We start from the raw sequence: 57671 nt of genomic DNA, 5'->3' as shown, positions 1-57671 counted from the left end.
ATCGACGATCACGTCCTGGATCGGGCGGTCGTAGTCTTTCGGGTTGATGCAGTCGGTGGCACCCAGCTGCCTGGCGATTTCAAACTTGGCCGGGTTGATGTCGATGGCAATGATGCGGCCGGCCTTGGCTTTCACCGCGCCGATCACCGCCGACAGGCCGATGCCGCCAAGGCCGAAGATGGCCACGGTGTCGCCTGGCTTGACCTTGGCGGTGTTGATCACTGCACCGATACCGGTGGTGACGCCACAGCCCAGCAGGCAGACTTTTTCCAGCGGCGCTTCTTTGGGGATCTTCGCTACGGAGATTTCCGGCAGCACGGTGTATTCGGAGAAGGTCGAAGTGCCCATGTAGTGGAAAATCGGCTGGCCCTTGTAGGAAAAGCGCGAAGTACCGTCGGGCATCAGGCCTTTGCCCTGGGTGGCGCGAATCGCCTGGCAGAGGTTGGTCTTGCCCGACAGGCAGAATTTGCATTTGCCGCATTCCGGGGTGTACAGCGGGATCACGTGGTCGCCCACCGCCACCGAGGTCACGCCTTCGCCGATGGCTTCAACCACGGCGCCGCCTTCGTGGCCGAGGATCGACGGGAAAATGCCTTCCGGGTCCGCGCCCGACAGGGTGTAGGCATCGGTATGGCACACACCGGACGCCACCACCCGCAACAGCACCTCGCCCGCCTTGGGCATGGCCACATCCACTTCAACGATCTCGAGGGGTTTCTTGGCTTCGAAGGCTACGGCCGCGCGGGACTTGATCATCCGGTTTCTCCATCGGGTTAAAAACGTAAGGCCGGCAGTGTAAAACATGCTCATCTGATTAATAATCCAGACAAAAGCAAAACATTATTGCCGTACAGGGACAATCAGCATGCTGGAAAACCGCTGGGAGGGCATCGACGAGTTCGTCGCCGTGGCCGAATGCAGCCAATTCACCGCGGCCGCCGAGCGCCTGGGCGTGTCGTCGTCCCATATCAGCCGCCAGGTCGCGCGACTGGAAGAGCGCCTGCAAACACGCTTGCTGTATCGCAGCACGCGCAAGGTGACACTGACCGAAGCCGGCCAGACCTTCCTGCAACATTGCCAGCGATTGCAGGACGGTCGCGAAGAAGCCTTGCGCGCCGTGGGCGACCTGGCCAGCGAGCCCAAGGGAATGTTGCGCATGACCTGCGCAGTGGCTTACGGCGAGCGTTTTATCGTGCCGCTGGTGACGCGGTTCATGGCGCTTTATCCGCAATTGCGCGTGGACGTGGAATTGACCAACCGCCAGCTGGACCTGGTGCACGAAGGCCTGGACCTGGCGATTCGCCTCGGGCGCCTGGCGGATTCGCGCATGGTTGCCAGCCGCCTCGCGCCGCGGCGTATGTACCTGTGCGCGTCACCGTCCTACCTGGCCAGGTACGGGCGGCCACATAGCTTGTCGGAGTTAAGCCGGCATAACTGCCTGATCGGCAGCTCGGATATTTGGCAACTGGCCCAGGACGGGCGCGAATTTTCCCAGCGGGTACAGGGAAACTGGCGCTGCAACAGCGGGCAAGCGGTGCTGGATGCGGCCCTGCAAGGTGTCGGTCTTTGCCAGTTGCCGGACTATTACGTGCTGGAGCATTTGCACAGCGGCGCACTGGTGTCGTTACTCGAAGCCCATCAACCGCCCAACACCGCGGTTTGGGCGCTGTACCCGCAACAACGCCACCTTTCGCCCAAGGTGCGAAAACTGGTGGACTTTCTCAAGGAGGGCCTGGGCAACCATCCCGTCTACCTGAGATAGACTGCTACCGCCCATGCAGCGCCTGAGTGCCGGTAAATAGCCTTTTTTACTGCGTAACCAGGCACCCCCATGATAACCAACGGCCCGCAACTCCAGCGCATCAGTCATTTCGTTCGCAAGGTCCTGGCGGATTTTCCCGTACCTTCGCGAATCGCCGCCCAGTTGATCCGCGAGCGGGTACAGCCCCTCAGCCAGGTCGAGTTCGACCCGGACACCACCCTCCTCGCCACCCTCGAATACAACACCGACAACCCCAACGCGGCCTTCACCGCCGTGGTGATCCAGTCGATGTCGCTGACCGAGGCCATGGTCTGCAATGCGCCCCAGCCCCCGGGCGGCATGCTCAATACCACCGGGTTTTCCACCACTGCACCTTATTTCAATATTGTCAGCGAGCTGCCGCGCTTGATGGATAACCGGATTCCGGCAATGTTCAACGAAGAGTTCATCGTCTCGGGCTGGATCCCGCCAAGGCGTTATGAGGCGCTGTATCTGCAAAGCCAGCCCCAGGTTTACGACCCGAGCACGCAGCTGCAGATTTCACCAAAAACCTTCAGGCTCATCGTTAACTCAAGCCATTTCGAACAAACCTACGACGAGGCGATCGGCAAGTTCTGGAACAACCACCGGGAAAACTACAACACCCTGATGCGCATCGCGTTCACCAAAGCCTATCTGGAACAGTTCCATGAGTTCACCCTGACCGTGGCAGAGAGACAGCTGGCGGCACGGGCGGCGGGAATCGGCATCGACAAGAACCACGACAACCTCACCCTGGAGGATTTCCAGGAGCCCTATCGCCTCGACCCAAACCTGTCCCTGCGGCTATTGCGCGTTCACAACAGCGAATCCACCGACATCCTGACCATCACCGATAACCAAAGCCAGGTGACCCTGCTCTATATCCCGGGCAACTCCTCGCCCTTCCATGGGTTCAATAACCCGGCAGACATGCGCAGTTGGCTGGTGGAAACGGCAAGGGACGCCACTCAACGCAAGGCGCTGACCCAACACTTCGACGAGGACGCCATCGACTCCGGCCTGATCTACAGCGGCGTGGAGGAGGCACTGGTGGGGATGGCGGTGTTTCCGAAGCCGGCAACCTCCCCGGGTTTGTTCAACAGCCTGCGGGCCGATAACTACTGGGATCCCGAGCAGTACATCAATAACCCGATGTATCCGGCACTGGGCAGTAACCCGTTTGAGTTCATCGCCCGGCAGATCAGGGTACGCCTTGCAAAAGTAGCGGCGCGAAGCTTTATTTCGCCCCTGGATACGCTCAAGGCCGACACCCTGGATGCCCTGGAAAAAGCCTGCATCCTGGCGGTTCCCGTGGCACTGGCCATGGGCAACGCACTACTGGCGGAATTTTGCTTCCTGACCTCCGGCGCGACTGAAATGGTGGTGGGTGCCGACGACCTGCTGCGCGGCAAACCCCACGCGAAGGAGCGCATTGTATTCGGCGCCCTTAACGCGCTGCCGGTGGTCGCCCATGGCGTGTCCAAGGGGCTCAAGGGCCTCGAAAGCCTGCGCCCCACCCTGGGCCCGGCAGTACGCCAGGATGCGGGCCGGATCAGCGTCAGCGCCATCAACGAAACCTCCATGGCGGCCAACACCGAGACGCGCACCCTGAGCCCACGGATGACTCCCGGCGGCCTGCAGACCATCCGGATTCACGGCGACCTGTACCTGACCTACAAGACCCCCAATGAATCAGGCTTCTTCGAACTGTTCGTAATGGCTCCCAACGCGCCAAACACGCTGCAATCCACCGGCCTGTATGCCATCCAGAGCGCCGACCTGAAGTGGCGCACGGCCGGGCTGGCCGGCGGAGGCGCATTTCGCAATGCCTGGCAAAGGGTCTACACGCTGTTCGGCGGCCCGCAACACTCGACGTTCTACAGTGCCTACGAGATGCCACCCCCCGCACGCGAGACCGTTTCGGAGATGCTCACCGACACCAGTTCGTTTTCGGAAAACCTTGAACCCGTGGGCAGCGGTGCCCAGCCGGTGAAAGACACCCGCAAGTTGTTTTTCGAGAAAAGAACCAAGCTGTCTGAAGATGCCACGATATTCTTTGCCAACTTGTCGTTTTCACCGATGCGGCCGGTGCTTCCAAGGCTCAGCCTGAATGAATCGCAGCCGACCATCATTCAAAAACTGCTGCACGCCAGCGACGGCCTGGTGATCGGCGAAAGCCATGGAGCCCTGTCGAGCAAGGCGTTCCTGATCAACAACATGCCGCTGTTGGCCAGCGAGGGGGTCAAACGCCTCTATTTCGAGCATCTGCTGACAGATGTACACATGCCCTTGCTCAAGGCGTTCTACCGTACCCGAAGCGCGGTGATGCCCGAGGAACTCAAGGGCTTCCTCAACAACATCTACCCGCCGTTGCGCGACCGGCACTACTCGTTCGTCAACATCGTCACCGCAGCCCGTGACGCCGGGATCAAAATCCAGCCGATCGACTGCACTGTCAGCTACATGCTGCGCGACGTGCCCGACACCGCCGACAACTTGCGCCAGCGCATGATGAACTTCTACGCCACCGAGGTGATTCAATGGATCCAGACCACCAAGCCGCGCCCGGGAAAATGGGTCGCACTGGTGGGTGACAGCCATACCAATACCTACAAAGGGATTCCGGGGATCGCCGAACTCACCGGCAGCATCGGCCTGCGGATCGAGGATGCAGCGGCTGGCGGGCACCTCGGCGTCGAAGTGGACACGGGACGCACCGCCAGCCTGGGCATCGGCAAGGGTGAGGGAACGGTCAAGGCCAACCTGGTCCTGCGGGTGGACCGCGCCAGCTTGCAACGCCCGGCGCAACCGGCGCCCGCCCCCTCCCAGCCCCAGGCCAGGACGCCACAGACGCTGCTGACCAAGCCAGGCCAGTTCATGCTGACACCGGCAACCGTCACGACACCGGCACACCTTCACTACCGTTCACGGCGAGGCGACGTACGCCATTTCAGGATCGATCAACAGGGCAGCCGATACGCCATCAGCGCGCCCAGTTGGGCCGTGGACGGCAAACCGTTCGACAGCATTCAGGCGCTGGTGGATGAGTTCAAGACCCCGGCCGGGGTTGAACAGATGACGGTGTGAGCGTCAGGAAGACTGGAAAGTCCGACGCTGGCGCAGCCATTCAAGGTCTTCCGGGCGGGTGACCTTGAGGTTGTCGGAACGGCCTTCGATCAGGCGAGGCGCATGCCCGGCCCATTCCATGGCCGAGGCTTCGTCGGTGATGACCACGTCCGAGACCAGGCTGTCGGCCAAGGCCCGGTGCAGCGCGCCAAGGTGGAACATCTGCGGGGTGTAGGCCTGCCAGATCGGCGTGCGATCAACCGTTTCCAACACGCGCCCGTGCTTGTCGGCGCGCTTGAGGGTGTCCCGCGCCGGCACGGCCAGCAGCCCACCCACGCTGTCGTCGGCCAGTTCAAAGAGCAACTTGTCCAGGTCATCGCGGCTGAGGTTCGGCCGGGCGGCGTCATGCACCAGCACCCAATCGTCATCGCTCGCGCCCTGGCCGTGCAGGTAAAGCAAGGCATTGAGGACCGAACCCGAGCGCTCTTCGCCGCCGTCAACGCGCACAATGCGTGGGTCGGTGGCGCAAGCCAGGGTCGGCCAGTAAGGGTCATCCATCGCAACGCTGACCACCAGCCCCTTGAGGCCCGGATGATCGAGGAAACAGCCAAGGCTGTGTTCGAGAATAGTGCGCCCACCCAATTGCAAGTACTGCTTGGGACGGTCCGCGGCCATACGGGCACCCACGCCCGCGGCAGGAATCACGGCCCAGAAGGCCGGTGACGAAATGCTCATTGGGCCAACTGGTAGAGGGTTTCGCCCTCCTTGACCATGCCCAACTCATGGCGAGCCCGCTCTTCAACGGTCTCCATGCCTTTTTTCAATTCAAGTACTTCGGCATCGAGCACGCGATTGCGCTCCAGCAACACCTCGTTTTCGGCGTGCTGTGCGGCAATTTGCTGGGTCAGTTCGGTGACCTGCGCCAAGCTGCCATTCCCCACCCAAAGGCGGTACTGCAGGCCAGCCAGCAGCAAGAGCAAGACGAGGAACAACCAATTGGGACTGCGCATCGAATATCGGGTATCCAGTGAAAAAAGACAGCCATGCAAAACTTTTGCAGCAACTGATAGCACGAAGCCTGGAAAAACCAGGCTTGTGCTTGTTAGTCATGAGATTAGCGCCGAAATTCACGCTGCCGTAATTTTTCCGACGTAATCCGCTGACCTTTTACCATTTAACAATCAGCCGCGAAACTCGCTGCGACCGTTGTACTTGGCTTTGCCGCCCAGTTGCTCTTCGATACGCAGCAATTGGTTGTACTTGGAAACGCGATCGGAACGGCACAGGGAACCGGTCTTGATCTGCCCAGCCGAAGTGCCCACGGCCAGGTCGGCAATGGTCGAGTCTTCGGTTTCGCCGGAGCGGTGGGAGATCACGGCGGTGTAGCCCGCAGCCTTGGCCATCTGGATGGCTTCCAGGGTTTCGGTCAGGGTGCCGATCTGGTTGAACTTGATCAGGATCGAGTTGGCGATCTTTTTGTCGATGCCTTCCTTCAGGATCTTGGTGTTGGTCACGAACAGGTCGTCGCCCACCAGCTGGATCTTCTCGCCGATCTTGTCGGTCAACACTTTCCAGCCAGCCCAGTCGGACTCGTCCAGGCCGTCTTCGATCGAGATGATCGGGTAGCGCTCGGTCAGGCCCTTGAGGTAGTCAGCAAAACCTTCCGAGGTGAACACGTGGCCTTCGCCGGACAGGTTGTACTTGCCGTCTTCGTAGAATTCGCTGGCCGCGCAGTCCAGGGCCAGGGTCACGTCGGTGCCCAGCTTGTAGCCAGCGTTGGCCACGGCTTCGGAGATCACTTTCAGTGCGTCTTCGTTGGACGCCAGGTTCGGCGCGAAACCACCTTCGTCACCCACTGCAGTGCTCAGGCCACGGGCCTTCAGCACAGCCTTGAGGTGATGGAAAATCTCGGTGCCCATGCGCAGGCCTTCGGAGAAGGTCTTGGCGCCAACCGGCTGCACCATGAATTCCTGGATGTCGACGTTGTTATCAGCGTGCTCGCCACCGTTGATGATGTTCATCATCGGAACCGGCATCGAGTAGACACCCGGAGTGCCGTTCAGGTTGGCGATGTGGGCGTACAGCGGCAGGTCCTGGTCCTGTGCAGCGGCCTTGGCAGCGGCCAGGGACACGGCGAGGATGGCGTTGGCGCCCAGGCTGCCTTTGTTTTCGGTACCGTCGAGCTTGATCATCGCGTGATCGAGGGCTTTCTGGTCAAGTGGATCCTTGCCCAGCAGCAGGTCGCGGATCGGGCCATTGATGTTGGCCACCGCCTTGAGTACACCCTTGCCCAGGTAACGGCTCTTGTCGCCATCACGCAGTTCCAGTGCTTCGCGGGAACCTGTGGAAGCACCGGACGGCGCGCAGGCGCTGCCGATGATGCCGTTATCGAGAAGCACGTCGGCTTCGACGGTAGGGTTGCCACGGGAGTCGAGAACTTCACGACCTTTGATGTCGACGATTTTTGCCATTGTTGTAAACACTCCAAAGTTGACGAAAACGACGCAGCTGAAGGAAATCTTTTGACCGACCGCAAGGGTGGAACAACGGGCAGGCTTGCAGGCGACAAGGCTCAGGCCTGCGGGCCTGAGCGTAAAGCGAGGGAAAGTCTACCGGAGAAATGGCGCTTACGCGGTCTCTACCGTCGGAAAACTCTTGACCAGGTCGTCCAACTGCTTCAACTGGGCCAGGAATGGCTCCAGCTTGTCCAGGCGCAGGGCGCATGGGCCGTCGCACTTGGCGTTGTCCGGGTCCGGATGGGCTTCCAGGAACAAACCTGCCAGGGACTGGCTGATGCCGGCCTTGGCCAGGTCCAGTACCTGGGCACGGCGCCCGCCAGCGGAATCGGCGCGACCACCGGGCATTTGCAGCGCGTGGGTCACGTCGAAGAACACTGGGTATTCGAACTGTTTCATGATGCCGAAACCGAGCATGTCCACCACGAGGTTGTTGTAGCCGAAACTCGAACCACGCTCGCAGAGGATCAACTGGTCGTTACCCGCTTCCACGCACTTGTTCAGGATATGTTTCATTTCCTGAGGCGCGAGGAACTGGGCTTTCTTGATATTGATCACAGCGCCGGTCTTGGCCATCGCGACCACGAGGTCGGTCTGGCGCGACAGGAAGGCCGGCAACTGGATGATGTCGCACACCTCGGCGACCACGGCAGCCTGCTCAGGCTCGTGGACGTCGGTGATGATCGGCACGCCGAAGGCTTGCTTGATGTCCTGGAAGATCCGCATGCCTTCTTCAAGGCCCGGGCCGCGATAGGAGGTCACGGACGAACGGTTGGCCTTGTCGAAGCTGGCCTTGAATACGTAGGGGATACCGAGTTTCTCGGTCACCTTCACGTACTCTTCACAGACCTGCATCGCCATGTCGCGGCTTTCCAGCACGTTCATGCCGCCGAACAGCACCATGGGCTTGTCGTTGGCAATCTCGATGTCGCCTACGCGAATGATCTTCTGGGCCATCAGGTTTACGCCTTCTTCTGATGTTGCGTCAGTGCTGCTTTAACGAAGCCGCTGAACAACGGGTGACCGTCGCGCGGGGTCGAGGTGAACTCCGGGTGGAACTGGCAAGCCACGAACCATGGATGATCCGGTGCTTCAACCACTTCAACCAGCGCGCCATCACCGGAACGACCGGAGATTTTCAGGCCGGCTTCCATGATTTTCGGCAGCAGGTTGTTGTTCACTTCGTAGCGGTGACGGTGACGCTCGACAATCACGTCCTTGCCGTAGCAATCGTGAACCAGGGACCCCGGCTCCAGCAGGCAATCCTGCGCGCCGAGGCGCATGGTGCCGCCCAGGTCGGAGGCTTCGGTACGGGTTTCGACGGCGCCGGTGGCATCTTCCCACTCGGTGATCAGGCCCACGACCGGATGGCCGCTGGTGCGATCGAACTCGGTGGAGTTGGCGTCTTTCCAGCCCATCACATTACGAGCGAACTCGATGACCGCCACTTGCATGCCCAGGCAGATACCCAGGTACGGCACCTTGTTCTCACGAGCGTACTGGACGGCAGTGATCTTGCCTTCCACGCCACGCAGACCGAAGCCGCCCGGAACCAGGATGGCGTCAACGCCTTCCAGCAACGCGGTGCCCTGGTTCTCGATGTCTTCGGAGTCGATGTAGCGCAGGTTGACCTTGGTACGGTTGCTGATGCCCGCGTGGCTCATCGCTTCGATCAGCGACTTGTAGGCGTCCAGCAGTTCCATGTACTTGCCGACCATGGCGATGGTGACTTCATGCTCAGGGTTGAGCTTGGCGTCGACCACGGCTTCCCACTCGGACAGATCGGCGCCGCCACACTGCAGGCCGAAGCGCTCGACGACAAAATCATCCAGGCCCTGGGAATGCAGGATGCCCGGGATCTTGTAGATGGTGTCGGCGTCTTCCAGGGCGATTACCGCACGTTCTTCAACGTTGGTGAACTGGGCGATCTTGCGCCGGGACGCGATGTCGATCGCGTGGTCGGAGCGGCACACCAGCACGTCCGGCTGCAGGCCGATGGAACGCAGTTCCTTGACCGAGTGCTGGGTAGGCTTGGTTTTGGTTTCGCCGGCGGTGGCGATGTACGGCACCAGCGTCAGGTGCATCAGCATCGCGCGCTTGGCGCCGACTTCGAAACGCAACTGGCGGATGGCTTCGAGGAACGGCTGGGATTCGATGTCACCCACGGTGCCACCGATCTCGACCATCGCCACGTCGGCATCGCCTGCACCCTTGATGATGCGGCGCTTGATTTCGTCGGTGATGTGCGGGATCACCTGGATGGTTGCACCCAGGTAGTCACCACGGCGCTCCTTGCGCAGCACGTGCTCGTAGACACGGCCGGTGGTGAAGTTGTTGTTCTGGGTCATGGTCGTGCGGATGAACCGCTCGTAGTGGCCCAGGTCCAGGTCGGTCTCGGCGCCGTCGTGGGTGACGAACACTTCACCGTGCTGGAACGGGCTCATGGTGCCCGGGTCAACGTTGATGTACGGGTCCAGCTTGAGCATGGTGACCTTAAGTCCCCGCGCCTCCAGGATGGCCGCCAATGAAGCGGAGGCAATGCCTTTCCCCAATGAAGAAACAACACCGCCCGTGACGAATATGTAGCGCGTCATGAAAAACCCTAGAAGTCTGCGTTAAAGCGGTCCGAGCCGCCGGGGAAAGCGAAGGAAGGCCGAAGCCCCCGATCACCTGCATTAATCACAGTGCACCTTTCAAAAAAACCGCCGCGTTGTGACAGACCAGCAATGAAACACCGGTACGTTGATCGCTACACATTTTTTGGAATCGCCCAGCAAAGACTGCTTGGTAATCGGCAACTGCTGCGATTCAGGCGAATCCACAGAAGTTGTATCAAGAAGGGAGCGTAGTCTACCGGAAAGGCTCTATCAGCTCAAACCTTGATCGCAGGTTGGTGGCATCCAATGTAATTGCCAGCCGGTACCGCCACCCGCCGCAAGCCCCGGCAGGTTGGCCACAGCCAGCAATTGCTGGCCCTGATACAGCAGCGGCAATCTGCCACGGATGAAGCCTGGTACCGCACTTTCGTTAAGCAAGCGCTTCAGGTCGCGCCGGCCCCGGCCTGGCAATTCCATGATTTCACCGCCCTGGCGATAACGGATGCTCAGGGGGCCTTCGGGTGCACTGCCGCTGAAGCGCACTTGGCCGTTACCGGGTAACTGTAGTGGGTTTTGCGGGTGCGGCCAGCTCACCGATGCGTCAGAAAATTCCGACCAACTGGCAGGTAACCACCAGATAAGCCCACCACAACGGTGCAATTGACCGTCGGCCAGGCGCCACAGTGGCTGTGCATCGTGTTTGGCGTCGCGCAAGGTCGCCCAGCCGGTCCAGTGGTCGCTGTCGGGCAAGCGTGTCAGCGGTGTCAGCCAGTGCCTAAGTGCGTTGCGCTGGCGGGCCTCGGAGAGCGCGGCAAGCGGTTCAAGGGTCAGCGAAGGCAATGCCAGCCAGGGAAACACCGGGTGCTGGCTGGCGGCCAGCAGGTCCATCTGCGCCAGTTCGTCGAGCAAGCCGTGGGCTTCGCTCAGATGTTCGGCGCTGCGGGCCATGGTGCTGACGGCTTGGGGCCAACGTTCAGTCAGGTGTGGGAAAACATGGTGGCGCAGGTAATTGCGGGAGAAACGCGGATCAGCGTTCGACGGGTCTTCGATCCAGGTCAATTGATGTTCACGGGCGTAGGCTTCAAGCTCGGCGCGAGACACATCCAGCAAGGGTCGCACCAGATAGCCATCTGCCAAAGGGCGTTGCGCGGGCATTGCCGCCAGGCCACGCACGCCAGCCCCACGCAACAGCCGAAACAGTAAGGTTTCTGCCTGATCGTCACGGTGCTGGCCCGTGACCAGCAACTCCCCTGCCCCGGTGAGCTCGGCAAACGCCTGATACCGCGCGTCACGGGCCGCGCGCTCCAGGCTTGCACCTTGTTGCACTTGCACGCGGATCACCCGCAGAGGCACGCACAAGGCGTCGCACACGGACTGGCAATGGGCCGGCCACGCATCCGCCGCAGCTTGCAGCCCATGATGAACATGGATAGCGCTGAGTGGCGGGAGCTTGTCGATTTTGGCCAGCGTGGCCAGGAGGTGCAGCAGGACGGTGGAGTCGAGGCCGCCGGAGAAGGCGATATGCCAGGCCGGGGCGTTGCGCCAGGGGGCGAGGATTTGCAGGAGCTTGGCGGTTAAGGTGGGCTTCATAGCAAAGTACGCCATCAAACTGGAATGCGGTAACCAGCATACACAAGGCAAATGTGGGAGCGGGCTTGCTCGCGAATGCAGTGTGTCAGTCGCCAACTATCTTGACTGAATCACCGCCTTCGCGAGCAAGCCCGCTCCCACACAAGCCAGCTCCCACATTTAGTAACGCGTCGGCTTAGAGACCGTAGCTCATCAGGCGCTCGTAACGACGGGCCAGCAGTGCCTCGTTGTCGAACTTCTTGAGCATCGCCAGTTGCGAGCTGAGTTCGGCACGAATGGTCGCGGCAGCGGCAGCCGGGTCACGGTGGGCGCCGCCCAATGGCTCGGCGATCACTTTATCCACGATACCCAGGCCTTTCAGGCGATCGGCAGTTATGCCCATGGCTTCCGCGGCATCCGGTGCCTTCTCGGCGGTTTTCCACAGGATCGAGGCGCAACCTTCCGGCGAGATCACCGCGTAGGTGGAATATTGCAGCATGTTCAGCTGGTCGCAGACGCCAATCGCCAATGCGCCGCCGGAACCGCCTTCACCGATCACGGTAGCGATGATTGGCGTCTTCAGGCGCGCCATTACCCGCAGGTTCCAGGCAATAGCTTCGCTCTGGTTGCGCTCTTCAGCGTCGATACCCGGGTAGGCGCCCGGGGTGTCGATGAAGGTCAGGATCGGCATCTTGAAGCGCTCGGCCATTTCCATCAGGCGACAGGCCTTGCGGTAGCCTTCAGGGCGCGGCATGCCGAAGTTGCGGCGGACTTTCTCGCGCACTTCACGGCCTTTCTGGTGACCGATGACCATCACTGGCTGGTCGTCCAGGCGAGCGATACCGCCCACGATGGCGGCGTCGTCGGAGAAGTGACGGTCGCCGTGCAGCTCATCGAACTCGGTAAAAATATGGTCGATGTAGTCCAGAGTGTACGGACGGCGCGGGTGGCGGGCCAGGCGCGCGATCTGCCAGCTGGTCAGCTTGCCGAAGATGTCTTCGGTAAGCGTGCTGCTCTTGTCTTGCAGGCGAGCGATTTCATCGCCGATATTCAGCGAATTGTCATTGCCGACCAGGCGCAGCTCTTCGATCTTGGCTTGCAGGTCAGCGATCGGCTGTTCGAAATCAAGAAAATTCGGGTTCATAAGCGTCCGTCTTGGGTCGACGGCCAAGGAGTGCCTGGCCAGCCGGTTGTCTATTCGCGCCCTACCTTAAGGGAGAGGCGCGGTTAGGTCGAGATTAAATGTTCGGTCGAGATCAGGCGATCTTCGTACTGCCTGAGCGTCAACGGTATTGGAGGAAGACGTTGTCACGCCCGAACTGGTCACGCAATGCTTGAATCAAGCCATCGGCGGGGTCAATTCGCCACGTCTCGCCAAACTGCAACATCGCCTTGGCGTCGTTGCCGGTGTACTCCATGGTCACCGGGCAGGCGCCACGGTGGCGTTTAAGCAAGTCACCCAACCAGCGTAGCTGATCACCTTTGAGCGCATCGGTCTTGACCTTCAGGCGCAGGCTTTCGGCCAGGTTGGTGCGAGCATCTTCCATGCTCATCACGCGCTTGATCCGCAGGCGCAGGCCGCCGGAGAAGTCGTCGTTACTGACCTCCCCTTCCACCACCACCATCGCGTCGGTCTGCAACAGCGACTGGGCGGAATGGAAGGCATCGGCAAACAGCGAGGCTTCGATCCGGCCCGAGCGGTCGTCGAGGGTGATGAAACCCATCTTGTCGCCCTTTTTATTCTTCATCACCCGCAGCGCGATGATCATGCCTGCGACGGTCTGGGTATCCCGCGCCGGCTTCAGGTCGATGATGCGCTGGCGGGCGAAACGCCGGATTTCACCTTCATATTCGTCAATCGGGTGACCCGTGAGGTACAGGCCCAGGGTGTCTTTCTCACCCTTGAGGCGTTCCTTGAGGGTCAGCTCCTTGGCCTTGCGATGGTTGGCGTAGACGTCGGCATCTTCTTCGACGAACAGCCCGCCAAACAGGTCGGCGTGGCCGCTGTCGTGGGTGCGTGCGGTCTGCTCGGCGGCCTTGATCGCTTCTTCCATGGCGGTCAGCAATACCGCGCGGTTGCGGTCGATATTGGCCTGGTACGCCTTCGACTCATCATGGAAGTACGGGCCCAGGCGATCCAGGGCGCCGCTGCGGATCAAGCCATCCAGAGTACGTTTGTTGATGCGCTTGAGGTCGACCCGGGCGCAGAAATCGAACAGGTCCTTGAACGGCCCGTCCTGACGCGCTTCGGTAATCGCCTCCACCGGGCCTTCGCCCACGCCCTTGATCGCGCCGAGGCCATAGATGATGCGGCCTTCGTCGTTCACCGTGAACTTGAACTCGGAAGTGTTCACGTCCGGCGCGTCGAGGCGCAGCTTCATGGTGCGCACTTCCTCGATCAAGGTCACGACCTTGTCGGTGTTGTGCATATCCGCAGACAGTACCGCCGCCATGAACGGCGCCGGGTAGTGAGCCTTCAGCCACGCAGTCTGGTAAGACACCAGGCCATAGGCGGCAGAGTGGGATTTGTTGAAGCCGTAACCGGCGAACTTTTCCACCAGGTCGAAGATGTTACCGGCCAGGTCGGCATCGATGTTGTTGGTGGCGCAACCTTCAATGAAGCCACCGCGCTGCTTGGCCATTTCCTCGGGCTTTTTCTTACCCATGGCTCGACGCAGCATGTCCGCGCCGCCGAGGGTATAGCCGGCCATGACCTGGGCAATCTGCATCACCTGTTCTTGATACAGGATGATGCCGTAGGTCGGTGCCAGTACCGGCTTGAGACCTTCGTACTGGTAGTCGGAGTGCGGGTAAGCCAGCTCGGCACGCCCGTGCTTACGGTTGATGAAGTCATCCACCATGCCCGATTGCAGCGGGCCCGGACGGAACAGGGCCACCAGTGCGATCAAGTCTTCCAGGCAGTCGGGCTTGAGCTTTTTGATCAGCTCTTTCATGCCGCGGGATTCAAGCTGGAACACGGCCGTGGTTTCGGCTTTTTGCAGCAGGCTGTAGGTCGGCTTGTCATCCAGCGGGATAAACGCGATATCCAGCGGTGGCTCATTGACCTTGGCGCGGTCGCGGTTGATGGTCTTCAGCGCCCAGTCGATGATCGTCAGGGTACGCAGGCCGAGGAAGTCGAACTTCACCAGGCCGGCCGCCTCCACGTCGTCCTTGTCGAACTGGGTTACCAGGCCGTCGCCTTCTTCGTCGCAATAGATCGGCGAAAAGTCGGTCAGCTTGGTAGGCGCGATTACTACACCACCGGCGTGTTTACCGACGTTACGCACCACGCCTTCGAGCTTGCGCGCCATGTCCCAGATTTCAGCCGCTTCTTCATCGACCTTGATGAAGTCCCGCAGGATTTCTTCCTGCTCGTAGGCTTTTTCCAGGGTCATGCCGACTTCAAACGGAATCATCTTCGACAGGCGGTCAGCCAGGCCGTAGGACTTGCCCTGTACCCGGGCCACGTCGCGAATTACCGCTTTCGCCGCCATGGAACCGAAGGTGATGATCTGGCTTACTGCGTTGCGCCCGTATTTCTCGGCCACGTACTCAATAACCCGGTCGCGACCATCCATGCAGAAGTCGACGTCGAAGTCGGGCATCGATACCCGTTCCGGGTTAAGGAAACGTTCGAACAGCAGGTCGTATTCCAGCGGGTCGAGGTCGGTGATCTTCTGCACATAGGCCACCAGCGACCCAGCACCCGATCCACGGCCAGGCCCCACCGGCACGCCGTTGCTTTTGGCCCACTGGATAAAGTCCATTACGATCAGGAAGTAACCGGGGAACCCCATCTGGATAATGATATCCAGCTCGAAATTCAGGCGGTCGACGTAGACCTGGCGCTTGGCTTCATAATCTTCAGTGGTGTCCTTGGGCAGCAGGACGCTCAGGCGTTCCTCCAAACCGTCGAACGAGACCTTGCGGAAATACTCGTCGATGGTCATGCCATCGGGAATCGGGAAGTTGGGCAGGAAGTGCTTGCCCAGCTTCACTTCAATATTGCAGCGCTTGGCAATTTCGACGGAGTTTTCCAGGGCCTCGGGCAGGTCACTGAACAGCTCGGCCATTTCATCGGCGCTTTTGAGGTACTGCTCTTCGCTGTAGTTTTTCGAGCGGCGCGGATCGTCCAGCGCCCGGCCTTCGCCGATGCATACGCGGGTTTCGTGGGCCTCGAAGTCTTCCTTCTTGATAAAGCGCACATCGTTGGTCGCCACCAGCGGCGCGCCAAGCTTTTCAGCCAGGGCCACAGCGGCATGCAACTGCTCTTCATCGTTGGGGCGGTTGGTGCGCTGGATTTCCAGGTAGAAACGGTCGGGGAACACCTCCATCCACTCACGGGCGAGCACTTCAGCCTCATGAGGATTGCCGCCCAACAGCGCGATACCGATTTCACCCTCTTTGGCCGCCGAAAGCATGATCAGCCCTTCGCTGGCTTCGGCCACCCACTCGCGCTCGATGATGATCGAGCCATTGCGCTGGCCATCGATAAAGCCACGGGAAATCAGTTCGGTGAGGTTGCGATAACCCACGCCGTTCATCGCCAACAGGCTGATGCGGCTCAGTGGGTTATCCGGGTCCTTGTTCGACAGCCACAGGTCGGCACCGCAGATCGGCTTGATGCCGGCGCCCATGGCGGCCTTGTAGAACTTGACCAGGGAACACATGTTGTTCTGGTCGGTCACCGCCACGGCAGGCATGTTCATGCCCACCAGCGTTTTGACCAGGGGTTTGATCCGTACCAGGCCGTCGACCAGGGAGTATTCAGTGTGCAGGCGCAGGTGAACGAATGAAGCCGGCATAGTGATCCTGTACAAAACGTGGAGACAACAAGGCCCGGATTGTACCGGGCCTTGGCAAAAACATCAGCCTTGCTGCTAAACCTCGATCAGGCTTTCCCGAGCCTCGAAAGCCTGGCGAACCGGGGCAAACGAGCGGCGGTGGATCGGGGTCGGGCCCAGGCGAGCCAAAGCTTCCAGATGAACGGGCGTTGGATAGCCTTTGTGCCCGCCGATGCCGTAGCCGGGATAGATCAATTCGAAAGCCGCCATTTCACGGTCACGGCTGACCTTGGCCAGGATCGATGCAGCGGCAATCGCCGGCACTTTGCTATCACCCTTGACCACCGCTTCTGCGGGCATCGTCAGCTTCGGGCAGCGGTTGCCGTCGATCATCGCCATTTTTGGCGTGATATGCAGGCCTTCAATGGCGCGCTGCATGGCCAGCATGGTGGCGTGCAGGATGTTCAGTTTGTCGATCTCTTCGACTTCAGCGCGGGCGATGTGCCAACTCAGGGCTTTCTCGCAGATCTCGTCGTAGAGTTTTTCGCGACGGGCTTCGGTGAGTTTCTTCGAATCGTTGAGGCCAAGGATCGGACGGTTTGGATCGAGAATCACCGCGGCGGTGACGACTGCGCCGCACAGCGGGCCGCGTCCGACTTCGTCAACACCGGCAACCAGGTCAAGGGCATCGGCGACCAGGCTGAAATCCAGGCCCATTTGCGTCTTCATAGGGCTTCCTGCTTATGACCGATCAACGTCAGCACGGCATCCGCCGCCTGGTTCGACGCATCACGGCGCAAGGTGCGGTGAATTTCGTCGAAACCACGGGTCTGCTCTTCGCCACCGTCGATCAACGGGAAAAGGGTTTGCGCCAGGGCTTCAGGCGTCGCATCGTCCTGCAACAACTCGGGCACCAACAGACGCTGGGCCAGCAAATTCGGCAGGGAGATGTAGGGGCTTTTGACCATACGCTTGAGAATCCAGTAGGTCAGCGGCGCCAGGCGATAGGCCACAACCATCGGGCGCTTGTAGAGCAAGGCCTCCAGGGTCGCAGTGCCGGAGGCGATCAGCACCGCATCGCACGCCGCCAGTGCCAGGTGCGAGCCGCCGTCGAGCAGGGTCAACGGCAAGTTGCGCCCTACCAGCAATTCTTCAATTTGTGCACGGCGCTGAGGACTGGCGCATGGCAATACGAAGCGCACACCCGGCTTCAGCGCCTGCAGGCGTTCGGCTGCATCAAAAAACAGCGCGCCGAGACGACCGACTTCGCCGCCACGGCTCCCCGGCATCAAGGCCACCAGCGGACCTTCGGGCAAACCCAGTTCGGCACGCGCGGCAGCACGGTCGGCCTGCAGAGGAATGGTATCGGCCAGGGTGTGCCCGACAAACCGCACCGGCACGCCCTTCTCTTCGTAGAACCTGGCCTCGAAGGGCAGCAGGGTCAGCATCAGGTCGCAGCCTTCGCGAATCTTGAGCACGCGCTTTTGCCGCCACGCCCATACGGACGGGCTGACGTAATGCACGGTCTTGATCCCGGCCTGACGCAATTTGAGTTCGATATTGAGGGTGAAGTCCGGCGCGTCGATTCCGATAAAGACGTCGGGCTTTTCTTCGATCAGGGTCTGGATCAGCTTTTTGCGACGGGCCAGCAGCTCGCGCAAACGGCCCAGCACCTCCACCAGCCCCATGACCGACAAGCGTTCCATAGGGAAGTAGGACGTCAGGCCTTCAGCCTGCATCAACGGACCGCCGACACCGATGAATTCAACCGCCGGATGCTGGAGCTTGAGGGCCCGCATCAGGCCTGCACCGAGAATATCGCCGGAAGCTTCTCCGGCCACCAACGCTATACGCAGCCTGGCCATGATCAGCGGGTGATGCCGCGAGTCGACGACTGGATAGAGTCACGGAATATCGCGACTTCCGGAAACAATGCGGCTGGCTCCGTCAGTTCGATCAAGGCCTGGTCGACCGTCAGCCCCTGGCGGTAAACCACCTTGTAGGCGCGGCGCAGGGCGTGGATCGCGTCTTCGCTGAAGCCCCGACGGCGCATGCCTTCGAAGTTCATGCTTCGGGCCTCGGCCGGGTTGCCGAATACGGTGACGAACGCCGGAACGTCCTTGCCGATGGCGGTACCCATGCCGGAAAAGCTGTGGGCGCCGATATGGCAGTACTGATGCACCAGGGTAAAGCCGGACAGGATCGCCCAATCGTCAACGTGCACATGGCCGGCCAACGCAGTGTTGTTGACCAGGATGCAATGGTTGCCGATTACGCTGTCATGACCGATATGCGCATAAGCCATCACCAGGTTGTGGTCACCCAGGGTAGTCTCGGCACGGTCCTGGACGGTACCGCGGTGAATGGTCACGCCTTCACGGATGATGTTGTGATCACCGATTACCAGACGTGTTTCTTCACCCTTGTACTTCATGTCCGGGGTGTCTTCGCCTATCGATGAGAACTGATAGATACGATTGTGTTTGCCAATCCTCGTCGGGCCTTTGAGGATCACATGCGGCCCGATGACTGTCCCCTCGCCGATTTCCACACCTGCGCCGACGATCGACCAAGGGCCGACCTCAACGTCGGCGGCCAGTACGGCCGTCGGATCGATGATTGCGCGAGGGTCAATCAAACTCATAGTTTGCGTTCCGCACAGATGATTTCAGCCGAGCACACCGGCTTGCCGTCGACCGAGGCCTGGCATTCGAACTTCCAGATCTGGCGCTTGCAGCTGATGAACTTGGCTTCAAGGATCAACTGGTCACCCGGAGTTACCGGGTTGCGGAAGCGCAGTTTGTCAGAGCCCACGAAATAGTAGAGCGTGCCATCGGCAGGCTTCAGGTCGAGCATTTTGAAACCAAGGATACCGGCAGCCTGGGCCATCGCTTCGATGATCAATACGCCTGGCATGATGGGATGCGCAGGGAAGTGACCGTTGAAGAACGGTTCGTTGATGCTGACATTCTTGTAGGCACGAATGCGCTTTTCCTCAACATTGAGGTCCGTGACCCGGTCCACCAGCAGGAACGGGTAACGGTGAGGCAGGTATTCGCGAATCTCGTTGATGTCCATCATTTCGGGGGGAAGCCTGTAATAAAGATTGGGAGCGTGCGGACTAAGGCACGCCCCTCTAGCAAATCAAGGAGGCAGTCTAGCGGCTGTGCACACTTGATATGGAAATGGTATCAGCCATCTGATGAAGCATTACCGTCAGGGGTCACGTCCCCAACACGCTTTTCCAGATGTTTCAGGCGCCGAGCGATATCGTCGAGCTGCCTCAGACGCGCCGCGCTCTTGCGCCATTCGGCCGCAGGCTGCATGGCCGTACCGGATGAGTAGGACCCAGGCTCGGTAATCGAATGGGTCACCATGGTCATGCCGGTGATGAATACGTTGTCGCACACTTCGATATGGCCCACCAGGCCAACACCCCCGGCGAGCATGCAATGCTTGCCGATCCTGGTGCTGCCGGAGATCCCCACGCAGGCGGCCATGGCGGTGTGATCGCCAATCTGCACGTTGTGGGCGATCTGAATCTGGTTATCCAGTTTCACGCCGTTACCAATGACGGTATCGGCCAGGGCCCCGCGGTCAACGGCAGTGTTGACGCCAATTTCAACGTCATCGCCAATCAACACGCCGCCCACTTGGGCAATCTTGTGCCAGACACCCTTCGAGTTGGCGAAGCCGAAGCCCTCGCCGCCAATCACGGCACCGGACTGAATCACCACACGCTCACCGATACGCACGTCGTGGTACAGGGTCACACGCGGAGCCAGCCAGCCACCGGCACCAATCTCGCTGCGCGCGCCGATAAAACACTGGGCACCCAGCGTTACACCCGCCCCGATGCGTGCACCGCTTTCAATCACCACAAAAGCACCGATGCTCGCGGCAGGGTCAACCTGAGCGTCATCGGCGATCACCGCCGTCGGATGGATACCGGCGGGGGCCTTGGGTTTCGGATCGAACAGGTGCGACACCCGGGCATACGCCAGGTACGGATCGGCAACAACCAGCGCGTCCCCGGCAAAACCTTCGGCGTCAGCGGCCTTCAGCAGCACGGCTGCGGCGCGGCTTTCGCCCAGGTATTTACGGTATTGGGGGTTTGCCAGGAAGCTCAACTGAGCTGGGCCAGCCTCCTGCAAGGTGGCTAGCCCAGTGATTTCCTTCTCCGCGGAGCCACGCAAGGTGGCTCCCAGGAACTCGGCCAATTGGCCGAGCTTGATAGTCGCAGTCATGGCTTACTTCAGCTGATTCATGCGCTCGATCACCTGACGGGTGATGTCGTACTGAGGTTTAACGTCGATGACTGCACCGCGTTCGAATACCAGGTCAAAGGCACCTTTCTTGATGACTTCTTCCACGGCGCTGTCGAGTTTCGGCTTCAGCTGCTTGAGCATTTCGCGGTCGGCAACAGCCTTGGCTTCGTTCAGCTCCTTGGACTGGAACTGGTAGTCACGGGCCTTTTGCTTGAATTCAAGCTCCAGACGCTCGCGCTCGCCTTGCTGCATCTTGTCGCCACCGGCTACCAGACGATCCTGGATGCCCTTGGCGCTGCTTTCCAGCGTCTTGAGCTTGGTCAGTTGAGGACCGAATTTCTTCTCGGCATCTACGGCATATTTCTTGGCCGCATCGGATTCCAGCAGCGCCATCTGATAGTTCAGAACGGCAATTTTCATTTCGGCAAAGGCCGGGGTCGCTACCAGGACAGTCGCCAGGAGAACCAATTGAGTCAACTTACGCACGATGCACTCCTACAGAATCCGTTGTCGTTATCTTGGGTCAGACGCTTAGAACGTCTGGCCGAGGGAGAATTGGAAAATCTGGGTTTCAGCGTTATCCGGTTTCTTGACCGGCATGGCCAGAGCAAAGCTCAATGGGCCAAGCGCGGTAACCCAGGTCACACCGACACCGACAGAGCTTGCCAGGTTGCTGAAGCTCACGTCGTTGCACTGCGTGTTGGACTTCGAGCCATTCGGGTTGGTGACCTGTTCGCACTTGGAGTCGAACACGTTACCCACATCCCAGAAGACCGAAGTACGCAGGGAACGTTGATCTTTAACGAATGGCAGCGGGAACAGAATCTCAGCACCACCCTGGATCAGCACGTTACCACCGAATGGCAGCGGGTCGTTGTCCGAGTCAGCCACAGTCCCCTGGTTACCGGTCACACCCACGCCACGGCTTGGGGTACCACGAGGACCCAAGGTGCTGTCTTTGAAACCACGTACCGAGTTGAAACCACCCGCATAGTAGTTCTCATAGAACGGCAAGCCGCTGGTCGAACCATAACCATCGCCATAACCCAATTCGGTGTGCAGGCGCATGGTGTAGTTTTCGCTCAATGGCTGGAACAACTGGCCACGGTAGTCGAGTTTGAAGAACGACAGGTCGCTGCCCGGCGTGGTGGCTTCCAGAGTCAGGCTCTGGGAATGGCCACGGGTCGCCAGTACACCTTTGTTCAGGGTCGATTCCGACCAACCGGCCGAAGCCTTGAAGTTCAGGAACTGGTCGCCTTCTTTACGCACGAAGTTGAAGATCTCATCCACGGTGTACACACCGGTCTTGATCTTGTCCTGCTGCGCGGTCAGGCCGAAGGTCAAACGCGAGGTCTCACTGATCGGGTAACCAATGTTGGCACCAACACCGAAGCTGTCGATTGCATAGCTTGCAACGTCAACGTCGAGGTCTTTGTAGTCGGTTGTGCGATAGAAGGCGTTGTAGCCCAGGCTCACGCCGTCAGCAGTCCAGTAGGGGTCGACATAACCGAAGTTATAGCGGCTCTGGTATTCGCTTCGGGTCAGGCCGATGGAAACCTTGTTACCGGTACCGAGGAAGTTGTTCTGGGTGATCGAACCGCCGAGGATCAGGCCGGCACTCTGGGCGAAACCGACACTGGCGGTAATCGAACCGGAGGCTTGCTCTTCTACGGCGTAGTTCACGTCAACCTGGTCATCCACACCCGGTACAGCCGGGGTTTCAACGTTGACTTCCTTAAAGAAGCCCAGGCGCTCGAGGCGAACCTTGGACTGGTCGATCAGGTAAGTCGACGCCCAGCCACCTTCCATCTGACGCATTTCGCGGCGCAGCACTTCGTCGGCAGACTTGGTGTTGCCACGGAAGTTGATGCGGTTAACGTAGGCACGCTTGCCCGGGTCTACAACGAAGGTGATGTCCACGGTGTGGTCTTCGTCGTGCGGGGTCGGTACGCCGTTGACGTTGGCGAAGGTATAGCCTTCGTTACCCAGGCGACGGGTGATCAGCTCGGAGGTGGTGGTCATCAGCTTGCGCGAGAACACCTGGTCCTTCTGCACCAGCAACAGGGACTTGACCTGGTCTTCAGGCACTTTCAAGTCGCCGCTGAGCTTGACGTCACGAACCTTGTACTTCTCGCCTTCGTTGACGTTGACAGTGATATAGACGTGCTTCTTGTCCGGGGTGATGGACACCTGGGTCGAAGCGATATCCATGTTGATATAGCCGCGGTCCAGGTAGTAGGAACGCAGGCGCTCCAGGTCACCGGAGAGTTTTTCACGGGCATACTTGTCATCGTTCTTGAAGAACGACAGCCAGTTGGTGGTCTTGAGTTCGAATAGGTCGATCAGGTCGTCATCAGCAAACTTGGTGTTACCCACCACGTTGATGTGCTGGATGGCCGCCACGGTGCCTTCGTTGATGTTGACCTTCAGGCCGACGCGGTTACGCGGTTGCGGCACCACTTCGGTCTCGACGGTAGCCGAGTAACGACCCTGGGCAACGTACTGGCGTTGCAGTTCGTTACGCACGCCTTCGAGGGTGGCACGCTGGAAGATCTCGCCTTCGGCAAGGCCGGATTGCTTGAGGCCTTTCATCAAGTCTTCAGTGGAGATCGCCTTGTTGCCTTCGATCTCGATACTGGCGACAGAAGGTCGCTCGACGACAGTAATGACGAGGACGTTACCTTCGCGACCCAGTTGGATATCTTGAAAGAACCCGGTTTTGAACAGCGCACGAGTGGATTCCACCAGGCGACGGTCATCAGCCTGTTCCCCGACGTTCAACGGCAAGGCACCAAAGACGCTACCCGCGGAAACCCGCTGGAGGCCGTTGACGCGAATATCGGAGATGGTGAAGGACTCGGCGTGAACTTCGGCGATCATCAATACGGTGAGAACCGCAGTTAGCAGCAGACGTTTCATGAAGTCCTTTCTTATTCCAACTGGCAATAAACAAACTGCCGCAAAATGCGGCAGATTCGCAATTCAGCGAAGCGTTACAGTCGTCCCAGATCGTTGACCAGGGCTAATAACATCACCCCGACCACCAAACTGATACCGATCTGTATCCCCCAACCCTGCACCCGATCCGACAAGGGGCGACCACGCGCCCACTCGACCAGATAAAACAACAGATGCCCCCCATCCAATACTGGAATGGGCAACAAATTCAGAACCCCAAGGCTAATACTCAGATAAGCCAGGAAATTCAGGAAATCTACAACGCCCGACTGGGCAGAAGCGCCCGCCACTTTAGCAATGGTTATCGGTCCACTCAAGTTTTTTACCGAGAGCTCGCCGAACAACATTTTCTTGAGGGAATCGAGGGTCAGCACACTCATGGTCCAGGTGCGTCTCGCACCCTCGCCAATCGCCGCCAACGGCCCGAAGCTGACCTCTCGAACCATCGAAGGTGGCCAATCGACACCTTTAACGCCGGCCCCCAGGTAACCCCCGGCTGCCTTGGCTTCCCCACGAACCGCCAGGGTCACAGGGACGTCGATTTGAGCACCATCGCGCTCAACTTTCAGCACAATTTTGGTATCAGGGCGTACACGCACCAGGTCGACCACCTGCTGCCAGTCACCCAGCGCCTGGCCATCGAGGGCCAGCAGGCGATCGCCGGTTTTCAGACCCGCGGCCTGGGCTGGCCCCTTCGGATCCAGCTCTGCCAGCACCGGCGGCAAGGCCGGACGCCATGGGCGAATGCCCAGGGATTTGATCGGGTCAGGCTCATCGGAGCCTTTCAGCCAGTGATCCAGGGCCAGCTCGCGCGAGGTTTCGGTGGTGGAATCCTGATCGCGCACCACCAGTTTCACGATGCCGCTTTCACCCAGGCGACGCACCAACTGCAAATTGACGGCACCCCAGCCGGTGGTTGGCTCGCCATCAACTGCAACAATTTCTTGCCCGGCAGTCAGGCCGGCCTTCGCCGCCATGCTGTCGGCCTCGACGGCACCGATCACCGGACGCACCTGCTGGCTACCCAACATGGCCAGGACCCAGAAGAACACCATCGCCAACAGGAAATTTGCGATCGGGCCTGCCGCGACGATGGCGATGCGCTGACGAACGGTCTTGCGGTTGAAGGATTGATCCAACTGATCAGCCGGCACTTCGCCTTCGCGCTCGTCGAGCATCTTGACGTAGCCGCCCAATGGAATGGCCGCAATTACGAACTCGGTGCCACGACGGTCGTGCCAGCGCAGCAACGGCATGCCGAAGCCTACGGAAAAGCGCAGTACCTTGACGCCGCAACGACGCGCGACCCAGAAATGGCCGAACTCGTGGAAGGTAACCAGCACACCCAGAGCAACCAGGGTGCCGACAATCATGTAGAGCGCACTCATCTAATTTCTCCGCATTTCAATCCAGTGCCTGAAGGCTTGAACACACCCAGAGGCTAACGCGTATTGCGGCTCAACCACTGCTCGGTCAAGGCCCGGGCCTTTGCATCCGCTTCGAACACCGCGCCCAGATCATTCACCGGGACGACGGGCTCAAGGCTCAAAACGTCCTCGATGATACCCGCGATCTGCGGAAAGCGGATGCGCCGGTCCAGAAACGCCGCCACAGCCACTTCATTGGCCGCATTCAGCATAGCCGGGGCACTGTTACCCGCCTCCGCAGCTTGCCGCGCAAGACGCAGGCAAGGGAAGCGTTGCTCGTCGGGCGCTTCGAAGTCCAGACGGGCAATGGCAAACAGATCCAGCGGCGCAACACCCGAGTCAATCCGCTCAGGCCATGCCAGGGCATTGGCGATCGGCGTACGCATGTCCGGATTGCCCAGTTGGGCCAGTACCGAGCCATCCACATAGTCCACCAGGGAATGAATCACACTTTGCGGGTGGATCACCACCTCGACCTGGTCCGGCCGGGCATCGAACAACCAGCAGGCCTCAATCAGCTCCAGGCCCTTGTTCATCATGCTCGCTGAATCCACCGAGATCTTGCGCCCCATGGACCAGTTCGGGTGAGCGCACGCCTGATCGGGAGAAACATGCTCCAGATCGGCCAGCGGCGTCTGCCGGAACGGGCCACCGGAGGCTGTCAGCAGAATCCGGCGCACGCCGACCTGGCTCAACCCGCGGGCGAAATCACCCGGCATGCATTGGAAAATCGCGTTGTGCTCGCTGTCGAGCGGCAACAGCACGGCGCCGCTCTTGCGCACAGCCTGCATGAAGAGTGCCCCGGACATCACCAGGGCTTCTTTGTTGGCCAGCAGAATCTTCTTGCCCGCATCAACGGCCGCCAGGGTCGGGCGCAAGCCGGCAGCGCCGACAATCGCCGCAACCACGGTGTCGACCTCAGGGTCTGCCGAAACCTGGCACAACCCCTCCTCCCCCACCAATACCTGAGTCGCCAGGCCCGCAGCGCGCAAGTCATCCTGCAAACCACGTGCAACTGCCGCTTCGGGCACTACTGCGTATTGCGGCGCGTGCCGCACACACAGTGCCAGCAGTTCACTCAGGCGACTGAAACCGGTCAAGGCGAATACTTGATAACGCTCGGGATGACGGGCAATCACATCCAGGGTGCTTAGCCCCACCGAGCCGGTAGCGCCCAGCACGGTTACCTGTTGCAGGCGGCTCACGAGGCAGCCATCCACAGCAATACGGCAAAGATCGGGATCGCGGCAGTCAGGCTGTCGATACGGTCCAGCACGCCACCGTGACCCGGCAGCAGGTTACTGCTGTCCTTGATCCCGGCCTGGCGCTTGAACATGCTTTCGGTCAGGTCACCGACCACCGAGATGAACACCACCACGGCTGCGCCCACCAGGCCCAGTAGCATTTCCTTGACGGTCCAGCCACGCACCACACCGACCACCACGGTAATCACCAGGGTCAACGCCAGGCCGCCATACACGCCTTCCCAGCTTTTGCCCGGGCTGACCGCCGGCGCCAGCTTGCGCTTGCCGAAGGCACGCCCGGAGAAATAGGCGCCGATATCGGCACCCCACACCAGGACCATCACCGCCATGATCAGCCAGTTACCCAGTTGCATGTGCTTGATGTAGACCAGGCCTTGCCAGGCAGGCAACAGAATCAAAAGGCCAATCACCAGCTTGCAGGCGACACTGGACCAATGACTGCTGGTGCCCGGATAGGTCAGCACCAGATAGGTCGCCAACGCCCACCACAACACCGCCGCACCCAGCACCCAGGGCGCCACGTCCGGCAGGATGTACATCAGGAACATCAACAACGCCACGACAGCGGCATACACCACACGAGGCAACTGCGCGGCGAAACCCGCCAGGCGCGCCCATTCCCAGGCACCCAGGGTCACAACCAGGCCGATGAACAGCGCGAAGTTCGCACCTTCAAGCAGGAAAAACCCGCACAGGGCAATAGGCAGCAGGATCAGCGCCGTGATGATTCGTTGTTTAAGCATTAAACCCGGGCTCCAGCTTCGATCTGCTCGCTCGTTTTACCGAAGCGACGCTGACGGGAAGCGAAATCGGCCAGCGCATTGCGCATGGCATCGTGTTTGAAGTCCGGCCAGAACAGGTCGGAGAAGTACAGTTCGGTATAGGCCAACTGCCACAACAAGAAGTTGCTGATGCGATGGTCGCCACCGGTACGAATGCACAGGTCCGGCAACGGCAGGTCGCCGGTCACCAGGCAGGTTTGCAAGAGTTCGGGGGTAATGTCTTCCGGGCGCAGATGGCCGGCCTGCACTTCCCGCGCCAGACGCTGCGCGGCCTGGGCAATATCCCACTGGCCGCCGTAGTTGGCTGCGATCTGCAGCACAAAACGGTTGCTGCCGGCAGTGATCGCCTCGGCTTCGCGCATGGCCGCCTGCAGCTCCGGATGAAACCGCGAACGGTCACCGATGATACGCAGGCTGATGTTGTTCTCGTTCAGGCGCTTGGCCTCGCGGCGCAGGGCCTTGAAGAACAGGTCCATCAAGGCACTGACCTCCTCGGCCGGGCGCTGCCAGTTTTCACTGGAGAACGCGAACAAGGTCAATACTTCGACCTTGGCCTCGGCGCACACCTCAATCACGGCTCGTACAGCGTCGACACCCGCCTTATGCCCGGCAACGCCCGGCATAAAGCGCTTCTTCGCCCAGCGATTATTCCCGTCCATGATGATCGCGACATGGCGCGGCACCACGGAGGGCACAGTCTGCTTGGTCTTTTCCATGAAGGCGTCCTGACCCCTTATACGGCCATCAGGTCCTTTTCTTTATCTTCCGTGGCCTTGGTGATCTGGGCCTCGGCATCTTTAGTCAGCTTGTCGATATCAGCAACGGCACGGCGCTCTTCGTCTTCGCTGATTTCCTTGTCCTTGACCAGCTTCTTCAGGTCACCCAAGGCATCACGACGGATGTTGCGCACGGCAACACGTGCGTCTTCTGCTGCACTGCGCGCCTGCTTGGTGAAGCCCTTGCGGGTTTCTTCGGTCAGGGCAGGCATGGAGATCAGCAGCAATTCGCCCAGGTTGGTCGGATTGAGGTTCAAACCGGCGCTCTGGATGGCCTTGTCGACGGCGCCGAGCATGTTGCGCTCGAAAGCAACGACTTGCAGGGTGCGCGAATCTTTTACAGTGATGTTGGCCACTTGGGTGATCGAGGTATCAGTGCCGTAGTAAGGCACCATCACGCTGCCCAGGATGCTTGGGTGGGCCTTGCCGGTACGAATCTGGCCAAACGCATGGTTCAGGGATTCCAGGGACTTTTGCATGCGCTCTTGAGCGTCTTTTTTGATTTCGTTGATCATTGTTCGATTTCCTCGATCAGAGTCCCTTCCGCGCCGCCGTGTACGATGTTCAGCAGGGCGCCGGGCTTGTTCATGTTAAATACGCGCAGCGGCATCTTGTGGTCGCGGCACAAGCAAATTGCCGTCAGGTCCATCACGCCCAGCTTGCGATCCAGTACTTCATCATAAGTCAGATGATCGAACTTCTCGGCATGCGGGTCTTTGAATGGGTCTGCGGTGTAGACACCGTCAACCTTGGTGGCCTTGAGTACCACGTCCGCGTTGATCTCGATACCACGCAGGCAAGCTGCCGAATCGGTGGTAAAGAATGGGTTGCCGGTACCGGCCGCAAAAATCACGACTTCCTTGGCATCCAGGTGACGCATGGCCTTGCGACGATCATAGTGATCCGTTACGCCAACCATGGAAATAGCCGACATCACGATCGCGGTGATATTGGCGCGCTCCAGCGCATCACGCATGGCCAGGGCGTTCATCACAGTGGCCAGCATGCCCATGTGGTCGCCTGTCACCCGATCCATGCCGGCAGCGCTGAGTGCCGCGCCACGGAACAGGTTGCCGCCGCCGATCACCAGACCGACCTGGACACCGATACCGACCAGTTGGCCGACTTCCAGCGCCATGCGATCGAGTACTTTGGGATCGATCCCAAACTCTTCCGAGCCCATCAGGGCCTCGCCGCTAAGCTTGAGTAGAATGCGTTTATAGCGAGCCTGATGACCACTGCCCTGCTGAGCCATTGCGAATCTCTCCTGCGGCGTATTTTTTGAAAATTCTTGGCAAGCCGTTTACGGCCTGCGTTCACTCTAGCTTGACGCTGTCACAGCGCCATCGGAACACGGCTTTGTAAGCCAGTTCCAAAGGGAAACCAATAAAAATCGATCACCCCATTTGAAAAGAGGCTGCGCGCGTAAGCGGGCAGCCTCTTTTGGGCGACAGTTAAAAACTGTCTTACTTCTTGGTGGCAGCCAGCTGGGCAGCAACTTCTTCAGCGAAGTTGTCGACCGGCTTCTCGATGCCGTCGCCTACTTTGTAGTAGGTGAAGGAAACGATTTCAGCACCGGCTTTCTTGGCCAGTTCGCCAACCTTGATTTCAGGGTTCTTGACGAACGCCTGCTCAACCAGGGAAGCCTCAGCCAGGAACTTGCTGATACGGCCCTTGACCATGTTTTCAACGATGTTTTCAGGCTTGCCTTTGATTTTCTCTTCGTTCAGCTGCAGGAACACGGCTTTCTCGCGTTCGATGGCTTCAGCAGAAACTTCCGATGGCAGCAGGAATTCAGGGTTGCTGGCCGCTACGTGCATAGCGATGTCTTTGGCCAGTTCAACGTTGCCGCCTTTCAGGGCAACCACAACACCGATCTTGTTGCCGTGCAGGTAAGCACCCACAACGTCACCTTCAACGCGGGTCAGGCGACGAATGTTAACGTTCTCGCCCACTTTACCCACCAGAACCAGACGATCAGCTTCTTGAGCTTCGATCAGCGGAGCGGCGTCGGTCAGCTTGTCAGCGAATGCTTTTTCAACGCTGGCAGCGACGAAGTTCTTGAAGTCGTCTTGCAGGGCCAGGAAGTCGGTCTGCGAGTTAACTTCCAGGATAACGGCCGATTTGCCGTCTTCCTTGATTGCGATGGCGCCTTCAGCAGCGACGTTGCCTGCTTTCTTGGCAGCCTTGATGGCGCCCGAAGCACGCATGTCATCAATGGCTTTTTCGATGTCGCCGCCGGCCTTGGTCAAGGCCTTTTTGCAATCCATCATGCCTTCGCCGGTACGCTCACGCAGTTCTTTAACCAACGCTGCAGTAATCTCTGCCATTTTCAAAATCCTCTTGGATAGGTTTTCAACCATTCCACCCGATTGAACGGGCGATCAATTCTTCCCGAACCACCCTTGTAGGCCGCTGCACGTTACAAATGTTGTAGCTGCGCTGCCGACAAATGGTTTTCGAGGTGGCAAAAAGGGGGCCAAGCCCCCTTTTTGCTTACTGAGTCAACGCCAAGGCGTCAGTTACTCAGCTGCAGCTACCGGAGCTTCTTCAACGAACTGCTCGGTACCGCCAGCAACGTGGTTGCGACCACGGATTACAGCGTCAGCCATCGAACCCATGTACAGCTGGATAGCGCGGATTGCGTCATCGTTGCCTGGGATGATGTAGTCAACGCCTTCCGGGCTGCTGTTGGTATCGACTACGCCGATAACCGGGATGCCCAGCTTGTTGGCTTCGGTGATCGCGATGCGCTCGTGATCAACGTCGATAACGAACAGTGCGTCAGGCAGACCGCCCATGTCCTTGATACCACCCAGGGAACGATCGAGCTTTTCCAGGTCGCGAGTGCGCATCAGCGCCTCTTTCTTGGTCAGCTTGGCGAAAGTACCGTCTTCGGCTTGCACTTCAAGGTCACGCAGACGCTTGATGGAAGCACGGATGGTTTTGAAGTTGGTCAGCATGCCGCCCAACCAGCGGTGATCGACGTACGGCGAACCGCAACGTGCTGCTTCTTCAGCAACGATCTTGCCAGCGGAACGCTTGGTGCCGACGAACAGAATCTTGTTTTTGCCCTGGGCCAGGCGCTCTACGAAAGTCAGAGCTTCGTTGAACATTGGCAGGGTTTTTTCAAGGTTGATGATGTGGATCTTGTTACGCGCGCCGAAAATGTATTTACCCATTTTCGGGTTCCAGTAACGGGTCTGGTGACCGAAGTGCACACCGGCCTTCAGCATATCGCGCATGTTGACTTGGGACATGATAGTTCCTTAATAAGTCGGGTTTGGCCTCCACGTATCCCAATGACCAACCAGCGGCATTCGCCTCCGGCACCCAGGTCATCGTGTCGACACGTGTGTGGATTTAAGCTTTGCGGGGTATCCCCGGAAAGCGGCGCATTTTATACCACAGAGCTTGCAAAAACGAAACCCGCAATCACATTTGCCGTCAGTCGCTTTTGCCTAAGCCTTTGAATAGAGCCAGAATGCCCCCATCCTTATAGACAGAAGCGATCGCCAGACGCTCATGGTTTCACCCTTGCGTCTGCTAGAATCGCGTTTTTTGGGCTTGTGCGAATTCTGCAACCTTTTGTCGCACACCCGTAAACCGTATTGATTTCAGCGCGTCGCGCTAGAGAGAGCCTGTATGACCGTAACCCTCAAAACCGCCGAAGATATCGCTGGCATGCGTGTTGCCGGCAAACTGGCTGCCGACGTCCTGGAAATGATTGCCGAACACGTCAAGCCCGGCGTCACCACCGAAGCGCTGGACCGCATTTGCCACGACTATATCGTCGACGTGCAAAAGGCCATCCCTGCGCCGCTGAACTACAAGGGTTTCCCCAAGTCGATCTGCACCTCGATCAACCACGTGGTGTGCCACGGGATTCCCGGCGACAAGCCGCTGAAGGACGGCGACACCCTGAACATCGACGTCACCGTCATCAAGGACGGCTACCACGGCGACACCAGCCGCATGTTCCACGTCGGCACCGTGCCGGTCTGGGCCGAGCGCCTGTCGCAAGTCACCCAGGAATGCATGTACAAGGCCATTGAGATCGTCAAGCCTGGCTGCCGCCTGGGTGACATCGGTGAAATCATCCAGAAGCACGCTGAAAAGAACGGCTTCTCGGTGGTGCGCGAGTTCTGCGGCCACGGCATCGGCAAGGTGTTCCACGAAGAGCCACAGATCCTGCACTACGGCCGCGCCGGCACCGGCATGGAACTCAAGGCAGGCATGACCTTCACCATCGAGCCGATGATCAACCAGGGCAAGGCCGACACCAAGGTGCTGGGCGACGGCTGGACCGCCATCACCAAGGACCGCAAGCTCTCGGCGCAGTGGGAACACACCCTGCTGGTGACCGACACCGGCTACGAGATCTTCACCCTGCGTGCTGACGACACGATTCCCCGCGTTTCGGCGTAATGTTTGCACCGGTTTTCTAATAGCGACGCTGTGACCCATAGATAGAAAGGAAAACCGATCGATGCCCCAGGTGGATCCCGAACTCTTCGACCGTGGCCAGTTCCAGGCGGAACTGGCACTGAAGGCCAGCCCCATCGCCGCCTTCAAGAAGGCCATTCGTCAGGCCCGCGAGGTGCTCGACGGGCGCTTTCGTACCGGCCGCGATATCCGCCGGCTGATCGAGGACCGCGCCTGGTTCGTCGACAACATCCTGCAAAAGGCCTGGGAACAGTTCAGCTGGAGTGAAGACGCCGATATCGCCCTGGTGGCGGTCGGCGGCTACGGCCGTGGCGAACTGCACCCCTACTCCGACATCGACCTGCTGATCTTGCTGGACAGCGCCGATCACGAGATCTTTCGCGACTCCATCGAGCGTTTTCTGACGCTGTTGTGGGACATCGGCCTGGAAGTCGGCCAAAGCGTACGCTCGGTGGACGAGTGTGCCCAGGAAGCCCGCGCCGACCTGACGGTGATCACCAACCTGATGGAAAGCCGCACCATCGCCGGCCCCGAGCGCCTGCGCCAGCGCATGCTGGAAGTCACCAGCACCGCGCACATGTGGCCGAGCAAGGACTTCTTCCTGGCCAAGCGTGCCGAGCAGAAAGCCCGGCACCACAAGTACAACGACACCGAATACAACTTGGAACCCAACGTCAAAGGCTCCCCGGGCGGGCTGCGGGACATCCAGACGATTTTGTGGGTCGCCCGTCGCCAGTACGGCACCCTGAACCTGCGCGCCCTGGCCGGGGAAGGCTTCCTGGTGGAGAGCGAAAACGCCCTGCTGGCCTCCTCCCAGGAATTCCTCTGGAAAGTGCGCTACGCGCTGCACATGCTGGCCGGGCGCTCCGAAGACCGCCTGCTGTTCGACCACCAGCGCTCCATCGCCACCCTGCTGGGGTTTGAAGGCGAAGACGCGAAGACCAGCATCGAAAGTTTCATGCAGCAGTACTACCGCGTGGTGATGAGCATTGCCCAGCTCAGCGACCTGATCATCCAGCACTTCGAAGAAGTGATCCTGGCCCCGGAAGACGAAGCACCGCCGCAGCCGATCAACGCGCGCTTCCAGCTCCACGATGGCTATATCGAGGCACGCAACGACAACGTATTCAAACGCACGCCGTTCGCCATGCTGGAAATCTTCGTGTTGATGGCCCAGCAGCCGGAAATCAAGGGCGTACGCGCCGACACCATTCGCCTGCTGCGGGAAAACCGTCACCTGATCGACGACGACTTCCGTCACGACATCCGCAATACCAGCCTGTTTATCGAGCTGTTCAAGTGCAAGATCGGCATCCACCGCAACCTGCGTCGCATGAACCGCTACGGGATCCTGGGGCGCTACCTGCCGGAGTTCGGTTTTATCGTCGGGCAGATGCAGCACGACCTGTTCCACATCTACACGGTGGACGCCCACACCCTGAACCTGATCAAGCACCTGCGTAAGTTGCAGTACACCCAGGTATCAGAGAAATTCCCGCTGGCCAGCAAGCTCATGGCGCGTCTGCCCAAGCCGGAATTGATCTACCTCGCCGGCCTGTACCACGACATCGGCAAGGGCCGGCACGGTGATCACTCGGAAATAGGCGCAGTGGACGCCGAAGCGTTCTGCCAGCGTCACCAGTTGCCGCTGTGGGACAGCCGCCTGATTGTGTGGCTGGTGCAGAACCACCTGGTGATGTCCACCACCGCCCAGCGCAAGGACTTGTCCGACCCGCAGGTGATCCACGATTTTGCCCAGGCCGTCGGCGATGAAACCCGCCTCGACTACCTGTACGTGCTCACCGTGTCCGACATCAACGCCACCAACCCGACGCTGTGGAACTCCTGGCGCGCCAGCCTGTTGCGCCAGCTCTACACCGAGACCAAGCGCGCGCTGCGTCGCGGCCTGGAGAACCCGGTGGACCGCGAAGAACAGATCCGCCGCACCCAAAGCGCGGCCCTGGATATTCTGGTGCGTGGCGGCAATGACCCGGACGACGTCGAGCAACTCTGGTCGCAACTGGGAGACGACTACTTCCTGCGCCACACCGCCGGCGACGTGGCCTGGCACAGCGACGCGATCCTGCAGCAGCCGGCCGATGGCGGCCCACTGGTGCTGATCAAGGAAACCACCCAGCGCGAGTTCGAGGGTGGCACCCAGATCTTCATCTACGCGCCCGACCAGCACGACTTCTTCGCCGTGACCGTGGCGGCGATGGACCAGCTCAACCTGAACATTCACGACGCCCGGGTCATCACCTCCAGCAGCCAGTTCACCCTCGACACCTACATCGTGCTCGACACAGAAGGCGAGTCCATCGGCGACAACCCGGAGCGGGTGAAAAAGATCCGCAAAGGCCTGACCGACGCGCTGCGCAATCCTGACGACTACCCGACCATCATCCAGCGTCGGGTGCCGCGCCAGCTCAAGCACTTTGCTTTTGCCCCCGAGGTGACCATCCACAACGACGCCCAGCGCCCGGTGACGGTGCTGGAACTCAGCGCGCCGGACCGCCCGGGCCTGCTGGCACGGATCGGCACGATATTCCTGGAGTTCGACCTGTCGTTGCAGAACGCCAAGATTGCGACCCTGGGCGAGCGGGTGGAAGACGTGTTCTTCATTACCGATGCCGACAACCAGCCGCTTTCCGACCCTGAACTGTGCCGACGCTTGCAGGAAGCCATCGTCCAGCAGTTGAGCGTCAATCAGGAGACCGGCGTCGAGATGTCACGCTTGAGCATCTGACCGACCGCCCATTTTCAGCTTCCAATGAATTGAACGAGATTTATCGATGAACAACGCCCTGAACCAGCTGCAGCCCTACCCGTTCGAGAAATTGCGCGTCCTGCTGGGCAGCGTCACGCCGAACCCGGACAAACGCCCCATCGCCCTGTCCATCGGTGAGCCGAAGCACAAATCCCCGCAGTTTGTCGCCGAGGCGCTGGCCAACAACCTGGACCAGATGGCGGTGTACCCCACCACCCTGGGCATTCCCGCCCTGCGCGAAGCCATTGGCGCCTGGTGTGAACGCCGTTTCAGCGTGCCCACGGGCTGGCTGGACCCGGCGCGCAACATCCTGCCGGTGAACGGCACCCGTGAAGCGCTGTTCGCCTTCACCCAGACCGTGGTCAACCGTGGCGACGACGCGCTGGTGGTCAGCCCGAACCCGTTCTACCAGATCTACGAAGGGGCTGCGTTCCTCGCCGGGGCCAAGCCGCATTACCTGCCGTGCCTGGATGAAAACGGCTTCAACCCGGATTTCGACGCCGTATCGCCGGACATCTGGAAACGCTGCCAGATCCTGTTCCTGTGCTCGCCAGGCAACCCCACCGGTGCACTGATTCCCGTCGACACCCTGAAAAAGCTGATCGCCCTGGCTGACGAATACGACTTCGTGATCGCCGCCGACGAGTGCTACAGCGAGCTGTACTTCGACGAACAAACCCCGCCGCCAGGCCTGCTCAGCGCTTGCGTGGAACTGGGCCGCCAGGACTTCAAGCGTTGCGTGGTGTTCCACAGCCTGTCCAAGCGCTCCAACCTGCCGGGCCTGCGCTCGGGCTTTGTGGCCGGCGATGCCGAAATCCTCAAGGGCTTCCTGCTGTACCGCACCTACCACGGTTGCGCGATGCCGGTGCAAACCCAACTGGCGAGCATTGCTGCCTGGCAGGACGAAGCCCACGTGCAGGCCAACCGTGACCTGTACCGGGAGAAGTTCGATGCGGTGCTGGCGATCCTGAAGCCGGTGCTGGACGTGCAAAACCCGGACGGCGGCTTCTACCTGTGGCCGAATGTGAAGGGCGACGATGCGGCGTTCTGCCGGGACTTGTTCGTGGAAGAACACGTGACCGTGGTACCGGGCTCGTACCTGTCGCGGGAAGTGGACGGGGTCAACCCGGGCGCCGGGCGTGTACGCCTGGCGCTGGTCGCGCCGCTGGCGGAGTGCGTGGAAGCGGCGACGCGGATTCGCGACTTTATTACCCGCAATAAATAACTGCGCTGAATGTGGCGAGGGAGCTTGCTCCCGCTGGAGTGCGCAGCGCTCCCGCTTTTTTGGGGCCGCTACGCAGCCCAGCGGGAGCAAGCTCCCTCGCCACAAGTAAGCACCGCAGTGTTATTTGATATGACCCAGATTCGCCTCGCTCATATCCAGATCCGCCAACACCTCCCGTAGCACATCATCACCAATCTGATGGTGACGGCTCAGGCTATACAGTTCCAGACGCTGCGCCCGCAGGGCCTTGAGCCGCAACTTGCGCTCCAGTTGATCCATCTGCAACGCCAGCGCCTGGGCTTCGGCCGAATCGTTGAACACTTCCAGTTGATGACGATACTCCGACATCAACCGCGCCTTGAGCTCGGTGGCCAAGGCTGCCTGGGCGGCATCCTGGGGTGCAGCTTCAGCGGGTTCTTCGGCTTCCAGGGCATGGATAGCAGCCACGGCGGTCTTCTTCCAGGCCTCGCGCACTTCATTGTGGCGTTTCTCATCCGGGCTCTTCTCGATGCCGCGCAACAGCAGCGGCAAAGCGATGCAGGCCGCGACGAGCGAAAGCAGGATCACACCGGCGGCGATGAAGATCAGCAGGTCGCGCTCGGGAAAATCCTGCCCCGGCGCAAGCAGTAACGGTACCGACATCACACCCGCCAGGGTCACGGCACCGCGTACGCCACCGACGGTCAGCAACCAGCAGGACCGCGCGGTGGGCACCAGCGTCAGCTCACTTTTCCCACGAATCCGGCGCAATAAACCCGACAGTCGCCAGATGCTTTGCACCCAGATAAACCGCAACACCACCAGCACCAGGAAAATCGCGATCACGTCCAGGCAGCGATACAACAAGGTCGGCCACAGCGTCGGCTCATGGCTGACCACCGCCTTGATGATGTCAGGCAGTTGCAGGCCCAGCAGCAGGAAGATCAAGCCGTTGAACGCAAACTCCAGCAGCGACCAGACGCTGCGGTTGAGCAACCGGGTGCTGGTCTGGCGCGGCAGCAGGTCGAGCCAGCTTTGCATCATGCCCGCAGCCACCGCCGACAGGATGCCCGAGGCGCCAAGGCGTTCCGCCAGCACGTAGGCGGCGAATGGCAGCAACAACATGAACACCACGTGCGTCGCCGGGTCGTCCCAGCCCCGGGCGATCATCCAGGCACGCAGGCGGCCCACCAGCCAGCTCAACGCCACACCGACCGCCAGGCCACCCACGGCCACCAGCACAAAGGTGAGGCTCGCATCCGCCAGCGAGAACACGCCGGTCAGCGCCGCCGCCAGGGCGAACTTGAAGGTCACCAGGCCCGAGGCATCATTCATCAACGCCTCGCCCTGGAGCATGTGCATCAGTGGCGTCGGCAACCGATTCTGGGAAATGGCTGACACCGCCACGGCATCCGTCGGCGATAACACGGCCGCGAGGGCGAAGGCCACCGGCAGGGGAATACTCGGCAACAACCAGTGAATGAAGTAACCGGCACCCACCACCGTAAACAGCACCAACCCCACCGCCAGCGTCAGGATCGGCCCGCGCAGGCGCCACAATTCACGCTTGGGCATGCGCCAGCCATCAGAGAACAGCAGCGGCGGCAGAAACAGGAAAAGAAACAACTCAGGGTCCAGGGCGACATGCAGCCCCAGGGTCGGCCAGGCCAGCAACGCACCGGCGGCGATCTGCACCAGTGGCAACGGCAGTGGGATGATACGCCCGACAAGGCGCGAAACGCTGACCAGCATCAGCAGGATAAGTACGGTGTAGGCGGTTTGCATAACGCGGGATTCCCAGACAATCAACTTGCAACAACACACATCAGGCAACAACTCGCCGTTGAAGTGCCATATTAGCCGCCTATGCTGCGCGATGGCCTTTGCACAAAAGTCGCACACGAGCAAAACGTAAGTGTGACGAGCGGCGCCGAAAGCCGCTGGCCATGGCATAATCCGTGACCTTTAATCTGCGTGAGCCCAAAGGGGGGCAATTCCTTGACCGCTTCAAGCAAAACGTTGCACCTTTTCGGCATCAAAGCCTGCGACACCATGAAAAAGGCGCGCACCTGGCTCGATGAGCACGCTATCCAGTATGAGTTTCATGACTACAAGACGGCCGGTATCGACCGCGAACACTTGACCCAATGGTGCAATGAGCACGGTTGGCAGGTGGTTTTGAACCGTGCGGGCACCACCTTTCGCAAACTCGAAGACGAACGCAAAGCCGATCTCGACCAAGCGAAAGCCATTGAATTGATGCTCGCGCAACCCTCGATGATCAAGCGCCCGGTGCTTGATCTCGGTGACAAAACCCTGATTGGCTTCAAGCCAGATAGCTATTCGGCGGCCCTCAAGTAGGCCAGCCCACTCCATTTTTGTAGAGGTAACAGCATGTCCAATTCCCTGTTCAGCCTGGGCTTCGGCGTCGGCACTCAGAACCGCCAAGGTGCTTGGCTGGAAGTGTTTTACGCACAACCGCTGCTCAATCCATCGGCTGAAATCATCGCGGCCATCGCGCCGATCCTCGGTTACACCGAAGGCAACCAGGCGATCACTTTCACCGTCACCCAGGCCCTGCAACTGGCTGACGCGCTCAAGGGCGTCGACGCTGCCCAAGCCGCCCTGTTGAGCCGCCTGGCTGAAAGCCACACGCCGCTGGTCGCCACCCTGCTGGCCGAAGACGCCGCACTGACCTCCACGCCTGAGGCCTACCTCAAGCTGCACCTGCTGTCCCATCGCCTGGTCAAGCCTCACGGCCTGAGCCTGGCCGGTGTGTTCCCGCAGTTGCCGAACGTGGCCTGGACCAGCCAGGGCGCAATCGACATCAATGAGCTGGCCGAGCGTCAACTGGAAGCGCGCCTGCGTGGCGACCTGCTGGAAGTGTTCTCGGTGGACAAGTTCCCGAAGATGACCGACTACGTGGTGCCGAGCGGCGTGCGTATCGCTGATGCCGCGCGCATCCGCCTGGGCGCCTACGTAGGCGAAGGCACCACCGTGATGCACGAAGGTTTCGTCAACTTCAACGCCGGTACCGAAGGCCCGGGCATGATCGAAGGCCGCGTGTCGGCTGGCGTGTTCGTCGGCAAGGGTTCGGACCTGGGCGGCGGTTGCTCCACCATGGGCACCCTGTCGGGTGGCGGCAACATCGTGATCAAGGTCGGCGAAGGCTGCCTGATCGGCGCCAACGCCGGTATCGGTATCCCGTTGGGCGACCGCAACACCGTGGAGTCGGGCCTGTACGTGACCGCCGGCACCAAGGTTGCGCTGCTGGACGAGCAGAACCAGCTGGTCAAGGTGGTCAAGGCCCGCGAGCTGGCCGGCCAACCGGACCTGCTGTTCCGCCGCAACTCCGAGACCGGTGCCGTGGAGTGCAAAACCCACAAATCGGCCATCGAACTGAACGCAGCGCTGCACGCTCACAACTAAGCAGCGACTCGATGCCACTAACGGCCCGCGCCTGACCGGTGCGGGCCGTTTATACGAGTCTTGATCACCATGCTTGTGCCCTCTCCCTGGCGCGCCGATTTTCCGGCCATCGCCACCCTGCAACGGCAAGACCAGACCTATCTGGACAACGCCGCCACCACGCAAAAACCTCAAGCCCTGCTGGACGCCATCAGCCATTACTACGCCAATGGCGCAGCCAATGTGCACCGTGCCCAGCATTTGCCGGGCGCCCACGCGACCCAGGCTTTCGAGGACAGTCGCAGCAAGGTGGCACAGTGGCTGAACGTCGGTGACGAGGGGCAAATCATCTTCACCCACGGCGCGACATCGGCGCTGAACCTCCTGGCTTATGGCCTTGAGCACCTATTCAACCCGGGCGACGAGATTGTCATCAGCGCCCTGGAGCACCACGCCAACCTGCTGCCGTGGCAGCAACTGGCCAAGCGTCGCGAGCTGGCGCTGGTGGTACTGCCGCTTGACGATGACGGCTTGATCGACCTGCAAGCCGCCGCCCAACTGATCGGCCCGCGCACCCGCCTGCTGGCGGTGAGCCAACTGTCCAATGTGCTTGGCGCCTGGCAGCCGTTGCCGCAACTGCTGGCGCTGGCCAAGGCCCACGATGCACTGACGGTGGTCGATGGCGCCCAGGGCATCGTGCATGGTCGCCATGATATGCAGGCCCTGGGCTGCGACTTCTACGTGTTTTCCAGCCATAAACTCTATGGGCCGGACGGCGTCGGCGTGCTGTATGGCCGCACCGAAGCCCTGCATCACCTGCGCCACTGGCAGTTTGGGGGCGAGATGGTGCAGCAGGCTGATTATCAAAGCGCCAGTTTCCGCCCGGCGCCCCTCGGTTTCGAAGCCGGGACTCCGCCGATCGCCAGCGTGATCGGCCTGGGGGCAACCCTGGATTACCTGAGTTCCCTGGACCAGCAGGCGGTGACGGCTCACGAAGCCGCCCTGCACGACTACCTGTTGCGTGGCTTGCAAGCGCGCAATGGCGTGCGCTTGCTGGGGTCGCCGCACGTCGCCCTGGCCAGCTTCGTGGTGGAAGGCGTGCACAACGCCGACCTCGCCCACTTGCTGACCGAACAAGGGATTGCGGTGCGCGCCGGCCATCATTGTGCGATGCCGCTGCTCAAGCAGATGGGATTGTCGGGGGCGATTCGGGTGTCATTGGCGCTGTACAACGACTCCGATGACCTGGAGCGCTTTTTTGAAGCGCTGGATCAAGCCCTGGATATGTTGCGATGAGCTTGCCGACTGAGGCCGTTGTCGCGCTGGAAGCGTTCCAGGCAGTCGGCAGTTGGGAGCAACGAGCCCGCCTGCTGATGCAATGGGGCGAGCGGCTGCCCGCCTTGCCGGACGAAGACAAGGTAGACGTCAACCTGGTGCAGGGCTGTGAAAGCCTGGTGTGGCTGGTGGGGCGCTTGCAGGATGGGCATTGGCAGTTTGCCGCCAGCAGCGATGCACGGCTGATACGCGGGCTGGTGGCGTTGTTGCTGGCGCGGGTCAACGGTGTGTCTGCCGCCGAACTGCAAGCCGTCGACTTGCCCGGCTGGTTTGAGCAACTGGGCCTGTCGCGGCAGTTATCGCCGTCGCGCAGCAATGGGTTGAATGCGGTGCTGCAGCGCATGCGGGAGTTGAGCCTCACACAAAACTAAATGTGGGAGCGGGCTTGCTCGCGAAAGCGGTGTATCAGTCGACCTGTCTGGTGACTGACACTCCGCCTTCGCGAGCAAGCCCGCTCCCACATTTTGATCTTTTCAGGGTGCAGAGATCGGTGTTGCCTGAACTCTGTCAGCAGGCCGGCGCACCCCGGCCACTATCTTGTCCACCGCCTTGGTCGCGGCCACCATGCCGAAGGTCGCAGTCACCATCATCACCGCGCCAAACCCGCCGGCACAGTCCAGCTTCACGCCATCCCCGACAAAACTCTTCTGCAAACAGATGCTGCCGTCCGGCTTCGGGTAACGCAGCTGTTCGGTGGAGAACACGCAGGGCACGCTGTAGTGGCGGGTCACAGTGCGGGAGAAGCCATAGTCGCGACGCAACGTGGAGCGCACCTTCGACGCCAGCGGGTCATTGAACGTACGGTTCAAGTCACACACCTGAATCAACGTCGGATCAATCTGCCCGCCCGCGCCGCCGGTGGTGATGATCTGGATCTTGCGCCGCTTGCACCAGGCAATCAGTGCGGCCTTGGCGTTCACACTGTCGATGCAGTCGATCACGCAATCGATATTGGGCGTGATGTACTCGGCCATCGTCTCGCGAGTCACGAAGTCCGCCACCGCGTGCACGGTGCAATCCGGGTTGATGCCTTTCAGGCGCTCGGCCATGACCTCGACCTTGGCCTTGCCCACGGTGCTGTCCAGCGCATGCAGCTGGCGGTTGCTGTTGCTGACGCATACATCATCGAGGTCAAACAGCGAAATCTCGCCCACGCCACAGCGAGCGATGGCTTCCGCCGCCCACGAACCCACCCCGCCCACGCCGACGATGGCCACATGGGCCGCCTTCAGGCGCTCCAGGCCTTCAATGCCATACAAGCGGGCGACGCCGGCAAACCGTGGATCTTCTGTACTCATGACCATTACCCCAAAAACCGGCGCGCATTATAGGGCTACACAGCGACAAGTTTTAAACTACAAGCTACAAGTAAGAGAACTTACGACGAGTTGCACTGCCCAATGTCCGGTTTTTCCCGGCTTGCTGTACGGTCGGTGAAAGGCCAGTGTAGGATGCGCGCCGTTCGGCGCAGGCCGACACCTCTTTTCGTTCCACACCCTTTGGAACCCGAAATAGCCATGTCATCGCGTAAATTTGGACTCAACCTGGTGGTGGTGCTGGCAATTGCCGCGCTGTTCACCGGCTTCTGGGCGCTGATCAACCGCCCGGTCAATGCCCCTAACTGGCCCGAGCAGATCTCCGGTTTTTCGTACTCGCCGTTCCAGCAAGGCCAGTACCCACAGAAAGACCAGTATCCGACCGACGATCAAATGCGTCAGGACCTTGCGATCATGAGCAAGCTGACGGACAACATCCGTACCTACTCGGTCGACGGCACCCTGGGGGATATCCCCAAGCTGGCGGAAGAATTCGGCCTGCGGGTGACCCTGGGGATCTGGATCAGTCCGGACCTCGAGCGCAACGAGCGCGAGATCCAGCGCGCCATCGAAATCGCCAACAGCTCCCGCAGCGTAGTGCGGGTAGTGGTGGGCAACGAGGCGCTGTTCCGTGAGGAAATCACTCCGGAGGCGTTGATCGTGCTGCTGGATCGGGTACGGGCCGCCGTCAAGGTGCCCGTAACCACCTCAGAGCAATGGCACATCTGGGAACACAACCCGCAACTGGCCAAGCACGTCGACCTGATCGCCGCGCACATCCTGCCGTACTGGGAACATATCCCGGTGGACAAGGCCGGCCAGTTCGTCCTCGATCGCGCACGGGACCTGAAGAAGACCTTCCCGAAAAAGCCGCTGTTGCTGTCGGAGGTTGGCTGGCCGAGCAACGGACGGATGCGTGGCGGTGCTGACGCCTCCCCCGCCGACCAGGCGATTTACCTGCGCACGCTGGTTAACACGCTGAACCGCCAGGGCTACAACTACTTCGTGATCGAAGCGTTTGACCAGCCATGGAAAGCCAGCGACGAAGGCTCTGTAGGCGCCTATTGGGGCGTGTTCAACGCCGCACGCCAGCAGAAATTCAACTTTGATGGCCCGGTGGTCGCGATTCCGCAATGGCGAGTGCTGGCGATCGGCTCGGTGGTGCTTGCGCTGCTGTCCCTGACCCTGCTGATGATCGACGGCTCGGCCCTGCGCCAGCGCGGCCGTACGTTCCTGACCTTTATCGCGTTCCTGTGCGGGTCGGTATTGGTGTGGATCGGTTATGACTACAGCCAGCAATACAGCACCTGGTTCAGCTTGACGGTGGGCTTCCTGCTGGCACTCGGCGCCCTGGGCGTATTTATCGTGTTGCTGACCGAAGCCCATGAGCTGGCCGAAGCAGTCTGGACCCACAAACGCCGGCGTGAATTCCTGCCGGTTGAAGGGGATTCGGACTACCGCCCGAAAGTCTCGATCCACGTGCCGTGCTACAACGAGCCGCCGGAGATGGTCAAACAGACCCTCGACGCCCTGGCCGCCCTCGATTATCCGGACTACGAAGTCCTGATCATCGACAACAACACCAAGGACCCGGCCGTGTGGGAGCCGGTGCGCGACTACTGCGAAACCCTCGGCCCGCGCTTCAAGTTCTTCCACGTCTCGCCCCTGGCCGGTTTCAAGGGCGGCGCACTGAACTACCTGATCCCGCACACCGCTAAGGATGCCGAAGTGATCGCGGTGATCGACTCCGATTACTGCGTGTCGCCAAACTGGCTCAAGCACATGGTGCCGCACTTCGCCGACCCGAAAATCGCCGTGGTGCAGTCGCCACAGGATTATCGCGACCAGAACGAAAGCACCTTCAAGAAGCTCTGCTACGCGGAATACAAAGGCTTCTTCCATATCGGCATGGTCACCCGCAACGACCGTGACGCGATCATCCAGCACGGCACGATGACCATGACCCGTCGCTCGGTGCTGGAAGAGCTGGGCTGGGCCGACTGGTGCATCTGTGAGGATGCCGAGCTGGGCCTGCGGGTCTTCGAGAAGGGCCTGTCGGCGGCGTACTACCACGACAGCTACGGCAAGGGCCTGATGCCCGATACCTTTATCGACTTCAAGAAACAGCGTTTCCGCTGGGCCTACGGCGCGATCCAGATCATCAAGCGCCACACTGCGAGCCTCTTGCGCGGCAAGGACACCGAGCTGACCCGTGGCCAGCGCTACCACTTCCTCGCGGGGTGGTTGCCGTGGGTGGCCGACGGCATGAACATCTTCTTCACCGTGGGCGCCTTGTTGTGGTCGGCGGCGATGATTATCGTGCCGACGCGGGTTGACCCGCCGCTGCTGATTTTCGCGATCCCGCCACTGGCGTTGTTCGTGTTCAAGGTCGGCAAGATCATCTTCCTCTACCGTCGTGCGGTGGGTGTGAACCTGAAAGATGCGTTCTGCGCGGCACTGGCCGGGCTGGCGTTGTCGCACACCATCGCCAAGGCGGTGCTGTACGGGTTCTTCACCACCAGCATTCCGTTCTTCCGTACACCGAAGAACGCCGATAACCACGGTTTCTGGGTGGCGATCTCCGAAGCCCGGGAAGAGATGTTCATCATGCTGCTGTTGTGGGGTGCGGCACTGGGGATTTACCTGGTGCAGGGCCTGCCGAGCAATGACATGCGCTTCTGGGTGGTGATGTTGCTGGTGCAGTCGCTGCCGTATGTGGCGGCGCTGATCATGGCGTTCCTGTCGTCGCTGCCGAAACCGGCACCGAAGCAAGAGCCTGTGGCCGCTGCTTAAAATCCTGCGCAATGCACTAAACGGCGGCCTCTGGCCGCCGTTTTGCTATAAGATAACGGCCATTTTGTGAGACTTGGCTCAGGCCATTGCTTTGTGTGGGAGCGGGCTTGCTCGCGAATGCGCCGGGTCAGTTCATAGATTGTTGACTGACACTCCGTATTCGCGAGCAAGCCCGCTCCCACACAAGCCCCCTCCCACATAAGCCTTGCGCCCTGACATGCTTCTGGAGTTTTTACATGACGGCCCACGCCGACCTTTCGCCGACCCTCCAACTCGCTATCGACCTGATCCGCCGCCCGTCGGTGACGCCGGTCGACGCCGATTGCCAGAAGCTGATGATGCAGCGCCTGGGCGACGCCGGTTTTGCGCTTGAGCCGATGCGCATCGAGGATGTGGATAACTTCTGGGCCACCCACGGCAAACACGAAGGCCCGGTATTGTGCTTCGCCGGCCACACCGACGTGGTGCCGACCGGCCCGGTCAAGGCCTGGCAGAACGACCCGTTCGACGCGCTGATCGATGAAAACGGCATGCTCTGCGGCCGTGGCGCAGCCGACATGAAAGGCAGCCTGGCGGCGATGCTGGTCGCTTCCGAGCGATTTGTGACCGACTACCCGGACCACAAGGGTTCGGTCGCATTCCTGATCACCAGTGACGAAGAAGGCCCGGCGCACCACGGCACCAAGGCCGTGATCGAACGCCTGGCAGCCCGCAAGGAGCGCCTGGACTGGTGCATCGTCGGCGAACCGTCGAGCACCACCCTGGTGGGCGACGTGGTCAAGAACGGCCGTCGCGGCTCCCTCGGCGCCACCCTGACCGTGCGCGGCGTGCAAGGCCATGTGGCCTACCCGCACCTGGCGAAGAACCCGATCCACCTGGCGGCTCCGGCCCTGGCCGAACTGGCCGCCGAGCACTGGGACGATGGCAACACCTTCTTCCCGCCTACCAGCTTCCAGATTTCCAACCTCAACTCCGGCACCGGCGCCACCAACGTGATCCCGGGCGACCTGACGGCGGTGTTCAACTTCCGCTTCTCCACCGAGTCCACCGTCGAAGGCCTGCAGCAGCGGGTCGCGGCGATTCTCGACAAGCATGGCCTGGACTGGCATGTGGAGTGGGCGCTGTCGGGCCTGCCGTTCCTCACCGAACCGGGCGCGTTGCTCGATGCGGTCTCCGCCAGCATCAAGGCCGTCACCGGTCGCGAGACCCAGGCGTCCACCAGCGGCGGCACCTCCGATGGGCGCTTCATCGCGACCCTCGGCACTCAGGTGGTGGAGCTGGGCCCGGTCAACGCGACGATCCATCAGGTCAACGAGCGCATCCTCGCCAGCGACCTCGATGTGCTGACCGAAATCTACTACCAGACCCTGATCAAGTTGCTCGCCTGATGCTCGCTTGCCCCATTTGCAGCGCACCGCTCCATGAAGTGGACAACGGCGTAGCCTGCCCGGCCGGGCACCGTTTCGACCGGGCGCGCCAGGGTTACCTGAACCTGTTGCCGGTGCAGCACAAGAACAGCCGTGACCCGGGCGACAACCTGGCGATGGTGGAAGCGCGCCGCGACTTCCTCAACGCCGGGCATTACGCCCCGGTGGCCAGGCGCCTGGCCGAACTGGCCGCTGAACGCAAACCCCAGCGCTGGCTGGATATCGGCTGTGGCGAGGGTTACTACACCGCACAGATCGCCGACGCCCTGCTGCGCGCCGATGGTTATGCCCTGGATATTTCCAGGGAAGCGGTCAAGCGCGCCTGCAAGCGCAACCCCACGGTGACCTGGTTGATCGCCAGCATGGCCCGGGTGCCGTTGGCCGATGCCAGTTGCCAGTTCCTGGCCAGCGTGTTCAGCCCGCTGGACTGGCTGGAGGCCAAGCGCCTGCTCAGCCCGGGCGGTGGCTTGATGAAAGTCGGCCCCACCCGCGGCCACCTGATGGAACTGCGTGAGCGTTTGTACGACGAAGTGCGCGAGTACACCGACGACAAGCACCTGGCGCTGGTGCCGCAGGGCATGAGCCTGCAACACAGCGAAACCCTGGAGTTCAAGCTCAGCCTGGCCGATCCCAAGGATCGCGCCAACCTGCTGGCGATGACGCCCCACGGCTGGCGCGCGAGTGCCGAACGCCGGGCCCGGGTGATCGAAGCCGCCGAACCGCTGCTGGTCACTGTGTCGATGCGCTACGACTATTTCGTGCTTCAATAACCCATTATTTTTGTGGGCCTCGGGGCCCACACCGAATCCGCGAATGGATTTTCAAAATCCCGCAACGAGGAACATCCATGCGCCAACCTGATATCGAGATTTACCTCAAGGACGCCGACGTCGACCACAAGGCCATCGCCGCCTGGTTGGGCGCCGCCCTGGGCCCGTGCACCGACTGGGTCCAGCGCGGCCAGACCTACAAGTGCAAAGCCGGCAGCGTACCGGTCACCTGGCTGCCGAAAGCCGTAGGCAAATGGAACAGCCTGTACCTGGAAAGCGACCAGACCCCGTGGGAAGACGACATCGCCTGCGCCCGCGCAGCCTTTGCCGCGCTGAACGTCGAAGTGCGTTGCGCGCCGGGCAGCTGGGTTGAGGAAGAAGGTGAAGAAAGCGCGGATACCTGGATTCGTATCAGCGCAGACGGTGAAGAGCAGATCACCTGGAAAACAACCTGATCTAACGCTGTAAATCCAATCAAGAATGTGGGAGCGGGCTTGCTCGCGAATGCAGTGTGTCAGTCACCTGAGTATCAACTGTCACTCCGCTTTCGCGAGCAAGCCCGCTCCCACATGGGTTATCCGGTGTCGCTGAATTGTTTACAGGCCCACCACATCCTCAGCCTGCAAGCCCTTCTCGCCCGTCACCACTGCGTATTCCACCTGCTGGCCTTCGGCCAATGAACGATGCCCTTCACCGCGAATGGCGCGGTAGTGCACAAACACATCCTTGCCATCTTCCCGCTGGATAAAGCCATAGCCCTTGGCGTCGTTGAACCACTTCACATTGCCGGTTTCGCGCGTTGCCATCTGTTTTGCTCCCACATGCTTTTTATAAGTACGTTTATTGTTGAGTCGTCGCAGTTGAACTGCCGAGTATAAGACAGGCTCAAAAAGCTTCAACTCAAGATTACTTCGCCGCTTTTTTGCCGATTTTCGGCTAATACTGCACACTAGCGCCCCGAGCACCTGCCCGGTTTTTTTCCCCACTCAAAGCAGAAGCCGTATGACCCGTTCTCCCTTTCGCCGTCTGGTATTTGGCACCTTGCGCCGGCTGTTGTACCTCTGGGTTCGCTCAGAGACGATCAACCAGTCGTCCCTTACCTTGAACCTCGACCGCAGCCGTCCGGTGTTTTACGTCCTGCAATCTCCATCCCTCACCGAATTGGCGGTGGTTGATACCGAATGTACCAAGGCCGGCCTGCCGCGCCCGGTGCTGCCGGTGTCGGTCGGCCCGCTGATGGAGCCGGCAGCCTTCTTCTACCTGACGCCCGACCCCGACTGGCTGGGGCGCCAGGACAAGCGTGGCGCCCCACCCACCCTGACCCGCCTGGTGGATGTGCTCACCGAACACGCCGAAGAGAATGCACAGATCATTCCAGTCAGCGTGTTCTGGGGCCAGTCGCCCGACAGCGAGTCCAGCCCCTGGAAACTGCTGTTCGCCGACAGCTGGGCCGTCACCGGCCGCCTGCGCCGGCTGCTGAGCATCCTGATCCTGGGCCGCAAGACCCGGGTGCAATTCTCCGCGCCCATCAACCTGCGTGAGTTGATCGAGCACAATAAAGGCCACGAACGCACCGTGCGCATGGCCCAGCGCATCCTGCGGGTGCACTTTCGCAACCTGAAAACCGCAGTGATCGGCCCCGACCTGTCCCACCGGCGCAACCTGGTGAAGGGCCTGGTGAACATGCCACTGGTACGCCAGGCGATCCTCGACGAGGCCGAACGCGAGAAAATCACCCCCGAGAAAGCCAAGGCCCAGGCCCTGCGCTATGGCAACGAGATCGCCTCGGACTACACCTACACCGCCATCCGTTTCCTCGAAGTGGTGCTGAGCTGGTTCTGGAACAAGATCTACGACGGCATCAAGGTCAACAACATCGAAGGTGTGCAAAAGGTCGCCCAGGGCCACGAGGTGATCTATGTACCGTGCCATCGCAGCCATATCGACTACCTGCTGCTCTCCTACCTCCTGTTCAAGAATGGCTTGACCCCGCCGCACATCGCCGCCGGGATCAACCTGAACATGCCGGTGATCGGCAGCCTGTTGCGCCGTGGCGGGGCGTTTTTCATGCGCCGTACTTTCAAGGGCAACCCGCTGTACACCTCGGTGTTCAACGAATACCTGCACACCTTGTTCACCAAGGGTTTCCCGGTGGAATACTTCGTCGAAGGCGGACGCTCGCGCACCGGGCGCATGCTGCAACCGAAGACCGGGATGCTGGCGATCACCCTGCGCAGCTTCCTGCGTTCCTCGCGCATGCCCATCGTGTTCGTGCCGGTGTACATCGGCTATGAGCGGGTGCTGGAAGGCCGCACTTACCTGGGCGAACTGCGCGGTGCGAGCAAGAAGAAAGAGTCGATTTTCGATATTTTCAAAGTGGTCGGCGCCCTCAAGCAGCGCTTTGGCCAGGTCGCCGTGAACTTCGGCGAACCGATCAAGCTGGCTGAATTCCTCGACAGCGAGCAGCCCGACTGGCGCTCCCAGGAGCTGGGCCCGAACTACAAGCCGGCGTGGCTCAACGAAACCACCAATCGCCTCGGCGAACGGGTGGCGCAACACTTGAACGAAGCGGCGGCGATCAATCCGGTGAACCTGGTGGCCCTCGCGCTGCTGTCCACCACCCGCCTGGCCCTGGACGAACAGGCGATGGCGCGCCAGCTGGATCTGTACCTGGCACTGCTGCGCAAGGTGCCCTACTCGCCCCACACCACCTTGCCCGAGGGGGATGGCCTGGCGCTGATCAACCATGTAAAGGACATGAAACTGCTGTCGGAGCAGAGCGATGCCCTGGGCAAAATCCTTTATCTGGACGAGCAAAATGCCGTCCTGATGACCTACTACCGCAACAACGTGCTGCACATCTTTGCCCTGCCGGCGCTGCTGGCGAGTTTCTTCCAGAGCAGCTCGCGCATGAGCCGCGAACAAATCCTGCGCTATACCCGCGCGCTCTACCCGTACCTGCAATCGGAGCTGTTTATCCGCTGGTCCCTGGACGAACTGGATGCTGTGGTCGACCAGTGGCTGGACGCCTTCGTCGAACAAGGCCTGCTGCGTTTTGAAAACGACGTGTACCTGCGCCCGGCGCCCAGCTCACGGCAGTTTGTGCTGTTGACCCTGCTGTCCAAGAGCATCGCCCAGACCCTGCAACGCTTCTACATGGCGATCTCGCTGCTGCTCAACAGCGGCCAGAACAGCATCAGCGCCGAAGAGCTGGAAGACCTGTGCACGGTCATGGCCCAGCGCCTGTCGATCCTGCACGGCCTGAATGCCCCGGAGTTCTTCGACAAGAGCCTTTTCCGACATTTTATCCAGACCCTGCTGGAGCAAGATGTGCTGCGTCGCGACGAGGCCGGCAAACTGAGCTATCACCCGCTGCTGGGTGAGCTGGCCGAAGGCGCAGCCAAACGCGTATTGCCCGCGGAGATTCGCCTGTCGATTCGCCAGGTCGCACTGCATCGCAGCGAAGAGGCGCCAGACCAGCCTGTGGTACCCGAAGAAACACACTAGAGTGACCGAGGCGCCAGGGTGTTTCTGGCGCCGTTGACAAGGAGCTGCACCATGAAAAAAATCATCCTCCTGGGCCTGACCGCCCTGCTGGGAGCCTGCCAGACCATGAGCCCCGCGCCCAAAGCCAGCCTCGATGGCGAAGTCTTCTACCTGCAACGCATCGCCCTGCCGCCCGCCGCCACCTTGAGTGTGACCCTGCAGGATGTGTCCTTGATGGACGCCCCGGCCGTGACCCTGGCCGAGCAGAAAGGCCCGGTGAAAGGCCAGGTGCCGCTGCCCTTTCATCTGAGCTACGACCCGACCCAGGTCAAGCCTGGCCACAGTTACTCGGTAAGCGCTCGCATCGAACTGGAGGGCAAGCTACTGTTTATCACCACCGAACGGCACTCCGTGCAGTTGAACGGCCAGGACCCACAACCGCTGCGCCTGCGCGTGGATGCGGTTGCACACTGATTAAAATATCGAACATAAGGAAGCGCCCATGCTCCGTAACTCCCTTCGCCTCACTGCCCTGTGCGCCGGCTTGCTGCTCGGTGCCAACGCCATGGCCTTGTCCCTCGGCAGCCTGTCCCAGGGCGACGCCACCGGCGGCCTCAAGGATGCACTGACCCAAGGCGCACAGATTGCCGTGAAACAACTGGGTGTGCCCGGTGGTTTCAGCAACAACCCCGAAGTGAAGATCGGCCTGCCGGGCAAGTTGGGCAAAGTCGCTGACAAGTTGAAAATGTTCGGCATGGGTGACCAGGTCACGCAACTTGAAACCAGCATGAACAAGGCGGCCGAGTCTGCTGTCACCCAGGCCCAGCCGATCCTGGTAAACGCGGTGAAAAACATGAGCGTGACCGATGCCAAGGGCATCCTCACCGGCGGCCAGGACTCGGCCACCCAGTACCTGAACAAAAGCAGCCGTGACGAGATCCGGGCCAAGTTCCTGCCGATCGTCAAGGCCGCTACCGACAAGGTCGGCGTGGCCCAGCAGTACAACGCGCTCGCCGGCAAGGCCGCCACCTTTGGCGCCATTGATGCCAAGAGCGCCAATGTCGAAAGCTACGTGACCGAACAGGCGCTGGACGGGCTGTTCAAGATGATCGCCCAGCAGGAAGAAACCATTCGCAAGAACCCGGCGGCGGCTGCCACCAGCTTGGCCAAGAAGGTGTTCGGGGCGCTGTAGACCATACCCGGCAACTAAAAACGCCCTGAACTATTCAGGGCGTTTTTTTTAATAGCGGCACTTGCAAGGCAAATCACTACCCACGGCATTGCTGTTGCTGCTGTTGGTGGTGTTGTTTTCGGTTTTGATATTAATGTTGATCTCGGGCTGGCCATTGCCATTGGACCGACCGGAATTCGGCCCTATTCCAAATACAGCCCCCAACAGGTGCAGTGGTGAAACCAGTACTGGAAAAATCATACACACTCCTCGATATTTAGGGTCAAAAGCCCCCTCTGAGTGGCAAGGCAGCCCGAGTGGTTCCCGGGCTGCCTCGAGTCAGCGGCTATCGATGGATCGGAAAGAGTGCCGATGACCTCTGGTAGGGTTGGTGGGCCTCATGCACCGGCGCCTGGTGATACGGCTTGGGCCGCGCAGGCAGGACAGGCCCCGTTGGTCGGGAGTGATGGCCGTGGTTGAAACCGGGCCGTCCATGGCCGGGCTTGTGCGGTCGCGCCGTATCAGCTTCTTTATTGGAACCAGGCAACAGATTGCCCAGCAGTGACCCCAGGAAAGCACCTTTGAAAGCTGCCAGGGCAGACAAAATAAACATATGACACTCCATGAACTCATTGTTGTTCATCGGGACCGCAGGCTTGCGGCCCCGACAACGACGTCTGTCAATCAGACAATTCTGAGTGGAGCACCACGGGCAAACGTTCCGTCGCCCAGGGTCGCAGTTTGCGTCTATGTGTGAATGACCAGAGGCATTTCCTTACAGGACACCCCTGCCACTCGCAGCCTTACACCGCCTCCTTGCGGACCCGAAACCACGCCGCATACAGCGCGGGCAGGAACAACAGCGTCAATGCCGTCGCAACAATCAAGCCGCCCATGATCGCCACGGCCATCGGCCCGAAGAACACGCTGCGGGACAGCGGGATCATCGCCAGTACGGCCGCCAGCGCCGTCAGCACAATCGGCCGGAAGCGCCGCACGGTCGCCTCGATAATCGCCTGCCAGGGAGCCAGGCCGGCCTTGATGTCCTGCTCGATCTGGTCGACCAGAATCACCGAGTTACGCATGATCATTCCCGACAGCGCGATGGTCCCCAGCATCGCCACGAACCCAAAGGGCTGGCGGAACACCAGCAGGAACAGTGTCACCCCGATCAGGCCCAAGGGCGCCGTGAGAAACACCATCGCGGTGCGGGAAAAGCTGCGCAATTGCAGCATCAGCAAGGTCAGCACCACCACGATAAACAGCGGCACACCGGCCTTGACCGAGTTCTGCCCACGGGCGGAATCCTCGACCGTGCCGCCAACTTCCAGCAGGTAGCCGTCCGGCAGTTCAGCGCGCACGCCTTCGAGGGTCGGCAGGATCTGCTGCACCAGGGTGGCCGGTTGTTCCTTGCCGTAAATATCGGCGCGAACGGTCACGGTCGGCAGGCGATTACGGTGCCAGATGATGCCTTCCTCAAAGCCGTATTCCAGGGTCGCGATCTGCGACAGCGCAACGCTCTTGCCGTTGTCGGTCGGCACCGCCAGGCTTGGCAGCAGCGACAGCTCGGTGCGCTCATGCACCGTGCCGCGCAGCAGGATTTCGATCAACTCGTTGTCTTCGCGGTACTGGCTGACGCTGGAGCCCGTGAGGGAACTCTGGAGGAATTTCGACAGGTTGGCGGTGCTCACGCCGAGGGCACGGGCGCGGTCCTGGTCAACGTTGAGGTAGACGATCTTGCTCGGTTCTTCCCAGTCCAGGTGCACATTGACCACGTGGGTATTTTCGCGAACCTTGGCCGCCACTTTCCGCGCCAGGGCCCGGACTTCTTCGATGTGCTCGCCCGTTACCCGGAACTGCACGGGGTAGCCAACCGGCGGGCCGTTTTCAAGCCGCGTAACCCGCGAACGCAGGTCCGGGAATTGTTCGTTGAGGGTTTCGATCAGCCAGGTGCGCAAGCTTTCGCGCTCCTCGATGGTCTTGGCCAACACCACAAACTGGGCAAAGCTGGCGGCCGGCAGTTGCTGGTCCAGCGGCAGGTAGAAACGTGGCGAACCGGTACCGACATAGGCCACATAATTTTCAATACCTGCATGTTCCTTGAGCAAGGCTTCAAGGCGTTTGACCTGGTCAGCCGTATTGCTCAGGGACGCGCCTTCAGCCAGTTTCAGGTCGACCATCAGTTCCAGTCGCCCGGAAGCCGGGAAGAACTGCTGGGGCACAAAGCGGAACAGCGCCACCGAGCCGATAAACAGCAGCAAGGTCAGGACGATCACCGTCTTGCGCCGACGCACGCACCATTCCACCAGGCGTCTTACGCGCTGATAGAAGGGTGTGCCGTAGGGATCCGGCCCGTCGGTGCCATGCTTGGCCGCATGAATCTTCGCCAGGTCCGGCAGGAGTTTTTCCCCCAGGTACGGCACGAACATCACTGCGGCGACCCACGAGGCCAGCAGCGCAATGGTCACCACCTGGAAGATCGAGCGGGTGTATTCACCGGTGCTCGATTGCGCCGTGGCAATCGGCAGGAAACCCGCGGCCGTGATCAGGGTGCCGGTGAGCATCGGGAAGGCTGTGCTGGTCCAGGCGAAACTGGCGGCCTTGAGCCGGTCGTACCCCTGCTCCATTTTGATCGCCATCATTTCCACGGCGATGATCGCATCGTCCACCAGCAAGCCCAGCGCCAGCACCAGCGCGCCGAGGGAGATTTTGTGCAGGCCGATGCCGAGGTAATACATGGTGGCAAACGTCATGGCCAACACCAGCGGAATCGCCAGGGCGACCACCATGCCGGTGCGCACGCCCAGGGAGAAAAAGCTCACCAGCAACACAATCGCCAGGGCCTCGGCGAGCACCTGGACGAATTCGCCGACACTGGTTTTTACCGCTGCCGGCTGGTCCGACACCTTGCGCAGTTCCATACCGGCAGGAAGGTTCTTCTGCAGGCGTGCGAATTCGCCTTCCAGGGCCTTGCCCAGCACCAGGATGTCGCCACCATCACGCATGGCCACGGCCAGCCCGATGGCGTCGGCGCCCATGTAGCGCATGCGCGGTGCCGGTGGATCGTTGAAGCCACGATGAATCTCGGCCACGTCACCGATACGGAACGTACGATCACCGACGCGGATCGGGAAGTCGCGAATCTCCTTAACGGTCTTGAAGTTGCCGGACACCCTTAACTGCACGCGCTCGCTCGGGGTTTCAAAGAAGCCGGCGGTGGACACCGCGTTCTGTTCCTGCAACGCCTGCTGCACGGCCGCCAGCGGCAGGCCGAGGGTGGCGAGCTTGAGGTTGGACAGCTCGATCCAGATCTTCTCGTCCTGCAAGCCCAGCAGTTCGACCTTGCCGACATCCGGCACCCGTTGCAGCTGAATCTGGATGCGGTCGGCGTAGTCCTTGAGCACGGCGTAGTCAAAGCCATCGCCGGTCAGGGCGTAGATATTGCCGAAGGTGGTGCCGAATTCATCGTTGAAAAACGGGCCCTGGATATCCGGTGGCAGGGTCTGGCGAATATCGCTGATTTTCTTGCGCACCTGGTACCAGAGGTCCGGGATCTCTGCCGAGTGCATCGAGTCCCGGGCCATGAAGGTGACCTGGGATTCACCGGGCCGCGAGAAGGAGACGATGCGCTCGTAGTCGCCGGTCTCCATCAATTTCTTTTCAATACGCTCGGTGACCTGGCGCGACACTTCCTGGGCCGTAGCGCCTGGCCAGTTGGTCTTGATCACCATGGCCTTGAAGGTAAACGGCGGGTCTTCGCTTTGTCCCAGCTTGGTGTAGGACAAGGTGCCGACCACTGCCAGCAGGATCATCAGGAACAGTACGATCTGGCGATTACGCAACGCCCATTCGGAAAGATTGAAACCCATCGGGGACTACTCCTTGGCCGCCAGACTTACCACTCGATTGGCGCGATCCACCGGGCGCACTTGCTGGCCCTCATGGAGTACATGCACACCGGCGGCGATCACCCAATCAGTGGGGTTCAAGCCTTCCAGCACCGGCACGGTTTTCTCGCCAAAGGCGCCGATCCGCACCGGTGTGCGCTTGAGGGTATTGTCGGGCTGCACCACCCAGACGTAGGACGCGCCGTTCTCCGCGCTCAGGGCAGACAGCGGCACCGCCAGGGGAATCACCCCGTCAGCCTGGATGAAGACGCGAGCGCTCTGCCCCAGTTCCGCAGGCACTTTGCCGCCGGTAAACGCGACGCGGGCGGCGAAGGTTCGCGACTTTGGATCGGCAGCCGGCGACAGTTCGCGGATGCGGCCGTTGAAGCGTTGGTCGGGCTGGCTCCACAGTTCCACGGACACCGGCTGGCCAATCTTGAAACGCCCGAAGCTTTGCTCCGGCAGGCTGATCAACACCTCCCGCTCGCCATCGGTGGCCAGGGTGAATACGGTCTGGCCGGCCGACACCACCTGGCCGACTTCCACTGCACGCTTGGCGACCACGCCATCCTGGGGTGCGCGCAACACGGCGTAACCGGCCTGGTTATTGGCCACGTCGAATTCGGCCTTGATCTGCTTGAGGCGTGCTTCACCGGAGCGGTAGAGGTTTTCGGAGTTGTCGTACTGGGAGCGGCTGACCATCTGACGGTCCATCAGGGTCTTGTAGCGGTCACGCTCGGCGCGTACCAGGCTCAGGTTGGCGTCGGCAGCGGCGACCTGGGCGCGGGTGGCTTCCAGTTGCAGGCGTACGTCCTGAGGGTCGAGTTCGGCCAGGGCCTGGTTGGCCTTGACGCGCTCGCCCTCCTCCACCAGTCGTCGGCTGACTTTGCCGCCAATGCGAAAGGCCAGGTCGGGTTCATAGCGTGCACGCACCTCGCCCGGGTAGCTGTCGGAAGCCTGCGCCGAAGGCTCTGGCTGAACCACCATGGCCGGGCGGACGGTGGTTTGCGCCGCTTCTTCATGGCCACAGGCAGCCAACAGGAATAACAAGCTGGCAGGCAACGCGAGTGGCAGGAAATAGCTGCGCATGCTGAAGGACCTTTCGCTAATGGTGCTAGGAATAATTATACTGGCCAGTATGTTATTAATACCAAACTCACCAGTCCAGTAATAAAGTGAAAATGTCCGACAATCCTGTAAACACCAATAGCCCCGGGCGTCCCAAGGACATGGCAAAACGCCAGGCGATTCTTGATGCGGCGAAGATCCTGTTTTTGAGTAATGGGTATGCCAGTACCAGCATGGATGCCGTGGCAGTGGAGGCCGGGGTGTCGAAGCTGACGGTGTACAGCCATTTCACCGACAAGGAGACGCTGTTCTCGGCAGCGGTGGTTGCCAAGTGCGAAGAGCAGTTACCGGTGATGTATTTCGAGCTGCCCGAGGGTGTGCCGGTGGAGAAGGTGCTGCTCAATATCGCCCGCGGGTTTCATGTGCTGATCAATAGCGAGGAGTCGGTGAACCTGCATCGGTTGATGATGACTTCCGGGAGTCAGGATCCGAAGTTGTCGCAGATCTTTTTCGAGGCTGGGCCGATGCGTATGTTGCAGGGGATGGAGCGGCTGCTCGGTAAGATCGACCAGAGTGGCGCATTGCGTATTGCCAAGCCGTTCACCGCGGCGGAGCATTTTTTTTGCTTGCTCAAGGGGACGGCGAATTTTTGTTTGTTGTATGGGTGTGGGGGGCAACTGAGCGCTGAGGCGGCCGAGGAGCATGTGCAGGAAGTGGTTGGGTTGTTCATGCGGGCTTATCGGGCTTTTTGAACTGGGTACATATCCGTTTTTTGGGTCAGGGCCGCTTATGGTTCCGCTCT

At 60.5% G+C, this 57671-nt stretch carries 47 protein-coding genes (1 of these 47 running past the window's edge); 17 read left to right on the top strand and 30 right to left on the bottom strand.

The genetic code is table 11. The annotated features are described in order from the left end of the window. A protein-coding gene (locus HX815_RS30205) for an S-(hydroxymethyl)glutathione dehydrogenase/class III alcohol dehydrogenase (RefSeq protein WP_003219285.1) crosses the window boundary here: on the bottom strand, window positions 1-756 show its 5' portion. The gene continues 357 nt to the left of window position 1, outside the view; the window shows 756 of its 1113 coding nt (coding positions 1-756); its start codon is at window positions 754-756; its stop codon lies off the left edge, out of view. 109 nt (window positions 757-865) lie between these two features. Between HX815_RS30205 and HX815_RS30200 the strand changes: the two genes are divergently transcribed. Both HX815_RS30200 and HX815_RS30195 read left to right on the top strand, forming a co-directional pair. Continuing rightward, the gene (locus HX815_RS30200) at window positions 866-1762 is read left to right on the top strand and encodes a LysR substrate-binding domain-containing protein (RefSeq protein ID WP_003219287.1); all 897 of its coding nucleotides are present in this window, start codon (window positions 866-868) and stop codon (window positions 1760-1762) included. A gap of 69 nt (window positions 1763-1831) precedes the next feature. Then, window positions 1832-4870 (top strand): dermonecrotic toxin domain-containing protein, encoded by a 3039-nt coding sequence (locus HX815_RS30195; RefSeq protein WP_177029424.1) that lies wholly within the window; start codon window positions 1832-1834, stop codon window positions 4868-4870. A gap of 3 nt (window positions 4871-4873) precedes the next feature. On the opposite strand, the gene ispD is transcribed toward HX815_RS30195, so the two are convergent. The 23 genes from ispD to rpsB form a co-directional block, all read right to left on the bottom strand. After that, the gene (gene ispD / locus HX815_RS30190) at window positions 4874-5584 is read right to left on the bottom strand and encodes a 2-C-methyl-D-erythritol 4-phosphate cytidylyltransferase (protein WP_003219291.1); all 711 of its coding nucleotides are present in this window, start codon (window positions 5582-5584) and stop codon (window positions 4874-4876) included. Continuing rightward, a complete protein-coding gene (ftsB, locus tag HX815_RS30185) occupies window positions 5581-5859 on the bottom strand; it encodes a cell division protein FtsB (protein ID WP_003219292.1) in 279 nt (92 codons plus the stop codon). The genes ispD and ftsB overlap by 4 nt, the downstream gene beginning before the upstream one ends. 171 nt (window positions 5860-6030) lie before the next feature. Next, the gene (gene eno / locus HX815_RS30180; protein WP_003219294.1) at window positions 6031-7320 is read right to left on the bottom strand and encodes a phosphopyruvate hydratase; all 1290 of its coding nucleotides are present in this window, start codon (window positions 7318-7320) and stop codon (window positions 6031-6033) included. Between the two features lie 156 nt (window positions 7321-7476). After that, a complete protein-coding gene (kdsA, locus tag HX815_RS30175) occupies window positions 7477-8322 on the bottom strand; it encodes a 3-deoxy-8-phosphooctulonate synthase (RefSeq protein ID WP_003219295.1) in 846 nt (281 codons plus the stop codon). 5 nt (window positions 8323-8327) lie between these two features. Further along, entirely contained in the window at window positions 8328-9959 is a 1632-nt protein-coding gene (locus tag HX815_RS30170) for a CTP synthase (protein ID WP_003219298.1), read from the bottom strand. 273 nt (window positions 9960-10232) lie between these two features. Then, window positions 10233-11552 carry a tRNA lysidine(34) synthetase TilS gene (gene tilS / locus HX815_RS30165; protein ID WP_177029423.1) on the bottom strand — a complete coding sequence of 440 codons (1320 nt, stop codon included), beginning with the start codon at window positions 11550-11552 and terminating at the stop codon, window positions 10233-10235. 175 nt (window positions 11553-11727) lie between these two features. Then, entirely contained in the window at window positions 11728-12675 is a 948-nt protein-coding gene (locus HX815_RS30160) for an acetyl-CoA carboxylase carboxyltransferase subunit alpha (RefSeq protein ID WP_003219302.1), read from the bottom strand. Between the two features lie 139 nt (window positions 12676-12814). Continuing rightward, window positions 12815-16336: a DNA polymerase III subunit alpha gene (dnaE, locus tag HX815_RS30155; protein ID WP_177029422.1), complete on the bottom strand. Its 3522-nt coding sequence runs from the start codon at window positions 16334-16336 to the stop codon at window positions 12815-12817. A 75-nt stretch (window positions 16337-16411) separates the two neighbouring features. Next, window positions 16412-17044 (bottom strand): ribonuclease HII, encoded by a 633-nt coding sequence (rnhB, locus tag HX815_RS30150; protein ID WP_003219305.1) that lies wholly within the window; start codon window positions 17042-17044, stop codon window positions 16412-16414. Further along, window positions 17041-18180 (bottom strand): lipid-A-disaccharide synthase, encoded by a 1140-nt coding sequence (gene lpxB, locus HX815_RS30145; RefSeq protein WP_087694922.1) that lies wholly within the window; start codon window positions 18178-18180, stop codon window positions 17041-17043. The genes rnhB and lpxB overlap by 4 nt, the downstream gene beginning before the upstream one ends. A 2-nt stretch (window positions 18181-18182) precedes the next feature. Next, complete coding sequence (lpxA, locus tag HX815_RS30140) at window positions 18183-18959, bottom strand: acyl-ACP--UDP-N-acetylglucosamine O-acyltransferase (protein WP_003219308.1); 777 nt, start codon at window positions 18957-18959, stop codon at window positions 18183-18185. Then, entirely contained in the window at window positions 18956-19396 is a 441-nt protein-coding gene (gene fabZ / locus HX815_RS30135) for a 3-hydroxyacyl-ACP dehydratase FabZ (RefSeq protein WP_003219309.1), read from the bottom strand. The genes lpxA and fabZ overlap by 4 nt, the downstream gene beginning before the upstream one ends. Window positions 19397-19506: 110 nt before the next feature. Continuing rightward, window positions 19507-20562: a UDP-3-O-(3-hydroxymyristoyl)glucosamine N-acyltransferase gene (gene lpxD / locus HX815_RS30130; RefSeq protein ID WP_008432224.1), complete on the bottom strand. Its 1056-nt coding sequence runs from the start codon at window positions 20560-20562 to the stop codon at window positions 19507-19509. A 3-nt stretch (window positions 20563-20565) separates the two neighbouring features. Beyond that, a complete protein-coding gene (locus HX815_RS30125) occupies window positions 20566-21069 on the bottom strand; it encodes an OmpH family outer membrane protein (RefSeq protein ID WP_003219314.1) in 504 nt (167 codons plus the stop codon). Window positions 21070-21114: 45 nt separating this feature from the next. Beyond that, window positions 21115-23502 carry an outer membrane protein assembly factor BamA gene (gene bamA / locus HX815_RS30120; protein ID WP_008432225.1) on the bottom strand — a complete coding sequence of 796 codons (2388 nt, stop codon included), beginning with the start codon at window positions 23500-23502 and terminating at the stop codon, window positions 21115-21117. Window positions 23503-23576: 74 nt separating this feature from the next. Next, window positions 23577-24929 carry a sigma E protease regulator RseP gene (gene rseP, locus HX815_RS30115; RefSeq protein WP_177008894.1) on the bottom strand — a complete coding sequence of 451 codons (1353 nt, stop codon included), beginning with the start codon at window positions 24927-24929 and terminating at the stop codon, window positions 23577-23579. Window positions 24930-24982: 53 nt separating this feature from the next. Next, complete coding sequence (gene ispC / locus HX815_RS30110; protein ID WP_087694925.1) at window positions 24983-26173, bottom strand: 1-deoxy-D-xylulose-5-phosphate reductoisomerase; 1191 nt, start codon at window positions 26171-26173, stop codon at window positions 24983-24985. After that, window positions 26170-26976 carry a phosphatidate cytidylyltransferase gene (locus HX815_RS30105; protein ID WP_008432232.1) on the bottom strand — a complete coding sequence of 269 codons (807 nt, stop codon included), beginning with the start codon at window positions 26974-26976 and terminating at the stop codon, window positions 26170-26172. The genes ispC and HX815_RS30105 overlap by 4 nt, the downstream gene beginning before the upstream one ends. Beyond that, window positions 26976-27731 carry a polyprenyl diphosphate synthase gene (gene uppS, locus HX815_RS30100; protein ID WP_003219323.1) on the bottom strand — a complete coding sequence of 252 codons (756 nt, stop codon included), beginning with the start codon at window positions 27729-27731 and terminating at the stop codon, window positions 26976-26978. The genes HX815_RS30105 and uppS overlap by 1 nt, the downstream gene beginning before the upstream one ends. A gap of 17 nt (window positions 27732-27748) precedes the next feature. Continuing rightward, window positions 27749-28306 carry a ribosome recycling factor gene (gene frr / locus HX815_RS30095; RefSeq protein WP_177029421.1) on the bottom strand — a complete coding sequence of 186 codons (558 nt, stop codon included), beginning with the start codon at window positions 28304-28306 and terminating at the stop codon, window positions 27749-27751. Further along, window positions 28303-29046, bottom strand: a complete 744-nt coding sequence (gene pyrH / locus HX815_RS30090) for a UMP kinase (RefSeq protein ID WP_003219327.1) — start codon at window positions 29044-29046, stop codon at window positions 28303-28305. The genes frr and pyrH overlap by 4 nt, the downstream gene beginning before the upstream one ends. Window positions 29047-29257: 211 nt before the next feature. Beyond that, entirely contained in the window at window positions 29258-30121 is an 864-nt protein-coding gene (gene tsf / locus HX815_RS30085; protein WP_008432237.1) for a translation elongation factor Ts, read from the bottom strand. Window positions 30122-30313: 192 nt separating this feature from the next. Beyond that, a complete protein-coding gene (gene rpsB, locus HX815_RS30080) occupies window positions 30314-31051 on the bottom strand; it encodes a 30S ribosomal protein S2 (RefSeq protein ID WP_003219330.1) in 738 nt (245 codons plus the stop codon). Between the two features lie 385 nt (window positions 31052-31436). Here rpsB and map point away from each other — a divergent pair, with 385 nt between their 5' ends. The 3 genes from map to dapC all read left to right on the top strand — a co-directional run bounded on the left by map (window position 31437) and on the right by dapC (window position 36229). Next, on the top strand, window positions 31437-32219 hold the full coding sequence (map, locus tag HX815_RS30075; RefSeq protein ID WP_003219332.1) for a type I methionyl aminopeptidase: 783 nt from the start codon (window positions 31437-31439) through the stop codon (window positions 32217-32219). A gap of 61 nt (window positions 32220-32280) precedes the next feature. After that, on the top strand, window positions 32281-34983 hold the full coding sequence (locus HX815_RS30070) for a [protein-PII] uridylyltransferase (RefSeq protein ID WP_003219334.1): 2703 nt from the start codon (window positions 32281-32283) through the stop codon (window positions 34981-34983). A 46-nt stretch (window positions 34984-35029) separates the two neighbouring features. Next, window positions 35030-36229 carry a succinyldiaminopimelate transaminase gene (gene dapC, locus HX815_RS30065; RefSeq protein ID WP_177029420.1) on the top strand — a complete coding sequence of 400 codons (1200 nt, stop codon included), beginning with the start codon at window positions 35030-35032 and terminating at the stop codon, window positions 36227-36229. Window positions 36230-36349: 120 nt separating this feature from the next. Here dapC and HX815_RS30060 read toward each other — a convergent pair whose 3' ends face one another. Beyond that, window positions 36350-37993, bottom strand: a complete 1644-nt coding sequence (locus HX815_RS30060) for a Na+/H+ antiporter (RefSeq protein WP_177022982.1) — start codon at window positions 37991-37993, stop codon at window positions 36350-36352. A 213-nt stretch (window positions 37994-38206) separates the two neighbouring features. On the opposite strand from HX815_RS30060, the gene HX815_RS30055 reads away from it, so the two are divergent. The 4 genes from HX815_RS30055 (at window position 38207) to HX815_RS30040 (ending at window position 41322) form a co-directional block, all read left to right on the top strand. Further along, the gene (locus HX815_RS30055; protein ID WP_003219341.1) at window positions 38207-38569 is read left to right on the top strand and encodes an ArsC family reductase; all 363 of its coding nucleotides are present in this window, start codon (window positions 38207-38209) and stop codon (window positions 38567-38569) included. A gap of 33 nt (window positions 38570-38602) precedes the next feature. Beyond that, window positions 38603-39637, top strand: a complete 1035-nt coding sequence (dapD, locus tag HX815_RS30050) for a 2,3,4,5-tetrahydropyridine-2,6-dicarboxylate N-succinyltransferase (RefSeq protein WP_003219342.1) — start codon at window positions 38603-38605, stop codon at window positions 39635-39637. A gap of 69 nt (window positions 39638-39706) precedes the next feature. Then, window positions 39707-40912: an aminotransferase class V-fold PLP-dependent enzyme gene (locus HX815_RS30045; protein WP_003219343.1), complete on the top strand. Its 1206-nt coding sequence runs from the start codon at window positions 39707-39709 to the stop codon at window positions 40910-40912. After that, window positions 40909-41322: a SufE family protein gene (locus tag HX815_RS30040; protein WP_177029419.1), complete on the top strand. Its 414-nt coding sequence runs from the start codon at window positions 40909-40911 to the stop codon at window positions 41320-41322. The genes HX815_RS30045 and HX815_RS30040 overlap by 4 nt, the downstream gene beginning before the upstream one ends. A gap of 102 nt (window positions 41323-41424) precedes the next feature. Here HX815_RS30040 and tcdA read toward each other — a convergent pair whose 3' ends face one another. Next, window positions 41425-42249, bottom strand: a complete 825-nt coding sequence (gene tcdA / locus HX815_RS30035; RefSeq protein ID WP_167665521.1) for a tRNA cyclic N6-threonylcarbamoyladenosine(37) synthase TcdA — start codon at window positions 42247-42249, stop codon at window positions 41425-41427. Window positions 42250-42468: 219 nt separating this feature from the next. On the opposite strand from tcdA, the gene HX815_RS30030 reads away from it, so the two are divergent. The 4 genes from HX815_RS30030 (at window position 42469) to HX815_RS30015 (ending at window position 47712) form a co-directional block, all read left to right on the top strand. Next, complete coding sequence (locus HX815_RS30030) at window positions 42469-45060, top strand: glycosyltransferase (RefSeq protein ID WP_003219347.1); 2592 nt, start codon at window positions 42469-42471, stop codon at window positions 45058-45060. A gap of 236 nt (window positions 45061-45296) precedes the next feature. Beyond that, window positions 45297-46448: a succinyl-diaminopimelate desuccinylase gene (gene dapE, locus HX815_RS30025; RefSeq protein ID WP_008430488.1), complete on the top strand. Its 1152-nt coding sequence runs from the start codon at window positions 45297-45299 to the stop codon at window positions 46446-46448. Further along, a complete protein-coding gene (locus HX815_RS30020; RefSeq protein ID WP_008430489.1) occupies window positions 46448-47257 on the top strand; it encodes a putative RNA methyltransferase in 810 nt (269 codons plus the stop codon). Before dapE ends, HX815_RS30020 begins: the two co-directional genes overlap by 1 nt. Before the next feature lie 77 nt (window positions 47258-47334). Next, window positions 47335-47712: a hypothetical protein gene (locus HX815_RS30015; protein WP_008430491.1), complete on the top strand. Its 378-nt coding sequence runs from the start codon at window positions 47335-47337 to the stop codon at window positions 47710-47712. A 141-nt stretch (window positions 47713-47853) separates the two neighbouring features. On the opposite strand, the gene HX815_RS30010 is transcribed toward HX815_RS30015, so the two are convergent. Then, window positions 47854-48063 carry a cold-shock protein gene (locus HX815_RS30010; RefSeq protein WP_003219353.1) on the bottom strand — a complete coding sequence of 70 codons (210 nt, stop codon included), beginning with the start codon at window positions 48061-48063 and terminating at the stop codon, window positions 47854-47856. Between the two features lie 196 nt (window positions 48064-48259). On the opposite strand from HX815_RS30010, the gene plsB reads away from it, so the two are divergent. The 3 genes from plsB to HX815_RS29995 are packed head-to-tail and all read left to right on the top strand — an operon-like array spanning window position 48260 to window position 51935. Next, window positions 48260-50764 carry a glycerol-3-phosphate 1-O-acyltransferase PlsB gene (gene plsB, locus HX815_RS30005; protein ID WP_177029418.1) on the top strand — a complete coding sequence of 835 codons (2505 nt, stop codon included), beginning with the start codon at window positions 48260-48262 and terminating at the stop codon, window positions 50762-50764. A 51-nt stretch (window positions 50765-50815) separates the two neighbouring features. After that, window positions 50816-51217, top strand: coding sequence for a YbaY family lipoprotein (locus HX815_RS30000; protein WP_003219355.1), 402 nt, complete (start codon window positions 50816-50818; stop codon window positions 51215-51217). A gap of 28 nt (window positions 51218-51245) precedes the next feature. Next, window positions 51246-51935, top strand: a complete 690-nt coding sequence (locus HX815_RS29995) for a DUF4197 domain-containing protein (RefSeq protein ID WP_003219356.1) — start codon at window positions 51246-51248, stop codon at window positions 51933-51935. A 48-nt stretch (window positions 51936-51983) separates the two neighbouring features. Here HX815_RS29995 and HX815_RS29990 read toward each other — a convergent pair whose 3' ends face one another. The 3 genes from HX815_RS29990 to HX815_RS29980 form a co-directional block, all read right to left on the bottom strand. After that, entirely contained in the window at window positions 51984-52175 is a 192-nt protein-coding gene (locus HX815_RS29990) for a hypothetical protein (protein WP_177022978.1), read from the bottom strand. 542 nt (window positions 52176-52717) lie between these two features. Continuing rightward, entirely contained in the window at window positions 52718-55783 is a 3066-nt protein-coding gene (locus tag HX815_RS29985) for an efflux RND transporter permease subunit (RefSeq protein WP_134325827.1), read from the bottom strand. A gap of 6 nt (window positions 55784-55789) precedes the next feature. Continuing rightward, the gene (locus HX815_RS29980) at window positions 55790-56890 is read right to left on the bottom strand and encodes an efflux RND transporter periplasmic adaptor subunit (protein WP_177029417.1); all 1101 of its coding nucleotides are present in this window, start codon (window positions 56888-56890) and stop codon (window positions 55790-55792) included. A gap of 92 nt (window positions 56891-56982) precedes the next feature. On the opposite strand from HX815_RS29980, the gene HX815_RS29975 reads away from it, so the two are divergent. Beyond that, window positions 56983-57621, top strand: coding sequence for a TetR/AcrR family transcriptional regulator (locus HX815_RS29975; RefSeq protein WP_008430503.1), 639 nt, complete (start codon window positions 56983-56985; stop codon window positions 57619-57621). The last annotated feature ends 50 nt before the right edge of the window (window positions 57622-57671 follow it).

The sequence above is a fragment of the Pseudomonas sp. E6002 genome (genome assembly GCF_013385565.1).
GTDB lineage: Bacteria > Pseudomonadota > Gammaproteobacteria > Pseudomonadales > Pseudomonadaceae > Aquipseudomonas.
The sequence above is the reverse complement of the archived record's forward strand: the minus strand, read 5'-3'. Positions and strand labels throughout refer to the sequence as shown.

Bases quoted from the DNA above. Each gene is read 5' to 3' on its own strand.
- HX815_RS30200 (WP_003219287.1), top strand. From the start codon at position 866: ATGCTGGAAAACCGCTGGGAGGGCATCGACGAGTTCGTCGCCGTGGCC.
- HX815_RS30195 (WP_177029424.1), top strand. From the start codon at position 1,832: ATGATAACCAACGGCCCGCAACTCCAGCGCATCAGTCATTTCGTTCGC.
- ispD (WP_003219291.1), bottom strand. From the start codon at position 5,584: ATGAGCATTTCGTCACCGGCCTTCTGGGCCGTGATTCCTGCCGCGGGC.
- ftsB (WP_003219292.1), bottom strand. From the start codon at position 5,859: ATGCGCAGTCCCAATTGGTTGTTCCTCGTCTTGCTCTTGCTGCTGGCT.
- eno (WP_003219294.1), bottom strand. From the start codon at position 7,320: ATGGCAAAAATCGTCGACATCAAAGGTCGTGAAGTTCTCGACTCCCGT.
- kdsA (WP_003219295.1), bottom strand. From the start codon at position 8,322: ATGGCCCAGAAGATCATTCGCGTAGGCGACATCGAGATTGCCAACGAC.
- HX815_RS30170 (WP_003219298.1), bottom strand. From the start codon at position 9,959: ATGACGCGCTACATATTCGTCACGGGCGGTGTTGTTTCTTCATTGGGG.
- tilS (WP_177029423.1), bottom strand. From the start codon at position 11,552: ATGAAGCCCACCTTAACCGCCAAGCTCCTGCAAATCCTCGCCCCCTGG.
- HX815_RS30160 (WP_003219302.1), bottom strand. From the start codon at position 12,675: ATGAACCCGAATTTTCTTGATTTCGAACAGCCGATCGCTGACCTGCAA.
- dnaE (WP_177029422.1), bottom strand. From the start codon at position 16,336: ATGCCGGCTTCATTCGTTCACCTGCGCCTGCACACTGAATACTCCCTG.
- rnhB (WP_003219305.1), bottom strand. From the start codon at position 17,044: ATGAAGACGCAAATGGGCCTGGATTTCAGCCTGGTCGCCGATGCCCTT.
- lpxB (WP_087694922.1), bottom strand. From the start codon at position 18,180: ATGGCCAGGCTGCGTATAGCGTTGGTGGCCGGAGAAGCTTCCGGCGAT.
- lpxA (WP_003219308.1), bottom strand. From the start codon at position 18,959: ATGAGTTTGATTGACCCTCGCGCAATCATCGATCCGACGGCCGTACTG.
- fabZ (WP_003219309.1), bottom strand. From the start codon at position 19,396: ATGATGGACATCAACGAGATTCGCGAATACCTGCCTCACCGTTACCCG.
- lpxD (WP_008432224.1), bottom strand. From the start codon at position 20,562: ATGACTGCGACTATCAAGCTCGGCCAATTGGCCGAGTTCCTGGGAGCC.
- bamA (WP_008432225.1), bottom strand. From the start codon at position 23,502: ATGAAACGTCTGCTGCTAACTGCGGTTCTCACCGTATTGATGATCGCC.
- rseP (WP_177008894.1), bottom strand. From the start codon at position 24,929: ATGAGTGCGCTCTACATGATTGTCGGCACCCTGGTTGCTCTGGGTGTG.
- HX815_RS30105 (WP_008432232.1), bottom strand. From the start codon at position 26,976: ATGCTTAAACAACGAATCATCACGGCGCTGATCCTGCTGCCTATTGCC.
- uppS (WP_003219323.1), bottom strand. From the start codon at position 27,731: ATGGAAAAGACCAAGCAGACTGTGCCCTCCGTGGTGCCGCGCCATGTC.
- frr (WP_177029421.1), bottom strand. From the start codon at position 28,306: ATGATCAACGAAATCAAAAAAGACGCTCAAGAGCGCATGCAAAAGTCC.
- pyrH (WP_003219327.1), bottom strand. From the start codon at position 29,046: ATGGCTCAGCAGGGCAGTGGTCATCAGGCTCGCTATAAACGCATTCTA.
- tsf (WP_008432237.1), bottom strand. From the start codon at position 30,121: ATGGCAGAGATTACTGCAGCGTTGGTTAAAGAACTGCGTGAGCGTACC.
- rpsB (WP_003219330.1), bottom strand. From the start codon at position 31,051: ATGTCCCAAGTCAACATGCGCGATATGCTGAAGGCCGGTGTGCACTTC.
- map (WP_003219332.1), top strand. From the start codon at position 31,437: ATGACCGTAACCCTCAAAACCGCCGAAGATATCGCTGGCATGCGTGTT.
- HX815_RS30070 (WP_003219334.1), top strand. From the start codon at position 32,281: ATGCCCCAGGTGGATCCCGAACTCTTCGACCGTGGCCAGTTCCAGGCG.
- dapC (WP_177029420.1), top strand. From the start codon at position 35,030: ATGAACAACGCCCTGAACCAGCTGCAGCCCTACCCGTTCGAGAAATTG.
- HX815_RS30060 (WP_177022982.1), bottom strand. From the start codon at position 37,993: ATGCAAACCGCCTACACCGTACTTATCCTGCTGATGCTGGTCAGCGTT.
- dapD (WP_003219342.1), top strand. From the start codon at position 38,603: ATGTCCAATTCCCTGTTCAGCCTGGGCTTCGGCGTCGGCACTCAGAAC.
- HX815_RS30045 (WP_003219343.1), top strand. From the start codon at position 39,707: ATGCTTGTGCCCTCTCCCTGGCGCGCCGATTTTCCGGCCATCGCCACC.
- HX815_RS30040 (WP_177029419.1), top strand. From the start codon at position 40,909: ATGAGCTTGCCGACTGAGGCCGTTGTCGCGCTGGAAGCGTTCCAGGCA.
- tcdA (WP_167665521.1), bottom strand. From the start codon at position 42,249: ATGAGTACAGAAGATCCACGGTTTGCCGGCGTCGCCCGCTTGTATGGC.
- HX815_RS30030 (WP_003219347.1), top strand. From the start codon at position 42,469: ATGTCATCGCGTAAATTTGGACTCAACCTGGTGGTGGTGCTGGCAATT.
- dapE (WP_008430488.1), top strand. From the start codon at position 45,297: ATGACGGCCCACGCCGACCTTTCGCCGACCCTCCAACTCGCTATCGAC.
- HX815_RS30020 (WP_008430489.1), top strand. From the start codon at position 46,448: ATGCTCGCTTGCCCCATTTGCAGCGCACCGCTCCATGAAGTGGACAAC.
- HX815_RS30015 (WP_008430491.1), top strand. From the start codon at position 47,335: ATGCGCCAACCTGATATCGAGATTTACCTCAAGGACGCCGACGTCGAC.
- HX815_RS30010 (WP_003219353.1), bottom strand. From the start codon at position 48,063: ATGGCAACGCGCGAAACCGGCAATGTGAAGTGGTTCAACGACGCCAAG.
- plsB (WP_177029418.1), top strand. From the start codon at position 48,260: ATGACCCGTTCTCCCTTTCGCCGTCTGGTATTTGGCACCTTGCGCCGG.
- HX815_RS30000 (WP_003219355.1), top strand. From the start codon at position 50,816: ATGAAAAAAATCATCCTCCTGGGCCTGACCGCCCTGCTGGGAGCCTGC.
- HX815_RS29995 (WP_003219356.1), top strand. From the start codon at position 51,246: ATGCTCCGTAACTCCCTTCGCCTCACTGCCCTGTGCGCCGGCTTGCTG.
- HX815_RS29990 (WP_177022978.1), bottom strand. From the start codon at position 52,175: ATGATTTTTCCAGTACTGGTTTCACCACTGCACCTGTTGGGGGCTGTA.
- HX815_RS29985 (WP_134325827.1), bottom strand. From the start codon at position 55,783: ATGGGTTTCAATCTTTCCGAATGGGCGTTGCGTAATCGCCAGATCGTA.
- HX815_RS29980 (WP_177029417.1), bottom strand. From the start codon at position 56,890: ATGCGCAGCTATTTCCTGCCACTCGCGTTGCCTGCCAGCTTGTTATTC.
- HX815_RS29975 (WP_008430503.1), top strand. From the start codon at position 56,983: ATGTCCGACAATCCTGTAAACACCAATAGCCCCGGGCGTCCCAAGGAC.